Genomic DNA, 57671 nt, shown 5'->3' on the forward strand with positions numbered 1-57671 from the left:
ACTAGATAAAGGCACTGAGCTGCTGCTTAACCAATTGGATCAGCATCGTTTTATGAGTGATATAGCACACGCTCGATTGCTCGATTTTGGCTGTGGCGATGGCATTATTGCCTTGTGGTTGTTTAACAAAACGGGTGTGAAGATCACCGCGCTAGACGACAGTGCTTTTGCACTGAAAGCGACCGAATTAACATTTGCTGCCAACGACGCATCTGATGCACTGACCTTGATCGCCTCTAATGGTTTAAAAGAGGTGAAGGGGCGCTTTAATTATGTGGTCACTAATCCGCCATTCCATAGCGGTGTTAATACGGATTATAGTATTGCCGAACAGTTCTTTATGACGGTAAAACAACACCTTACTTTGAACGGTGAGTTGTTTGTTGTGGCTAATGACTTTTTGCGTTACCCGCCCATACTAGACGCCGCTCTAGGTTCCCATACGCGTTTATTACGTGATAAAGGTTACTCAATTTATCACGGTAGACAGCCGAAGAAACGCTAATTGAAAAAACGATCTTCAGAAAAATGACAACACAAGGCGACTTCGGTCGCCTTTTTATGCGGTTTTTTTTGCATTCTTTCTCAAAGGCAGTAGTCTAGACTTTAGATATTCACACCATGCATTCCAACATAATACAAATAAGTAACGGGAGCAGATTATGACTAAGCAATTAGTACTGACCTTTATTGGTGAAGACAAACCCGGTTTAGTAGAACGCCTTTCAGAAGCGGTGCGAGAGCATCATGGCAACTGGCTAGAAAGCCGTATGGCGCATTTAGCGGACAAGTTTGCTGGCATCTTAACCGTGTCTGTTCCAGAAGAGCATGAAGCGGGTTTGATAAGCGCCTTACAAGCATTTGATCAGCTCGGTTTGAATGTGATTGTGGAAAGCGCCAAAGTGGTAGCAGAAAAAGGGAAAATCATTAGCTTGTCTGTCGTGGGTAATGATAAGCCGGGCATAGTGAAAGAAGTGACTCAAATTCTCCATTCTCTGATGATTAATATCAAAGAACTTTCCAGTACGTGTGAGCCAGCTCCGATGAGCTCAGAAATGCTTTTTAAAGCGGATATGGTGCTGCATATTCCAGCGGATCTTGCGTTCTTGGATCTCGAAGAAGCATTGGAAGGCATTGGTAGTGACTTGATGATTGAGCTAGAAGAAAGTATCTAGCTTTCGTGGAAAATAGCTTCTTGGAAAATAGTTTTCTTTGAAAAGCTGTCTTTGAAAAACCACGTTTTACTCATAGTTATCCCATCTGTGGAAACATCTGTACTTTGCCCTTCTGGGACTTTAATTAAGTAGTCAAACTTGGTAGTTTAGCTGCTTAATTACTGGAGCTATTTTCTAATGCCTCAAGAAGCACATTCCCCCTTGGCAATGGATTTACACCAAATTGTTGGGTTAATTCATCGCAAGCTCAAAGAAAAGTCTAATGATGCTGACCTGAACTGGTCCCAAAAACATGTACTGAGATACTTATATCGACACTCTGTCTCGACGGTTTCTGAATTAGCCGCGCTAGAAGGTGTTCGTACCCAATCAATGGGCGCCACAGTACAGTCTTTAAAAGAAGCCGGTTATATCACCGGCCATCCTGATCCTAAAGATGGGCGTAAAACTCTGCTGTCTTTAACCAATATTTTTCAGGAAAAAGTAGAAAAGAAGCTGTTAATAAAAGAAGAGTGGTTGCAGCAACGCATTGCTGAACACCTTAACGCACAAGAAATTAAAGCCCTTCAGTTAGCGCTCCCCGCGTTGAAAAAATTAGTGTCAGAAGACTAGGTGGTATGATTGATTAATACGTTTCGTTCATTATCGAATCCCAATTACCGACTGTGGTTCAGTGGGGCCGTTCTTTCTAATGTTGGAACTTGGCTACAGCGTACCGCTCAAGATTGGATTGTTATTTCTCAGCTCTCTGATAAGAATGCTTCTGCGGTAGGTTTGGTGGTATTTTTACAATTTGCACCGCAAATTCTTTTATTGCCCATTACTGGCTGGACAGTTGATCGGGTGGATCGACGTAAACTCCTGTTTATTACTCAATGCCTAATGTCCATGTTGGCACTCGTGTTGGGCTTTTTGGTATTGAGTAATCATGTTGAGCTCTGGCAAGTGTGTGTTTGTGCGTTCGGTCTAGGTTGTGTTGCCGCCTTTGATGCCCCTGCGCGACAAGTCTTCGTCTCAGATGTTGTCAGTGAAGATGAGTTAACCAATGCGGTCTCGCTAAATTCTTTGTCTTTTAACACTGCTCGTTTGGTTGGCCCTGCTATCGCGGGCTTGCTGATTGCTTGGATAGGCGCTGGCTGGGTGTTCCTATTGAATGCCGTCTCTTTTATTCCAATGCTAGTCGCCTTACATTTATTAAAAGCGCGCTTACCGGTTAAGGAAGAAGAAATTTCAGTGGGTAAAACGAGATCAGCATCCAGTTTTCTGGATGGATTTCGTTATATTTCAGCTCATCCCACGATGCGAATTCAGCTCATCATGACTTTTTTGATCTGCAGCTTGGGAATGAATTTTGCGGTGTATTTATCGTCCATGACTGTGCATGTATTTAAAGGTCATGCGGCACAATATGGCATGTTGATTTCAACCATGGCGATAGGTTCAATAACGGGCGCCATGGTCACAGCAAGCCGAACAAAACCGACAATGTTTCTTTTGACATTAGCCGCTGCTGGCTTTGCTGTCAGCAGTGCTTTTGCCGCATTAAGTCCAAATTTCATGAGTTTTATTGTCGCACTGGTATTCCTAGGTCTGAGCTTACAGATGTTTATGACATCAAGTAATACGCTGATGCAACTGTCTACTGAGCGCCGATACCGTGGTCGTGTTATGTCTGTAGTGTTAGCAACAGCCATGGGTAGCACTGCGATAGGCGGCCCTGTAGTGGGGGCAATATCGGACTTTTTAGGAGCCCGTTGGGGGATTGGTATTGGCAGCGTGTTCGGCTTTGCGGCAGCAGCATTAGGGTTTTGGTTTATGCGCAAACAAAGCCAAGAAAAGGCGGCTGAAGCGCGATAAAACGCCATCTTATTTATTTTTTGATCAAATAAAAACCGATTAAGTAACTGAACTTAATCGGTTTTTTTATGATTCGTAAATCGCCGCTATGGTTTATAGCGAGATCATAAAGGTGCCTTCAGGAGTAACCGGAAGGTACTTCTTGTAGAAGTCTTTATAGGCGGCTTCAGGATTCAAATCGCTAAACAATTTTGGGTACATGGCTTTGGCATAGAACTGAATCATGGCGCCATCTAGAATAGTACGGCAGGCACCATGGTATGCGGCAAACATGCGATTGTTTTTAATAGCCGATAAACTAGACCAACCAGTACGACGTTTAAAGCCCTCAAGGCGTGCTTTAGCCACTGCTTCATCTACGCCTTGCCCCATTATCATCGCATCGTCTCCATTGCCTTTTTCATAGCCTGTGATCACGATAACTTGAGGGTCAGAAGCAAGTATTTGCTCAGGGTTAAGTTTTCCCCACCATTCAACATAAGGCGCAGAAATATTGTCTCCGCCGGCCATAGTGGCAATCGCTCCCCACATATTTTTACCAAAGGTGTAGCCGACTTCATTAACACCTGAAGCGCCGAATTCGGTATAGATTCTTGGCTTAGGTAAGTTGGCTTTTGCCAATCGTTCGGTCACCATTTTAAGATTTTTTGAGTACTCTTCGGCAATCATTGCGGCGCGTTTTTGTTGACCGGTGATAACGCCAATGATGTGTGTGCTTTTCATATGTCGAGCTAATGTTTGTGCGTTGTAATCAACGACAACGATCGGAATCCCCGCACTTTCCAAACGCTGTATATCACTGCCTAAGCCTTTAAATTGCCAATCTGCCAGCATGATAAGATCGGGATTAAGGCTGATGACTTTTTCAATCGAGAAGGTCTTAGTATCCACCCGACCAATGCCTGGGATAGTCGCCAACGAAGGGCGATGTTTCACATACATATCCCAATTTGCTGGGCGTGCCTGCCAAATATATTTAGACATACCGACCACCTTGTCATAAGCCGCTTCGGTGCCAATGGCCATGTAATCTTCAGGATAAAATCCCACAATGACCCGTTGTGCTGGTGCGTTAAAGGTGACTTTTCGATCAAGTACATCGGTAATTGTCGTTGTTTGCGCAAGGCTTAATGACGCAAACATAAGGACAAAAAGGCTAAGCATTATCTGGATCATGAAAGAATTCTCGATTAGTTATTCAATTTTAAAAGATAAAATTGATTAAAAATATGAATGAAAGCTTGTGCGGATTCTATATTGAATTACAATAGAGATGCAAACAATTATCATTTGTTTTTTGTTGTTTGTTTATAAAGACCTTACAAAATAAGGGCGATTAATATTTACCTTATATCGCTAGCCCCCTGATTTTCTTAAGCGACATTTTCGTAATGCAGATGACAAAATAATGATCAATACCACTCTTGTTGCCGAGGCCGTTAATGCTCAGCGCCGTTATGAAAAACGACGTTGGTTTGTCATTGCTTGTCTCTTAATGTTGTTACTGTTTTCTTTTGTATTTGATATCGCCACAGGCCCTTCTTTGCTTGGTATTTCGCAGGTATCGAATGCCCTAGCCAGCCTGTTTGGTTTTCCTGTTGAGGTATCGCATATCACAGAAATGATTGTGATCAATTTGCGCCTCCCTATTGCCCTGATGGCCGTGATCGTCGGAGGTTCTCTAGGTGTTGGCGGGGCGGAAATGCAGACCCTGCTGAATAACCCAATGGCGAGTCCGTATACTTTAGGAATGGCCGCCGCGGCGGGTTTTGGTGCGGCTTTAATGCTGTACTTGGGTTCTCTTGGTATGAGCTCGCAAATTGCCGTTCCGATCGGCGCTTTCGTGTGTTGTATGTTGTCGGCTAGCTTATTGTTTGGCCTTGCTATGATGCGCCATATTACGTCTGGTCAGTTGATTCTCGCGGGTATTGCCCTGCTCTTTTTGTTCCAGTCTTTGCTGTCTCTTGTGCAGTTTGTGTCGTCGCCAGAGTTAAGCCAGCAGATCTTGTTTTGGTTGTTTGGTAGCCTAACCAAAGCAACTTGGTCGAATGTGGCTATCACCGCGGGCGTCACCTTGGTTTGTGTCTTGGTGTTGCTGAAAGACGCATGGAAGCTAACGGCATTGCGCCTAGGTGAAGAACGCGCCAAAAGTCTGGGAGTTAATGTCACGCGGTTACGTCTGAAAACCTTAATCATAGTGGCTATTATGACGGCCACCGCGACCAGTTTTGTCGGCATTATTGGCTTTATTGGTATCGTTGCACCCAATATCGCACGCATGCTGGTGGGTGAAGACCAACGCTACTTTTTGCCGCTGTCCTTTTTAGTCGGCGCCTTTTTATTGTCCAGTGCGTCCGTGTTGTCTAAAGCCATTGTGCCTGGCTCTTTGTTCCCTATCGGTATTGTTACCGCGATTATTGGCGTGCCGTTTTTCTTTTGGTTGATCATCGGGAAGAAACGTTAGTCATGTTAGAAATTCGAAATTTACACTTAGCGTTTGATGACCTTGTGCTGGCGGATGACATCAGCTTTTCCCTAAACGCAGGGCAAACCCATGTGATCATTGGCCCCAATGGCACCGGCAAAAGCACCCTGCTAAAAACCTTGTTTGGCGATGTGCAGCCACAACAAGGCGATGTGTATTTTGATGGTGAGCCATTAAACCGCAAGCAGTTAAGTGAATGGCGTCGGCGCTTTGGCTACATGCCCCAAGACATTCGGTTAGACGTAGGCTTGAGTGTGTTGGAAGTGGTGCTACTTGGGCAGCTTGATGCCTTGTCGTTGAAGCTGGGTAATCGCTTATTAGAAGCCGCTTTGCAGGCGTTGGATCAAATTGGCTTGCTGCATTTAGCGAATCGCGATGTCAGGACACTCAGTGGCGGTCAGTGCCAAATGGTGTTGTTTGCTCAAGCCTTGATGCGCCAACCAAAAATATTGATGTTGGATGAACCCGTCAGTGCGCTCGATCTGCATTTCCAGCAGGTCCTATTGGATCATTTGGATAAGAACACCAAACAGCATGGCTGGGTATCGATTATGATTTTGCATGATCTGAACCTAGCGGCCCAATACGCTGATAATTTATTGGTGTTAAAAGACGGAAAGCTGGTCGCTCAAGGTGCCCCAAAAGACATTCTTACGCCTGAATTGGTGCATGAGGTTTACGGTGTGACCGCTGAGGTGATGCTGGACAGCGCCGGTGTGCCGTTTGTTCGTACTCAGCGCAGCGGGCATCATGCGCCTCTCAAATGATTTTAATGACTCTAAAACGGTAAACGCACTGCTATGAAGGCAAATTACTTTCTGACCGATTGGCGTCAGTTATCCGCAGCGAGCCGTGTCTTAGTTATTAATGGTTTTAGCTTTAATCTTGGCTTTTACATGCTGTTGCCGTATCTCGCGGACCATCTTCAGCGCGTATTGGGACTCACCCCATGGTACGTTGGCTTGGTAATTGGTTTGCGTGTCTTGAGTCAGCAAGGGCTGTTTTTGGTCGGTGGTACGCTGGGCGATTACCTAGGTTATAAGCGCTTGATTTTGCTGGGCTGCTTGGTTCGAGTGGTCGGATTTGTCTTGTTGGGTATCGCGCAAAGCTTGCCATTGCTCTTGCTTGGCGCTTTTTTTACCGGTTTTGCTGGGGCGTTATTTACCCCTTCAAGCAATGCCTATTTGGCCTACGAAGCTCCGGATCAAGTTCGCCGCGATCGAATTTTTGCAATGCAAAACTGGACCAGTGAAGCGGGGATGTTTCTTGGCCCTCTATTGGGCATTTCGCTGGTGGCCGTGAGCTTTATGTGGGTGGGTTTGAGTGCGGCGCTATTGTTCTTCGGCTTATTCCTGATTCAATGGCGTTATCTGCCTGTATTGGCTGATCAACCTAAGCGCACTTCTGCTCAGCAAGGTTTTTGGCAGCAATGGAAAAGCATGCTGCGAAACCGCGCCTTCATGCAATTTATTCTGTTTGCCTGTGCCTTTCATCTGTTCTTTCATCAGCTGTATTTATCATTGCCAAATGAAGTCGACGCCCGTGGACTGGAATCGTATGTCATTACATGGGTGTTTATGACCACGTCTATTCTGGGTATCACACTGCAAATGCCGATCAGTCGATGGGTGTCTCAGTCGATTAGCAACGCCAAGGCAATGGGACTTGGGCTGGTCTTAATGGGTGGCTCGTTTCTTTGGTTTCTGATCTCGTTTGATGGCGCCCCTTGGTTAAACTTCATCGCTTATGGTGTGATGTTCAGTTTGGGGTCTATGTTGGTGTTGCCGTTGCTGGGCTCTTTTGTGCCGCGCTTTTGTGATAAGTCCGAGTTAGGCAGCTACTACGGTTTATATTCCTGCATCGGTGGCATTGCTGCATTCGGGGGGAATGTTGGCATTGGTTGGTTACTGTCTATTGAGAGCCTGAATCGCCAATGGATTTGGAGCGGTTTGGCCATCATCGGCGTGTGCGCAGGGCTGGGATTGTATCGTCAGGTGCGTCGGCTTACTGGCTAAGCGCGTTAAGAATGCTAAGGCGTTACCATGCGAGGTATCGCGAATAACTAGCCATGCGCCATACTTTTTCCGATGGCATAGACAATGCAATCTGTCTGAATGAGAGGAACCCATCAATAACGACTGGGCTCCTCTTTATCGATTGCGTATTAGTCAAATCAATACGAAATGCTTAGTAAGGGCTAGTTCCAGGTTTTTTCTTATAAACACGTACCCAGTCAACTTGCATTGTTGTTGGGTAACCGTCTACACCGCCATTAGCGTTAAGCTTTGGTGGTCTACCGCATCGACGCTGGTTATTAGGGCAAGGGTTACTTGCTGTGCTATAGCGTAAGTTTGGCGCTCGTAGACCTAAAGACAAAGCGAGATTCATAGGTAGGCGGTTCCAATTCGTATTCGCCAAGCTATTTACTTCTTTACCGTCTAGGTAGTAAGTAATTCGATCGGGCTCAACCATAGCGCCATAAACATGAAATGCCGCGGCTGGGTCGAAATTACCATTAACATGTGGATGATCGAGATACGGTAGCTGCTGAGCATTACGAACCCAAGTTGCCTTACCATCTTTCATTACTTGGTATGGGGCATGCATATCAAGGATATGTGAGTCTTGAGCGTGTTGCTGCATCTCGACGATATCCACTTCTGAATACGCTTGTTCGTTATCATCGTGTTTTAAAAATCCTGCCGCTTCGTCAGTGACGTTGTTACTGTATAGCCAGAATGCGGGAGAAGATCCAGGGAATTTAGCCACACCCTTGATACGAGCTTCGTAGTATCCAAACACTTGCGTTGCTTTAGACTTAAGAATACCCGATGAGAAGTAAGTGTGGGCATGGAACGGCGTATAAAGCGATGTCCGTAATGTCGCATTAGGGTTGTCGTCGTAGCGCATCGTGATGTCAAGATTGCCACTATTTACTTTCGTGTTATCTGCTTTCCAAGTCCAAGCGCCCCAAGATTGAGGGCTGATATCCCATTTAGAAGTATTCACCTTAGTGCCGTTGAACTCGTCAGATAGGCTAGGAACTAGGACCCAGTCTTTAGGGCTGCCGTTAGGCACGTTGCCCTGAACTTGTTCTGGGCTATGAGAGTTTGCAACCGGTGTGCCTGAATATTGATCGACTGCACACCCTGATACTCCAATAGGCACCATGATGAGTGCCATTGTCTTGAGGGAAATTGCGCATTTTATATTTGTTTTCATTGATAGCCTCATTTTGTTATATTTTGTAAACATATGATGTTTATCATATTCATATGTTTGTGTCGAATAAAATACACTTTTTCATGTCGAAAAACGGGCTAATTTAGCGATCAAAACAATAGAATAACGTTACTTTTAAGAGGCAATAGATTAATTAATAATCAATTTTTTTAGGAAAAACACGCAGAGAAGATTAAAAATTGACCATAATGATCTATTTTTAATCTTTACAAGCTCACACTGTTACTAAAAAGTACCTTTAATTAAAAATATTAAATTTTAGTGTCATAAAAGTACTACTTATTTAGTAAATTAGTATTTTTAGTCAATATAGTATTACTATTTCCTATTTATTGTATTTGTTTACTTCAAGACTACTTTTTAAACTCCCTACCCTCAGAACGGTTGGTTTAGAAATGGTTTTCTCTGATGGGGGCTTACGAGCTAGCAGTAAGCATGAAAAGACGATAGCAATACTCTTATTTGACGGCATAAATACGGCGTTTTTTTTGTAAGTTATTGTTGTATTTATCTATTTTCTCCCCTTCTCAATAATTCAACCTACGTTTTTTTAACGTTTGTCTGACCGGCTTATAAAGCCAACTTTTTTTGCCATTCACAGCGTAAGTGCCAAACCAGATTGAGGTCGATGTAGCGCTATTTATCAACAAAAGACATGACGTGAAAGCCGCTTCGCTCCGGCTGATGGCCTCGTATCTTTTGCTAATCTAAATTAAAAAAATAATGAGAGAAAAGATGAATTTTGAAAAATTAGACGGTGTTAGCGAAGAGCAATTGCCTATCGCAAAACACAACCTACATGGTTGGAAACATTTTTTAGGGCTGTATGCCGGTGAGCATGTAGCCGCGACAGAATTTGTTATTGGAGCCACCTTCGTTGCGTTGGGCGCGAAGACGATGGACATTCTCGTAGGTCTCTTGATCGGTAACATTCTTGCCATTTTAAGCTGGACGTTAATTACCTCTCCTATTGCGACTCAAACACGCCTTAGCCTTTATACCTATTTAGAAAAAATCGCTGGCAAGTCGATGACCAAGCTCTACAACTGGGCAAACGTCATCATATTCACCGTCATATCGGCGGCGATGATTACTGTATCGAGTACCGCCGTCAGATATTTATTTAATATTCCCGCTCAACTTAACTGGTACCCAACCAATTCCTTGTTTGTGCTGGTGGTGTTGGCCGTGGGCGCTGTTGTGGTGTTTGTTGCCATGTACGGTTTTAAAGCGGTGTCAGAGTTTTCTGGTATCTGTGGGCCTTGGTTATTTGTGATGTTTGGTTCCGGCGCCTTGGTGATCATGCCTGCGCTATCTGAATCGGTATTAGGCACCACGACACTGCACAGCTTTAAAGACTTTATTACCATTGGCGATCAGTCTATCTGGACGGGTGTAAATGCGTTTGGGAAACCAGGTATTGGTTTGCTAGAAGTCATTGGTTTTGCATGGGCAGCGAACACGATCACCCATTTTGGTCTAATCGATATGGCGTTGTTACGCTATGCCAAAAAACCCATATACGGTATGGCGACGAGCTCTGGGATGCTGTTTGGTCATTACCTTGCTTGGATCTCAGCTGGCATCATGGGCGCTGGCACAGCAGTACTGGTTAAGAAAAGTATTATTGCATTGGACCCAGGTGATGTGGCATTTCAGGCGTTGGGTCTTTCTGGTTTTGTTATTGTGATTATTGCGGGTTGGACAACCGCCAATGCCAATTTGTATCGGGCAGGACTGGCCGCTCAGGCTATTTTCACACGTTATTCAAGAAAACAAGCCACGCTGGCTGTTGGTCTTGTGACTATGGTTGTGGCTTGTTTCCCTTTCGTATTTAGCCAAATGTTGCCGCTACTGACGTACGCGGGTTTGCTGGTTGTTCCAGTGGGAGCGATTGTATTTGCAGAGCACGTTATTTTTCCAAAAATTGGTTTTAGCCGCTATTGGGTAAGTTTCCAAAAATTGACACACAGCACGCCAGCTATCGCATCGTGGGGGATTGGCTTGGTGTTTGGTTTTGGCTTAAATACGCTAAATGTCATGTCATTTTACTACCTATTTTTACCAACTTGGGTCGTCACTATCATTGTTTATACATTACTCGCAAAGCGTTACGGAGCGGACAAAGATTACACAGAAGAAAAAGCCGCCATGGATAAGCACGATAAACTTGTTGAAGCCTACCATGAGCATCAAGCGAGCATTGCCAGCCCCATCGTAGAAGATACCTCCTTGTTGTCTAAAACGCTGGGAACGATTACGTGGATCAGCTTAGCCGTCACATTAGGGTTGGCTTTCTTCACCATGTTTGGCAGCTCAAACATGACCGCCTATTTAGCGAACCGCGAAATATTTTATACCTACGGCTTTGTCTGCACAGTCATTTATTTCACCGCAGCCTATTGGGTCTTAAGACGCCAAAAAGCACTTCAAGCTTAACTAATATTGCGAGATTTCTTAATGTCATTATTACCATTGAACCAAGGCAACTTAGCAAGCTTGCCTAACTCGTTTGTTACACCAACGTATGACCGTAGCAAGCTAAAAGCAGGGATTGTACACATTGGTATCGGTGGCTTTCACCGTTCGCATGAAGCGTTTTACACAGATGAATTATTAGCATCAACAGGCTCAACTGAATGGGGCATTTGCGGTGTTGGCTTGCGCGAAGCCGACCGCAAAATTGGCGACATTCTTAAGCAGCAAGACTATCTTTACACGCTGATCGTGAAGCACCCAGACGGCAAAGTAGAGAATCGTGTTATTGGTTCGATTGTGGATTTCATGCTGGGCTGTGATGATGCGGTCGCGGTAACAGATAAAATGGCCAGCGCAGAGACCAAAATTGTCTCTTTGACCATTACCGAAGGGGGTTATAACTTTAACCCAGCGACCAATGAGTTTGATTTTAGCAACCCAGATGTGCAGCACGATTTAGCCAACCCACAAAACCCTAAAATGGTGTTTGGCTTTCTGACTGAAGCATTGCGTAAACGTCGTGCTGCAGGCCTACCAGCCTTCACTATTCAGTCTTGTGACAACATCCAGCACAACGGCAACATGACTCGTAAAATGCTGCTAGCGTTCGCTGAGAAACAAGACCCTGAACTAGCGGCATGGATCGAGCAAGAAGTACGCTTCCCAAATGCCATGGTAGACCGTATCACGCCAGTGACAACGCCTGCCGATATTGCCAACCTACAAGCATCTGGTGTGGACGATGCTTGGCCTGTCGTCTGTGAGCCGTTCTCACAGTGGGTAATCGAAGACACTTTCTCTAATGGTCGCCCTGCATGGGAAAACGTCGGTGCTCAGTTTGTGCCAGATGTAACGCCTTACGAAACCATGAAGATTCGCCTGCTTAATGCTGGTCATTCTGTCTTGGGCTTGTTGGGCTCTATCCACGGTCATCAAACGATTGATGGTTGTGTGGCAGATCCTTTGTTTGCGACTTATTTACGCCGTTTTATGGACGTAGAAGCGACGCCAGTATTAGCACCGGTTGAAGGCATTAATCTGGAAGATTACAAAAGTTCTTTGATTGAGCGTTTCGGTAACCCGAATGTGAAAGACAACTTGGCGCGTATCTGTCTAGAAAGCTCTTCTAAACTGCCTAAATTCTTGATCCCTACGATCACAGAAAACATGGCGAAAAGTGGCAGCATTCAATTCGCTGCGCTTGTGATCGCCGCGTGGTGTTACTACTCAGACAAAGGCGTTAACAAAGAAGGCGTTGCGCTGGACATTGTTGATGATATGAAAGCAGAGTTACACGCTGCAGCAGCAGGCTCTCAGGACGATAAATTGTCCTTCCTTAAGCTGACCGCTGTGTTTGGTGATCTTGCTCAAAATGCCGTCTTTACAGATGTCTATGTGGCCATGTTAGACGCGCTTTACGCGAACCCTAATATTGCCGAGCAAATGCAAAACATGCTTGAAAAAGAAGCTTTAGTCGCTTAATAGCACCATCTTAGCGGGTGAATAGCCTGCGATAAAACCGATCTCCGGCATAGCCAGGGATCGGTTTTTTTATGCTGTTTTTTCATAAATATCAATGGATTAGGTTTTTTCTTCGATGAATTTAAAACAACGAGAAAAGTGGCGTAAACGAGAGCGCTAATAAATTTTTTCGTGAAGGTGAAAAACCACAGTGAAAATAAGGGTATAATGCGCGAAATTTTTACAGCCAACGTCGAGGTAGTGACAACAATGAGTCTTCCTAATTGCCCTAAATGTAACTCAGAATACGTATACGAAGATCAAGCAATGTTGATCTGTCCGGAATGCGCACACGAGTGGAACCCGAACGAAGTGGAAGTAGACGAAGATGCACTGATCATCAAAGACATGAGCGGCAAATTGTTGCAAGAAGGCGACAAAGTGACCTTGGCGAAAGACCTAAAAGTAAAAGGTTCTTCACAAGTTCTTAAAATCGGCACCAAAGCGACCATCAAACGTCTAGTAGACGGCGACCACGACATCGACTGTAAAGTAGATGGCGCAGGTGACATGATGCTGAAATCTCAATTCGTCAAAAAAGCTTCAGCTTAAATTCGTACATCTGACTTGCTCAGATAACGAACCAAAAAAAGGACGTTTGCCGCTGACCTCATCAGCGCAAATGCCCTTTTTTCTGCCCGCAGACAGCTCGAACGGTCCCTTCCTTTTCTTCAAGAGAAAAACTAGGGTGGGGTTGTTGGTTTGGTCTGATGGATTCCATTCTAATGCTTTGTTTTTCCGACTTTTATTCCGCTCTGCTGAGCGTGTAACTTTTTTCAATTGATGCAAAACTTTACTTTAAAAGAAAAGCAAAAAATCTCTTTAAGACCTTTAACATATGATTTGCGTGGCATATTAAAACGCCTGTACGTCGATCATTTAAGGAAGGTGGTTAGAAGCTTAATTAGCTTGGAGGTAAAGTGTCAAACATTGCCTCGGAAACGTCATCAAGTCGCGCAACTTCGTTGCATCGAATGGACTTATTTATAGCCTTTATATCTAATTGATTCGTAAGGTATTGTTATAAAATGAACCTGACCTATTTTAGGTCACAAATGCCCCTTTTTTTCTGCTCGGCACCAACACTAAAGGGTCGAACCCTGAGGTATCCCCGGAAATTTTATGTAAATAACAACTAGTTAACATAGGAAGGGGACGTTCATGGCCCTTGGTGATCAATAATTTCGCCAAAAACAACTAAACACGGAGCCATGAACGCGACAGACATTTTCAACAAAATCATCCCTTTTGTCAGCCCAATATGTATAAAACCCGTCAAAAAGCCCTGATCGTCTGCTTTCAAAGCCTAGCTCAAGAAAATATGGCGAGTGTTAGCAATATTGGTCGGGGGATAACATCTAATGCCTACGACAAGCATAAGATTAAACGAGCAGATATACGTTGGCGGCCGTTGTACTGAAGCTGTGCGTTAGGCGAGTTCTAGCGTCTACACCAATAGGAACTTTTAACCCAAAGAACCACCGCTTACCTTTTAGCAAGATTGATGGCTCCATGCACACAAATTCAACGTTAAATGATATAAATTGACATTGTAATATATTTTTTATATGTTTCGTATATAAAACATATTTGGAGTGTATAGTGGGTATAGTAAAAATTTCAGATGAACTGCATGATGAAATTAGAAAATCAAGCAGTGTCATGTCTCGATCTATCAATTCGCAAGCAGAGTTTTGGATAAAAATGGGGATGCTTTCAGAATTAAATCCAACACTTACTTTTCATGAAATTATTAAAAAACAACTGCTCAAGGAAGTTGTGACTATTTCAGGAGCAATTAATGAATAAATCAATGGTCAAAACTGATATTGAAATAAGTTTCATGAGAGAGTCTGGAAAACTTTTAGCCCAAGTGTTCAAAATGTTAGATTCGTTTGTATGCGAAGGTATAACAACAATGGAAATAGACACTAAAGTTGAAAATTATATTGTTAATGTTTTAAATGCTCGTCCTGCAAGTAAAGGACAATATGGTTATCAGTTTTCTCTAAATTCATCAGTTAACGAAGTTGTATGCCATGGTGTTCCTAGTAACACTTATCGTTTAAAAACAAAGGATATTGTTAATATAGATATTACCTTGGAGAAAAACGGCTTTATTAGCGACTCTAGTAAAATGTATGTGCTTAAAGCTGCTAGTCCAGAAGCTAAACGTTTAGTTAAAACAAGCTATGAAGCTATGTGGAAAGGAATTGAAGCAGTAAAAGCGAAGGCTACACTTGGTGATATAGGGTATGCGATTCAAAATTATGCAGAGTCTTCAGGATATAGCGTAGTTCGTGAATATTGTGGTCATGGCATAGGCAAAGAAATGCATGAAGATCCACAAGTGTTGCATTATGGGAAACCTAATTCAGGATTAGTCCTCGAGGAAGGTATGATTTTTACTATAGAACCTATGATCAACCAAGGTGGGCATAAGGTTAAAACTAAGAAAGATGGCTGGACAGTTATTACTAGAGATAAAAAACTATCTGCTCAATGGGAGCATACAATTCTAGTTACAAAAACGGGCTATGAAGTGTTGACTCTTCGAGAGAGTGAAAATTTCACGAAAATGAAAACATATTAAAGAATAAAAAAAGCTGTTGTTGCTGTCGGTGTAGCACGTGCATTTCTAAGCGGAGTGTTCTTTTTCGTGATCTTGAACAAAGGCGTACTTTATTCTGGGTTGTTGGCAAAGTACCTTGCGGCCTTTTTTAGAATGTCGCGCTCCTCCGTGATTCGTCTCAGACTTGAGTCGAGCATTTTCAGAGGCTACATCAAGGTCTTCTGATGGTTGAGACTGTGGCTCTCCATACTTTTTGATCCAAGCGTATACACTGTGAGTGGTTGTATCGAGCCATTTCCGCAACAGAATAACCACGCTCAGTCACTTGCTTAACCGCTTCTCTTTTAAACTCTTCCGGATAACGTTTGGGTTTCATAAAACACCTCTTATTTAACTAGATTTTAACGTTAATAGGTGTCTAGTAAAGTCATTGGAAGCTCAATGAGTTATCTTTAAATATATAAAATAGAAATTAATATAAATGATTTTGAACTTAATAAAACACTCAAAGTCATATTTTTTGAAAAGAAAAAAAGATAAAAACTATTGCACATTGCTTGCTTTTTTTATGAAAATTATATGACATTTTTATGATGGCTAATGATAATTAAATAAAAAATAATTTGAACTTAATAAAATAAGACAAGTCAGAATTTCTGAAATTTAAAACTTTAATAAATACATCATTAATTTTTAATAAGGTAACGAAAATGAAAAACATACTAAAGAATAAAAAAGCTGTTGTTGCTGCCGGTGTAGCATGTGCCTTTCTAAGCGGAGCACCTGTATACGCTTCTTGCTCTCCATGTCGCGCAAAATCAAAATCATCTTACGTTAATCCATGTGCTGCGAAAAACCCTTGTTCAGCAAATCCATGTGCTGCGAAAAACCCTTGTTCAGCAAAAAAATAGATTCTTTTACTTTATAAAAAAGTATTTAATATAATTACCTTAATCAAGAAACACAGTCTTTTAATAAAAGTCTGTGTTTTATTTATTTATCTATAATATAAAAAACTTATTATGAATGTATCTTCTTGGTCTGCCCTTGAAAATGAGATCCCTCTTGAAATTCCAAACATCAATAAGATAAAAAATATTGACGAATTAGAGAGTGCATCACAAAAAATAAAAGAATGTTATCGGTTATTAAATAAAAGTGGTCAAAATATTGTTGGTGAAATATTAAAAGGGCAAGGGACTTTTTACCAAATGAGCCACTATCCACAAGATGATGTTTATGACTCTGAAACGCACAGTCAATATTACTATCATAACCATAGAGGCATGGACCAAGAACACGGCCATTTCCACACGTTTCTTCGAGCCCAATCCATTCCAAATCACATTAAACCAATGGAAGGCTATCAACGTTCTGAACCGTGGCCTTTAGGGGATAATGCACTGGTGCATTTTATTGGAATATCGATGGACGATGAAGGCTTTCCCATTGGCCTGTTTGCCACAAACCGTTGGGTAACAGATCAAACATGGTATAGCGCAGAAGACACGATTGCCTTGCTGGACAATTTTTGCATCGATCACGCCTTTCCCAATCTAGTGGTAAATCAGTGGATAACCGCTTTTTTTGTACTATTCCGTCCACACATCGTTGCACTGCTGGAACATAGAGACAGAATAATTGCTGCAGCAGAAAAAAAGAATCCGAATGACGACATACTAGAAAATAGAGAATTAGAGATCACCGGTGCTTTTTCAATTACACCTGAAGAATGGGTGAAGCAGCTTTCTCGTATGCGATTAGCATCTTCTAGGCTCAATTCAGCGGGGGCGCGAGGAATCTGACTTTTCAGGGATAACTTGGTATCTAGGGGAGATGGCAAACTGCTCAGATGACACACGAGGCAGGTTTTTACATTTATACAAATAGAAAGTGCATTCATTCCGGTCGATTTCACCCAACAAATTATCCCCAGCACATTTGAATACGCGCTTTTTAACTATCTGCGATAGTTTTTCGTTTTGCCGTACTCCGCTGCTTTTTGTGCCTGTTTTTCGCGCATGCGCTCAGCGTCTTCTAGGCTCAATTTAGCGGGTTCGCGAGGAGTCTGGCCTTCAGGGATAATTCGGTATCTAGGGGATATGGCAAACTGCTCAGATGAAACACGAGGCAAGTTTTTAAATTTATACAAATAGAACGTTTCCACTTTCTCTCGCGCCCAGTCGCTCTTCTTGAGAAATTTTACGCTGGATTCGATGCTCGGATTCGTTTTAAAGCAATTGATGTTCAGGTAGGCGTACAGAAGATCAAAGCCATAATGATCGACTATTTGAGTCAGCAAGTCTTGTAAACCCAGACCGTGTAGTGGGTTGTTTTCGTAATTTATTTCATCAGTCATGGGCGCGTCCGGTAAAAGTCTAAGAATCTAATAGGGATTGTTATGGCTATCATACCTGTCACTGCTCATACAAAACATAGCAGAGTGCTCTTTTGGGCAAAGAACCATGCAAGACGAGTCTCTATAAAATCTATTTCTATGTTCACCTTATGGCTATATTAAGTTAACAGTATTTTGCTGGCAGGAATCCAGTATCCCTCGAAATGAAAATTTTTTGGAACACTTCCGCTTGCCTATGCTAGTGGTAAATGACGCCTCTAAATTGGTAATCGAATGATTTTAAAAAGTTGAGGAATCAGAAAGTAGGTAAACGAGGGCATAATGCCCCATGCCTGTGTGGTAACGAAAAAAAGTGCTGAATTGACTTGAATATTTCGTTACATCAGTCCTTATATAAGAACTTTAAACGGAGCAAAAACAGTTGGCTAGGTTCCGCTTTGTTGCTAGTTTTAGCCAACCATTTTTTATCTCTAAATGAGGCGGCGTAAACCATGAAAAATGGAGTGAAAATCATATTCTTGTGTTTATTGTTATTTGGCGTGACTCCTTGTAGGTTTCGTGGCTACATATTTAAAAATGGCAGTCATCGTTATTTAGTCCATCAATCTGGTTTGCTTCAAGTGCTTCAAGGCAATATCGCTTAGCAGGCAAACAAAAAAGCCGATCTTGTTTTCACAAGATCGGCTTTTTATTGGACGAGATTTGATTAGTTACGAATCAAGTAATCAAACGCGCCAAGCGCTGCGGTTGCACCGCCACCCATTGAGATGATGATTTGCTTGTACGGTGTCGTTGTTACGTCACCGGCAGCAAACACACCAGGGATGGACGTTTGACCGTGCTGATCGATGATGATCTCGCCGCGATTGCTTAGCTCTAGCGTGTCTTTTAAGAACTCGCTGTTTGGTACTAGACCAATTTGAACGAAGATGCCCGCTACTTCGACAAGGTGTGACTCATCGGTGGTACGGTCTGTGTATTTCAGGCCGATAACGCGTTGTCCGTCGCCAAGTACTTCTGTGGTCATGGCATTTTTAATGATGGTGATGTTCGGTAATGAGTTGGCTTTTTTCACCAAAACGTCGTCGGCACGAAGCGTGTCGCCAAACTCAAGAACAGTAACGTGTTCGACTAAGCCTGCAAGGTCAATCGCTGCTTCAATACCTGAGTTACCACCACCGATAACCGCTGTTTTCTTACCTTTGAACAATGGGCCGTCACAGTGTGGGCAGTAGGCGACGCCTTTACCACGGTACTCTTGTTCGCCCGGTACGTTCATTTCTCTCCAGCGTGCGCCGGTGGCCAAGATAACGGTTTTACTTTTTAGCAATGCGCCGTTTTCGAGTTCGATTTCAACGAATTCTTTTTTCTCTAGACGAACCGCTTTTTGCGTTTTCATCAGGTCAACGTCGTAATCAAGAACGTGCTGCTCAAGACCGGCAACCAATTTAGGGCCGTCAGTGGCTTTTACAGAGATGAAGTTCTCAATCGCCATGGTGTCAGCAACTTGGCCACCAAAACGCTCTGCAACAACACCAGTACGTATGCCTTTACGTGCTGCGTAGATCGCTGCGGCTGCGCCTGCAGGACCACCACCCACAACAAGTACGTCGTATGGGTCTTTTTCAGACAATTCAGCGGCTTGTTTTTTCGCTGCGCCGGTGTCTACTTTGTTTAGAATTTCGTCCAATGTCATACGACCTTGTTCGAATAATTCACCGTTCAGGTAAACGGATGGTACGGCCATGATTTCACGCTTTTCGACTTCGTCTTGGAATAACGCACCGTCGATCATGGTCGCAGTAATATTTGGGTTTAGAACCGCCATTAAGTTAACGGCTTGCACAACGTCTGGACAATTGTGGCAAGAGAGGGAGATGTACACCTCAAAGTTCAATTCTGTGTCCAAGGACTTAATTTGTTCTAGGGTCGCTGGCGCCGCTTTAGATGGGTGGCCGCCGGCTTGCAATAGAGCCAATACCAATGAGGTAAATTCGTGGCCCATTGGGATACCTGCAAAACGTACACGAGGTGTTTGCCCTTGAGGTCCAATCGCCATTTGAGGCGCACGACCTGCTGGGTTTTCGTCTACAGATAAAATGATTTTGTCGCTTTTAAGCGCCGTGATTTCACGTGCTAAGCCTAGTAGTTCTTCTGCTTTTTCAGTTCCATTCGTAGACACAGTAATTTCAATCGGATTAACGATATTTTGTAGGTATGTGCCCAACTGTTGTTTGATGTTTGCTTCTAACATAATGTTTAACCCGTTAAGACTGAGAGATTACTGTAAATTTCGGGTACAAGAATCCATACCAAGCCAATAAACGACTTGAAATTTGCATTCCGAAAATAAGGTATATAAAAGAATAAAAGGGGTCAGATCCCTTAAGGAGATCTGGTGTATAGATCCCTTAAATGTTCGTTTAAGGGATCTGACCCCTTTTAGGGTCTGACTAGCAAGTCTTAGATTTTGCCAACTAGGTCTAGAGAAGGCGCTAGAGTTGCTTCGCCTTCTTTCCATTTAGCTGGGCAAACTTCACCTGGGTGAGCAGCAACGTATTGTGCCGCTTTCACTTTGCGAAGTAGGTCTTCAGCGTCACGGCCGATACCTTCAGCAGTGATTTCCATTGCTTGGATAGTACCTTCTGGATCGATCAAGAAAGTAGCACGGTCTGCCAGGCCTTGACCTTCGCGCATGACGCCGAAGTTGTTTGTGATCTTGCCAGACTGGTCGCCTACCATGTAGTAGTTGATTTTGCCGATTGTTTCAGAGCTGTCGTGCCATGCTTTGTGTGTGAAGTGAGTGTCTGTAGAGACAGAGAATACTTCTACGCCGCGAGATTGAAGTTCAGCGTAATGATCAGCAACATCGCCTAGTTCTGTAGGGCAAACGAATGTGAAGTCAGCTGGGTAGAAAAAGAAGATAGACCATTTGCCTAGTACGTCTTTTTCAGAAATTTCTACAAACTCGCCAGATTTAAAAGCAGAGGCGTTGAATGGTTTGATTTGTGTATTGATCATTGTGTATCTCCTAAGTGATTTAGAGTAAGTGCGTTACCAACAGGAGCTATATTAAAAGATATTTATGAATTATAAAAATTGTAATTTTCTTAAATCGTGATAAATAAAAGCTATTGACTAATAAATGAATAAAGTTTGCGATGACGTCGAAGGCAATAAACCAGGAAAGAGTGGAGAAAAGAGAGCTGTTAAGAAGAATAAAGAAGGCCAACCATCACTTATTGAGTTAAGTGATGGTTGGCTTGTGTGTTAGCGTAATTGGCTAATCTGATTCATGTGCAGTTGACGCTGTTGTTCGGCTTGTTCAATAGACGTCAGTACGAAGCGAATTTTGTCGCCAGGTTTTTGTTGCGACAGAACGCCGCCTCCATAGGGGGTGGTACAGCCTATTTTCGGGTAGCCGCCAATGGTTTGCCTATCTCTTAGCAAAACAATAGGTTGGCCATCTTGAGGCACTTGAATAGCCCCGTAAGCAATGCCTTCAGAGGTGATGCCTTTAATGTCGTTGCCAATGGCCGCGCCTTCCATCCGGTAGCCCATGCGATCGCAGTGATTGGACACTGTGTACTCTTGGCTGAAGAAGGTTTCTTTATCCGCTTCAGAGAACGATGAAGACTGGTAGCTTAAAATAACAGGGATTTCACTTTGACCGTAATTTGGGATCGCGGCTCTGGGCACTCGCATTTGCTTGAACGTTTGATCTTCTTGGTAGAGGATGATGTCTTCTTTTTCGAGTTTGTGGCCGTTGCCTTTTAACCCCCCAAGTTGCTCTCGCATGACGGTGGCGACGCTACCGAGTGTTGGCTCGCAGAGAAAACCGCCTTTAACCGCTAAGTAGGCGCGTAATCCCCAAACGGGTTGCTGAAAGCTCAGTAAGTCCCCTTTTTTTATCGCGTAAGTCTGCCATGGAAGCAGGGGCTTATCATTCAGTGTGGCGGCTAAATCCGCCCCGGTAATGGCGATGCTGGCATCCGCTTGTGCTTCAAGAGCCAAGCCACCAAAGGTGATTTCAATTTGTGCTGCATTGGGTGAGTTTTCCAAGAGTGCATTCGCCCAGCGGAAAGCCATTTCGTCCATTGGTCCGCCAGTGGTGATGCCCGTAGACAAATACCCATAACGACCTAGGTCTTGAATAAGAGCCAACATGCCTGCTTTGATAACCTTAAAAGCCATCGAGGACACCTCCCAGTGCTAAAAACTCTTCTTTTGAAATTGCCTTAAAGCGTACTTGATCACCCGTGGCAATAAGACCGATGTTGTCACTTTGCCAGTCGATCAGTTCAGTTGGTGTGCGCCCAAGTATCTGCCAGCCACCAGGTGTAACACTGGGATACACGGCGGTTTGATTTTCTGCAATCGCGACACTGCCTTTTGGTACCTTGTGCCTTGGGGTACTTTTGCGAGGAATATGCAGCTCAGCGGAGGTGTTGCCGAGGAAAGAAAAACCGGGCGCAAAGCCTGTAGCATAGGCGCGATAGGTTTGCTCGCTGTGCCGCAGAATCACCTCGTCGGGTGTGAGTCCGCAATGCTTGGCTACGTCGCCCAAATCAGGGCCGACTTCGTGGCCGTAGTACACAGGAATCACCACGGTATGGCGTTCTTGGTGACGGGGTGAACTGTCCAATGATAGTCTGGAAATAATACGGTTTATGTCATTATGTAACGCGGATCCTTGAGTTCGATCAAGATCGAACGTCACCAATAGTGTCGTATAGGATGGCACTAAGTCTTGTACGCTTGGTAATGATCTGAGCTGTTGTGTCATCCACAAAATTTGATCAGCAGTTTGCTCGTTAATGCCATCACCAAAGCGAATTAAATACGCTTGATCACTGACTTGTTCAAGAGAAACATGGCTTTGCATCATGATCTGTTCTACTTGTTTTCTTGTTGATTAAAGGTATCTACAATTTGTCGCAGCTTGGTTACGGCTTCTATGGCATGGTCACCATCGCCATGTACACAGATGGTGTCTGCGTGAATGACAAGGGTTTTACCTGAGCTAGAAGTGACTGTGCCGGATTCGCATAATTGCTTGGCTTGTTTCTCGATCAAGGCGTAACTCGCGTGGATGGCATTTGGCTCTTTACGTGGAGTAAGGCGGCCTTCGTCGGTATAAAGGCGATCGGCAAAGGCTTCAAACCAAACCGTTAGTCCGTATTTTTTAGCGAGCTTTTTGATTGCAGGTGCTTCAGGTACCGCTCCAACCATCAAGGGGAGCGAGGCATCGAGCTCATTAACGGCTTGCATCACAGTTTCTAATATCGCGTTGTCTGCCATCATTTGGTTGTACATGGCACCGTGTGGTTTAACGTAGTCAAGTTGTGTATTTTGACTTTCACAAACGCCTTTTAGGGCGCCAATTTGATATTGAATAATGGCTTTTAATTCCGCGGGGGCAATGTCCATATTGCGGCGTCCGAAACCGACTAGATCAGGATACCCCGGATGCGCACCAATACTGACATTATGCTGCTTCGCCAAGGCGACAGTGTTGGCCATTGTAAGAGGATCTGAGGCGTGAAAACCACAGGCAACATTGGCTTGGTCTACATAGGGCATAATTTGCGTATCTAGCCCCATTTCCCAGGTACCAAACGCTTCGCCCATATCGCAATTTAATTTCATCATTGAATCCTTGGTGGGCAGGATGCCGTTAACTCATTGTTATCTTGAAACTATCATATGGCACAGGGGCAGCTTTGGTAAAGCACGGGCATATAAGGGGTAAGCAAAAGGAATAGGTAATTGCAGAGAGATAGGGTATAAGCTCTCTTAATGATCGGCAACCTTTGTGTCAATCTCAGGCACTGTGGCGGATGAAGCATTGGTATGGCATAAAGCTTGCGTTATGCTGTTGCAAACTTAAGAGACGATGGAAAATGAATAAACTGGTTACCTTATTATTAAAGGGTTTGGTCGCGGTGCTACCGATAAGCCTGACTGTCTATTTGATTTATTGGTTATTGGCGACGGGTGAAAAAATCGCTAAGCCTGTTATCACTTGGATTATTCCCGACTCGCTGTATTTTCCTGGGCTTGGCTTACTGGCTACATTGGGCGCTTTGGTGCTGATTGGTCTGTTAGTTAATCTCTACGGTATTCGTTATTTGGTGAAATTAAGCCAGAATATTTTCGAGCGTATTCCGTTAGTAAAATCCATTTATGGGGCGTTTAAAGACATGATGACGGTCTTTAATTTGTCCGAAAAGAAAGAAATGAAAAGTGTGGCATCGCTAGAGTGGAATGGCGCTCAGGTTATCGGTTTTATCACGGGTGAAAAAACTGGCGAAAAACTCTTTGGCGATCAAAATCTCGTCGGCGTTTATGTGCCACTGAGTTATCAGATTGGTGGTATTACCTTGTACATTTCTCGAGACCGTTTAACCGTGCTGGACATCGGCGTGGAAGAAGCCATGCGCTTAGCATTAACCGCGGGGATACAGTCTGGTAATGAGCCTCCTAAAGCCTAAGTACTGACGTGTTGTTTAATCATCGACTATTCTAATTTTTTATTAAATCGCAAGGACGCGATGACTAAGCCTGCCATGGTAAATAGCCCCAACCACAGTGCGTCTTTACCCAATAAAAGTATATTTGCATCTCTCAATACGATGGCTCTAATCATGCGCATAAAGTGCGTTGCTGGCAGGGCTTCGGCGATCCATTGAGCAGCGACAGGCATTGCATCGTAAGGAAACATGAACCCTGATAACAATATAGAGGGTAGCAAAATGAAGATGGTCATTTGCATTGCTTGGAGTTGTGTTTTCGCGATTGTTGAAATGACGAGACCAAGGGCTAAGCTGGCAAAAATAAATAATAACGATGCAAAAAACAGCGACAACAATCCCCCTTTTATTGGCACGGCGAAAATCCAATGACCCATGCTTAAGATAATGGTCACTTGTACGAGTCCAACGATGACATAAGGCGCAATTTTCCCAATCATCAGTTCTATCGGACGCACCGGCGTAGTAATCAAAAATTCCATATTGCCTTGTTCTTGTTCCCTCACAATCGCCGCAGAAGTAAACAGAATCATTGTCATGGTAAGAATCACCGCGAGAAGGCCTGGGAGAGTATTTACTACCGTGCGTTGTTCGGGATTATAGTATTGAACAACCTCAAAGCTGGGGGCTGTCCGTGCTGTCGCTAGACCATTTATTTCGTCTAATGGCAGGTTGCGCAAGGCGCGAATACTTGCTGCGATGACGGTGTCGGAACCATCGACAATCCACTGCCCAATAGGGCGAGTTAGCGCCGAATAAGGCTGCTGATGGTCGTATAAAGGGTGGCTGAATAAGCGGCGAGTCATGTCTGCAGGCAAATAAAGCACAGCACTAATATCGCCTTTAGTAATAGCCACCTCAGCTTCTTTGATAGAAGTGTAGCGTGATATAAAATCGACCGATTGGGTGGCGACAATGGCTTGTTCTACGGCTCGACTTTCTGATGTTTGGCTTAAATCGACAAGGCCGACGGGAATATGTCGAGCATCGGTATTAATAGCGTAGCCGAATAGCATGAGCTGAGTAAGTGGAATCATGATGATCATGGCAAAGGTCATTCTATCGCGGGATAGCTCTTTTAACTCTTTGATGAAAATAGCCCAAACTCTAGCCCACATGACGACCTCCAGTACAGGCAACAAACACGTCTTCTAGACTAGGGCGTGCCAGTACGGCGTTTCTTCCATCGCTTAATTGTTTGATAAAGCCTAATGGGTCTTGCACCTCCTGTTTGACCAAAACACGTAAATGAGCGCCAATTTGAGCCGCAGACATGATCTCACTGTGCTGTATAAGGTTTTGTTTTAGATGACGTAATTCGTCACCGCTTACTTCAATAACGGTAGCCGGCATGGTTTCCATTAGCGTTTTCGGTGAGCCATCTGCCCGTTTATAGCCTTGTTCCATGATGGCTAAGGCATGGCAACGCTCGGCTTCGTCCATATAATGAGTGGAGACCAAAATGGTGGTGCCTGCCGAGCAAAGATCGAATAATCTTTCCCAAAATTCACGACGATTTTCAGGGTCTACCGCAGAGGTTGGTTCATCGAGAAATAACAGCTCTGGAGAGTGCAAGGTGGCACAGGCTAAGGCAAGGCGCTGCCGTTGACCGCCACTCATGGAGCCAGCGAACTGTTTGGTTTGATGCTCTAAATCGTATAGTGTGAGTAACTCTTCGATGCGGATTTTTCTACGAGCCCTAGAAAGACCATAAACCGCGCCCACAAAATCGAGATTTTCCCGCACGGTTAATTTCTCGTACAAGGAAAATTTCTGAGTCATGTAGCCCATGCGCTGCTTAAGAGATTCTTCATGGCCAGCGAGATTTTCTCCTAAAATTCGTATTTGTCCTTCGGTCGGTTCTAACAGCCCAGTCAGTAAGCGCATGCAGGTGGATTTGCCACAACCATTAGGCCCTAAAAAACCATAAATACTGCCTTTAGGGATGCGTAAGTCGAACTGATTGACCGCAATGTTGTTGCCAAAACGTTTAGTAAGCCCTTGTGCCTCTATGGCGTATTCAACGAGCTGTTGCTCTTTTGTTGACTGGGTGTTCATGGCAAATGAACCTCAACGGCTAGCCCTGTTGGTAGCTGGTCGGCATGTTCAATATCTATGTCGGTTAAGTACATCAGGCGAGCTCTATCACGCTCATTTAGCGCATAGAAAGGTGTATAGGCAGGTTGTGAACGAATATTGCGCACACGTCCTTGAAACGGTGCCTTAATGCCATCTGCGAACACAGAAACAGCATCGCCAATGTGGATTTTGGTCCGTGCGGTGGCAGGTAAGTAGACACGAGCGTAAGGCTGACTTGCTGATATTAGGCTAACGAGTTGAGTGCCAGATGAGACTCGATCTCCGACATGCCAAGGGATGGTGTCGATGATGCCATTGATAGGTGCTTTGATCGCTAGGTCTTTGCGGGCTTGTTCCTGCCAGACTAATGCTGCCTGCGCTGCTTTTACTCTGGCGCTTGCTTGTTCAATGTCTTCTTTTCTTGCACCATTTTTAAGTTCTAGCCATTGATCATAAGCTTGCTTGGCTTTCGCATGTAAACTGTCTCGCTTGGCTTTGGCTGCGTCTAAATCGGCGGTGCCTATGACATTGCTTTTATATAGCTTGGCACTGCGTTGATATTTAAGTTCTGCTTCTTTGCTGCCTGCTTGAGAAGCCTCTAAGGCTGCCAGTGCTGCACTTAGTTTTTCTGGTCGGGTCCCGGCGAGGAGTTCACTCAGGGCGGCCTTAGCTTGAGCGAGTTCGGCTTTACGCTGGCTGACTAATGCATTGGCGCTGCGAGGGTCTAGTTGCAGTAATAATTCGCCTTTTTGGACGGTCTGACCGTCATGGGCGTCAACCGAGGTAATTTGCTCTGATGCTGGCGCAGATAAGCGGATGCGGTCACGTTCAACTGTTCCCATAGCACGAGCACCACGATCAGATTGGCAGGCACTCAGTACGGCGAGCATTAAAATGGATAATAGGATTGACTGATATTTCATAGATAGCCTTTCTCCTAGCAATGACTGGTTGGATGATTGGAACACGTAAACCGTGGTTGTTCTCATTGAGAAAAGTAGGTTGAAGCGCTTGTGCCAAATATAAGCTATTCGGAACTTAAGCGTTATTAAGATAGGCCTATCTATTGATTCAGTGAAGCATAAATAATAAAAAACCCGCTTTCGCGGGCAAAAATGAAGAGAATTGAGCCTTGTTACCAAACGCCATTATGCAATGCGGCGGCATCGTCTTCTAATTCTGGACCGATGACTTCTGTGGCTCTTTGTCCCGACATAAATACCGTTCGGCAAGGTAGTGCTAAGGTTGGATTCTCTGGATGATTGCCAGTAATGCCTTTTAGGCGCTCTTCGCTTAATCCGTATATCACTCGCCCCACACCAGCCCAGTAAATTGCGCCTGCGCACATAGCGCAAGGTTCGGCAGATATAAATAAGCTGCATTTGTTGAGGAACTCTGGGCGATAAGCCTTGCTGGCACGAGTCATAATGAGTCGTTCGGCGTGCCCTGTCATATCCAAGTCTGGCAAGTAACCGTTTACTTGTTCCATGAGAACCTCACCGCTCTCATCCACTAATACAGCAGAGAAAGGGTGAATGCCTTGTTGCTTGGCATCATCGGCTAATTTGAAACTATGACGTAGATGCTGTTCGTCTTGAGCAGATAAGCTCATAAGTGAGTCCTGATAGATAACGATTTTTATTAATGACCGCGTATATTAAAAAAAGGTTTCTAAACACATACCGACCGTTACTGTGCTATTTTTTCTTTGGCAAACTCCAAGGGAACAACCACATCTGAATCCATTGAACAGATTTAAACAGTAACAAGCTGATGACAGATAAAAAGATTAAGCCTGCAAATGCCTGAGGGATTTTAAAGAACGAAGTGGAAAACTGGATAAAGTAACCTAAGCCTTGCTCAGCGGCGACAAACTCCGCTACCACAGCACCAATAATGGCGAGAGTGATAGAAATGCGTAAGCCACTGAATATATGAGGAATCGCATAAGGAATTCGAATTTGCCACGTTTCACGATAACGCGGTGCACGTAAGGATTTACTTAACTCAATAAGCTCTGGTGGTGTTTCCAACATGCCGGTAGTGGTGGAGACGACCATGGGGAAAAAGGTGATCAGGCACGTAATCAGCACTCGAGATGGATCACCTGTTCCCATTAGGACAATGATTAAGGGAGCAACTGCCACCACAGGTGTAGATTGGATCACAATCAACATAGGGTAGAGCGTGCGGTTTAATAATTCTGAGCGAATCATCGCAATAGAAAGCGGTAAACTGATCAGAATCGAGAGGCCAAAGCCCATTAAAGCGACGCGTAATGTGGCCCACAAGTGGGTCATCCAACGAGAAAATTCAACGTTAAAAAAGGCATGAACAATCGACGAAGGTGATGGCAGAATGTATTGGGGAACGTGGCCTAATGTACATCCGAGCTCCCAAACAATAATCAAGCTAATGAAAAATATGGCGGGTGCAAAGCGGTAACCTTGCTTACCAAGCCATTGTAGACAAGCGTTTTTAGGCGTGGACGTTTGGCTCATAAATATGCCCTCGAATGATGTTTGTTAGTTCGGAAAAGCGTGCAGAGTTAATGGTTTCAGGTGATCGAGGCCTTGGTAGGACAACGTCAATTAAATCTAGAACACTGCCAGGTCGTTTACTCATAACCAAAATACGGTCCGCTAGTAACACAGCTTCACTGATCGAGTGGGTAATGAATAAGACGGTTTTTGGATGGTCACGCCAGATATCCAATAGGTCGAAACCAATTTGCTCTCTTGTGAGTGCGTCGAGTGCGGAGAAGGGCTCGTCCATTAGCAGTATGTCTGGGTTTAATAACAACGCGCGAACGATGCCAACGCGCTGTTGCATACCACCAGATAACTCGTCTGGCATCTTTTCGGCAAAGGCGCTTAATCCTGTCATTGCTAACAGCTCGTCGGCGCGCTTTATATCTTCTGGACTGACTCGGCCATATTTATGTTTCAACGGAAAGAGCACGTTCTTTTTCACGGTGAGCCAAGGCAATAAATTTGGCTTTTGAAAAACGATTCCTACGTCATCACGAGGTTCAGTAACGGGGCGATTAAAGACGGAGACTTCGCCGTGGCTTGGGATAAGCAACCCAGCTACCATGCGTAAGAGGGTCGATTTACCACAGCCTGAAGGTCCTACAACTGCCACAAATTCATGACGATGAATGTCTAAGTTGATGTCTTGAACGGCCATTGGAGCATCTGGGTTTGGATCATAACGATGGCCAACGTCTTTCATGCTAACGTACGCATTTTGACTGCTTTTCTCTGTTGATTCGCTCATATATCAGCTTCTCTTTAGTGAGCTGCTTTTAGAGCAGCTCACTATCTGTAGTGGGATTATTTATTTTTTGGGATGAAGTGTCTGTTAACAATGGATTCAGGGTCGAGCGAGTCGGGGCTAAGGTTATTGGCTTCGGCTACGTATTTCCAAGTCGCGGCAATGCGTTTTGGTGTGAGTGCGCCAAATCCATCTTCCTGGGTTATTTTGTTATAAACGAGGTTATGAATACTGGCTATTTGTGCCGCCGCAATTTTCGCGTCAACTTCTGGTACCATTTTATGGAGGTCCAGACCTGCTTTGTCTGGATGATCAAAAGTGAATTTAACTGATTGTGCGTAGGCTTTAATAAAGCGTTTTGCGACGTCTGGTCGTTTTTCTAGGAATTTATCCGATGCTAGCAAAGCAGAGCTATAAAGTGATAAGCCGCCTTCGGACCAAGGCAATACTTTGATTTTTTTGCCTGCTTGAGCCGCTTGTTGTTCAAATAAGGCGGTGTTAGTGACCCAAGCGATAATGGCCTGGGTATTTCCTATCATTAGCATTGGGCCTAGTGCGCCTGGATCGACCTTGGTTAATTTAATCGAGTCTATTGGCACGCCATTTTCTTTTAGCACCAAAGGTAAAAAGGCGTTCGAAGAAGTGAATGGTGAGGTGGCAATTTTTTTGCCTTTTAAATCTTTGATGCTGTTAATGCCACTGCTGTCTAGCACATAAAAAGCGTGAGGTGCTTCGGTAAAGTACGAAAGTACGGCACTAACAGGGACTTTGTCTTGGGCTCTCGCCGCCATTAGTGCACCAATGTCAGAACTGCCCACATCGGATTGCCCCGTTGCAATCTTGGTAACGGCATCCGTCGAGCCTCGTCCGCTGGCGATTTTTACATCGATCCCTACTGCTTTAAAAAAACCTTGCTGGATTCCCACATAGACTGGGGCTTTATCCCCTCCAGGCAGCCAATCAAGTTGAAAAGTTACCTTATCGGCAGCGAAAGCGCTTCCGCTAATTGCAACGGCGATGGCAATAAAAGATAAGCGAGTCAGTTTTTTCATGCAGTGTTCCCCTTGAAGCGGTAAGTAAAACTTTGTTTGCAACGTTTGTTTCAATCTGCAAAAAATGAGCCTGTTCTTTTGTTTGTATGTGTAAAAAAATCTAATGCTTTGAAAATCAGTGGATTTTTCCAAGAGTTAGTCTGATTTTTTGAGGCAATATGTTGTTAATTATCCTGATGCTGTTCCGCAATGGCTCAGAGCATAACGATGGTATGCTTACTCGTGGTGCGTTAAGTCTGAAGAGAATTTTCGATGAAACATTGGTGCAGTGACCATTTTTCTTTATCATGCGCTCTTTTGGTTTAAGGTGATCTCGGTGCAACAACAGAAGTCTGTCATGGTTATTGGTGCTGGTCCTGCGGGATTGATGGCTGCAGAACGTCTTTGTGCTGCGGGATTTAAGGTCGATGTTTATGATGCTAAGCCAAGCGCTTGCCGAAAATTTCTACTCGCTGGCGTAGGCGGTATGAACATTACCCACTCTGAACCTTATGTTGATTTTATTCAGCGTTATTACGACAAAGCCCAGTGGCTGGATGCTTCGATCAGTGGCTTTGACGCTGATGCTCTGTGTCAGTGGATTCACGACCTTGGTATTGAGACTTTCATTGGCACTTCTGGCCGCGTATTTCCGAGCGATATGAAAGCCGCGCCATTACTCCGACATTGGCTTAAGCGCCTTCGTGAGGGAGGTGTGCAGTTTCATATGCGTCATAAAATGACAGCGCTGCAACCAAAGAGCGCAACCTTTGAACATGATGGCGACAATGTCACTGGGTTTGCCGATGCCATTGTTTTGGCGATGGGTGGAGCAAGCTGGCCAAAATTAGGTTCTGATGGGGCTTGGCATCGTATTTTGAGCGACAAAGGCGTGATAGTCGCTCCGTTAGAGAGTGCTAATTGCGGCTTTTACGGCGATTGGAGTGAGCACTTACAGAACAAGTTTGCAGGTAACCCACTTAAAGACATGGCGTTTACTTTTACCACACTAGAAGGCCAATCCGTGACTCGCAAAGGCGAGTGCATTGTCACTAAAGATGGGTTAGAGGGCAGCCTTGTGTACGCTTTTTCCAAATACCTACGAGACGCGATAAACGTGTCTGGTGAGGCGAATTTGTTGGTAGATTTGCTGCCTGCATTTAGCGAAGAGCAGTTGATAATGAAGCTTCAAAAAACCAAGCCTAAAGAGTCTTTCAGTAAATACTTAAAACGCACGGTTGGCATTAGTGGTATTAAGTCTGCCTTGCTTTATGAATCCCATGCAAAAACGTCGTGGCAGACCCCTGAGGGGCTAGCTCGTTGCTTAAAAGCTATTCCGGTACGATTGTATAAAGCCAAACCTATTAGCGAAGCCATTTCTAGTGCTGGTGGTGTTTGTGAAGACAGCGTTGATGACTATTTAATGTTAAAAAATATGCCCAGTGTTTTCTGTGCGGGTGAAATGCTCGATTGGGAAGCGCCAACAGGAGGCTATTTGTTAACCGCGTGTTTTGCGACTGGTTACCGCGCTGCTGAGGGTGTGAGCCGTTATTTAATGCCTTAAACACTTAATCTGTCGTTGGCCACATGTGAGTTATATAGCGTACCTATAAAAATGCCCAATTGAAGTGACATTCATTGGGCATTTTTGTCAGTACGGTTTTAATTTAGAGGTTCGGTTTTACTTTATAGGGAAGCCGGTTTACCGAAACTATATTGCACACCAACAGAGGTCATATTGTCGAATTTAGTATTGGTTAAGTCTTTTGTTAAACGAAAATCTGCACGCAGTGAAACATCTTGATTGATTGCGTATTTCACCCCGCCACCCGCATTCACAAACGTATTATTACCATTCGCTGATGAGTTTTTGGTGTAGTAAGTATTACCAATACCTGCTGCGACATAAGGCGAAAATTTCGCATTGGTAAATTCTGGTAGGTTATAAATACCATCGACTCGGTATTGGTCTAGATCAACACTACTGCCTCGGTGCTTCAAATCTGAATGTAAGTAGGTTAATTCTGCAGCCCATGGCGTTTTGGTTTGGTAACCCACGCTGACCGCATAAGTGGCGTCATTAGAAAGATTACGGTCTGAATCAGTGTGAATGTAACCAAGGCTTGGTGTGACAGTGAAGCCTTCTTTTGGTTGTTGAGCATAAGCCATAGTGGAAAGAGAAGTAGCTAATATCACGCCGCTAAAAAGAGTGCGTTTCTTCAATGAAATAGACATGTTATATCTCCTAATGAATGAATCATTTCGTTTCTCTAAGATCAACAATACGCGTTTTTTAGATACTTAAAAGCCCTTGAAAAATAAGCTAAAACTCAGGTTTTTATGACTATTTCGTAATCGTGACATGACACTGACTTATTAGACTAAAAATTAGGATCAATGTGTTTTTAAGAGAGGTTTTCGAATGGAAATATAGGAGGAAAAAAGGGGGTTTTTACAGACCATTTTCACTTCTTGAATATCATGTCATTACGCTGAGAGTGGATTAAGCCAGTCGATGGTGCTCTCTGATTTGGTACTGCTAGTACCCAGATACAAAAATACGCCAGATGATGATCATCTGGCGTATTTTTATTAACTACTGTGTCTAATAATACGTCGTTCTAAAGTATTACTGAGATTATGCTTCGTTTTTTGAAACGACAGCAACAACACGGCGGTTTGCTTTTCTGTGCTCTGCAGTATCGTTAGCCATTAGTGGTTTTTCTTCACCATAACCAATTGAAGAAACACGATCTTTAGATATGTTAAACGTCGTTACCAGTACGTTTGAAATTGCTTTGGCACGTTTTTCAGATAGTTTTTTGTTGTAGCTAGCGGCACCTTTGTTATCGGTATAGCCTTCGATCATAACGGTTGCTTTAGGTTCTGCTTCTAAGTAAGCCGCCAATTTAGCAATTTCAGGGTAGAACTTCTGTTGAACTTCTGCTGAGTTTGTTGCAAATGGAACAACTAGGTTCACCGCATGGACTGGAGCTACAACAGCAGGCGCAGGTTTAGGCGCTGGCGTTGGTTCCACAGGTTGTGCTTGCTCGACTATTGGTGCTTTATCTTCTACAGGTTGTTGCTCAGTAACTGCTGCAACTGGCTCAGCGGTTTCTTGTGGTTGAGCGTAGGCATCAGAATCTGAGTTATCGCTTGCTGCTGACTTATGAGAAGTACCAAAAGTGTACTGCACGCCAACGGTTGTGATGTTGTCTAGGTGATTATCTTCTACGTCTTTTACTAGACGAAAATCAGCACGAAGAGCCAATGCATCATTGATTGCGTATTTCACACCACCGCCAGCATTCACAAATGCGTTATTGCTGTCAGATGCTTTACTGAAGTCTGCAGTACCAACACCCGCTGCTAGATAAGGAGTAAGGTTTGTGTTTTTGAATTCAGGTAGGCTGTATAAGCCATCTAGACGATATTCATTAACACCTACTTTCTGACCGCTTTTTTTGCTGTCTGCATTAAGGTAATTAAATTCAACGGCCCATGGGCTGTTGAACTGATAACCTAGGCCTAAAGAATAAGCGGTATCGTTATCCGTTTTACGATCGTTATCAAAATTGTAGTAACCAATACTTGGCGAAATGGTGAAGCCTTCAGTAGGGGCTGCAAGTGCCAAAGTAGAGATTGATGAAGCGGCGATGATGCCACCAAAAATTGTACGTTTAGTCAATGTTAAAGACATTTCCTTTCTCCTTAGATAAACATTTTCCAATGTTCGTTTTACATGTTTGTTGTTTCGTTCTGTGTCATACAATAAACCTGTTTTGACCATAGTAAAAGTCACTCAGGTTGGTGCGAAAATAAGCACATTGCCTTCTATTTCGTATTCATGACAATGGTTTGACAGATCAAGCCATTTTACCACAGAGCCCCCTGTAAATAGGGGATAGAAATGTATTAAAGTGTCTAGAAATGTAGGAAATCATTACAGGATTTTTTCACTCGATTTTTCATAAAAATCAATTGTGATGAGATGTTGTAGATTGTCTGACATAGACTGAAAAATTAGCGTTTATTTGCTTGGTAATTAAAAGATATTAGCAGGATTAATGATGGTTTTTTATTGTCAGAAAAGCCACTTTTACACAAACTTTAAACCGTGGTTGGCGGAAGCTAAAATAAAAATCAGGTAGCGTAGTGGATTCTGTTTTCAAGGAGAGGCGCAGCATGGAACATTTTTCGCAATTGCTTATAGATCTAAAGCAGATATCACTCCAAGATATTTCACAAATCCCTGATCAAAAACAACATATTTTGGTTGAGCACATTGAAAAGCTTCAAGATGAATTACGCGCGCTAATAGAAGAAGGCGACCTGTAGTCAAACCTTCTTCTCTTTCACCAAGAGCCTCGGGAATTAGCCTAAAAAGAATAGAGCATGGATACCGTTGTTTCTGTATCGGTATTCTCTGTGTCTGCAGGCACCTCTGAAGAGTACTTGATCCGGTATGAAACTTTCATAGCAAGATTGTCGACGATATTAGCTTGTAGCGATGAGACAGATTCAGTGATTGAACTGCCGTGCTCTGTGCCTATCTCAGTGTTTAGCTCTTGTCTAAATAAAGAGGTTTTAGAGAGATTCTTCTCATAAGTCGCGCTAAAACGTGTGATGGGCGTGCGTTCTGAATCATCCGTTGTATTATTTTCATCAATTATGTTATTTCGATAACCTAGACCTACAGATGCCTCTAAATAGGAACCGTCATCTTCTTGCCAAAAGCGATTACCATAACCGGTAGAGGTTGAACTTTGATATTCATAACCTGAGAATAAGTTCTTGTCATAAGCACCACGAACATACCAAAATTGGTGGTCGTTAAATATATAATCACCTTGGACTGTTCCGCGATATTGCTCTTCTGTTTTAGTGTCATCAGAGTCGGCATAAATCGAAGAGAAGGTATAAGTATTACGCCACTTTTTTAATTGCTGAACGATATTAAGCTTACTGTTGATATTGGTTGTTTGGCTGTTCCCCGTTGTCAAAATCATCCCTAATTCTGCAGATCCCTGCCAAGGTTTTTGCGTCTTATTCTGTGGATTTGTATCGGCATAGGCCATCTGTGTTGCCAGAATGGCGAGCAGAGGGAGGTGGTATTTGGCTTTCATTGTTGTCTCCATGTTAATAAACAGTCAAAAGTAAATGACTGCTTTCTTTATTCACTACTGTCACACAGGACAAGGAAAGGTCTTTTCCTTGCATGTCTGTTGTGTGGCGGCTCCCTGTGAGCAGCAAGTTGTTCGAGAAAATAACATGCCTAGAAATAATATTTGTTTGATTACAGAAGGTTACACCTTTGCTTCATGATGTTTAGACGCTGTAATCGCTCGTTACATAATCTATATTGATGGGATTGTCTTGTTAGAAAGAATACAGCAAGGTAACAGCGGTCTCGGTGTCTGTCTTTTCAGTATCGGTCGGTACTTTTGACGAGTACTGAATTCGATACGAAAGTTTCATTGCAAAGTTATTCACAATATTAGCTTGTAAGGAGCTAATAGATTCGGTCACTGTTTCTAAATTCTCGATATTTATCTGCGTAGTTAGAGATTGTCGAAAAGCCGATGTGGGTGACAGTTTCTTGGTTAATTTCACCGCTAGGCGAGTGATAACACCACGATCAAGGCTGCCTTCCTCAGTGCCTATTTCAATTTGGTTTCTTCGATAACCAATACCCGCTGAGGCCTCTAGGAAAGAACCATCTTCCTCCTGCCAAACTCGGTTACCATAACCAGTTGAAACACTACTTTTGTATTTATAACCAGAAAAAAGGTCTCTCTCTGCTTGGCCGCGGAGGTACCAAAACTCTTTATCGTTAAACTTATAGTCACTTTGTAGTGACCCTCGATAAATTTCTGCTGTCGTTACATCGTCAGAGTCTGAATAGATAGACTCAAAGGAATAATGATTACGCCAATTTTCTAAATTTTGATCGATGTGTATTGCGCCGTTGATATTGTTAGTATCACTGGTACCTGAGGTTCTTTGTATTCCTAATTCGAAAGAGCCTGACACTCCTTTTTTGTCGATAGATACTATTGTTTTTTTGTCAGCAGTAGCAGCAAAAGCCATTTGTGCAGCGAACATAACCAATATAGGTAAGCTGTACTTTAAAATCATGAAAACCCTTTCTATTGAAAAAGCGGCTAATAAAGCCGCTGTCATTAAGGCAAGATAATGTGTTCTACATTTTGTTAATTATCAAAACATCGCCTGTTCGTTGAAATTTAACATAAAAATTTGAGTGGACTTAGAGCCGTTTTGAGAAACTTACTTTTTCTTAGATTATTTCCATATTCGTGTGTTTATACAGATAAGAAATTGACATGCTGATGCCATGACTCAGTCGTTATGTTTTTAATGTATTTATTTCTTGTCGGTGTTTGAATCCAAAGTCGGGTAAAATGAGGTCTTTATCCGGTCTCGCTTTGTAGGAAAAGTATTATGAGTCAGAGTAACCAAGAGGCGCCGAATTTACGTTATCTCAATGCCTACAGTGCACAGCTTCAACAGCAGGCGCAAGGTTTGCTTGAGGCAGGAAAAACAGCTGATTTTTTATTAAAACGATACCCGGACGCTCACAATATTAACGGTACTCGTCCGCTGTATGATTATGCAATGGCATTGAAAAATCAATTTATGCGCAGTTCCGCTCCTATTAGTAAAGTTGTTTACGACGATAAAATTCATGTAATCAATAATGCATTAGGGTTGCATACCTTCGTGTCGCGAGTGCAGGGAAATAAACTCAAAGCTAAAAATGAGATTCGAATATCTTCTTTGTTTCGTCGTATTCCTGAACCACTATTAAAGATGATCGTTGTACATGAGCTGGCGCATTTACGAGAGAAAGAGCATGACAAGGCTTTCTATAAATTATGTTGTTATATGGAGCCAGATTACCATCAACTAGAGTTCGACCTGCGACTTTATCTTTGCCATCGAGATTGGTTTGGGGATCTTTGGTAAATTATCAAAAAGAGTAGAAGTTGCTATATTGGCTTTAACCTCTGAGAAAGGAGCTTCGCCGCTCCTTTGCTCCTTTCTCATGGGTGACTAAACTTTGACGCCGACTAATCGGAAATCAGGCTTCACGGCAGTAATTTTCTTCACTAAATAGGTTAACAAAACACCGTACATTGGAATAAATAATCCAATGCTAATAAACAGCTTGAAGCTGTAATCTGCTAGTGCAATCTCTTTCCAATGCTGCGCCATAAATAGATCTGGGCTTTGATAGAAAGCAATACTAAAGAAAACTAACGTGTCTAAACCATTTCCTAGCAGTGTTGACGCTGCGGGTGCGATCCACCATTGCTTCATTTGACGAAGACGGTTAAAAACTTGCACATCTAAGATCTGACCAAATAAGTAGGCGACTAAACTTGCGATGGCAATACGCATGACAAACCAGTTTATCGAGGTTAGATCTTCGTAACCTTGAAATTGGCCCTGAGCGAAGATAACGGATAGCGCATAAGACACAATCAGTGATGGCATCATGACTAGAAAAATAATGCGACGGGCTAGCCGTGCACCTAAAATTCGAACCGTGAGGTCTGTCGCTAGAAAAATAAAGGGAAAAGTGAATGCCCCCCATGTGGTGTGAAAACCCAATACCGTAAAAGGGATTTGTACTAGGTAATTGCTTGAAGCGATAACCAACAGATGGAATGCTGCAAGATAGATTAGCGCCTTACGTCGCTGCTCAGGAGTAAAATTATTCATTGTGGTGCCTTTTTTTTGATTTGACTTGAATGCTGTTTGGGGTGAGGGAACCCAAATTAAAACATCAACACGACCGGCCTGACCCATTTGGCCAAACACGGCGCGTGATTATACATTAACCGACTGTTTAAGAAAGGGCGTCTTGTATGCTTCTTGTACAAAAACAGTGAGGCGTCAGTTTTAGTGACATAGATGAAAAAATTATTAACGATTTAAAGCGTTGTTGTCTTTCACGGAAACTATTGAGCTATTGAAATGTCTAGTAACTGAAAGTTGCTGATATTCAGGAAAACAATTCTCAAAAATTATAAGATAATCATTTACATAAAGCACAAAAAAAGACCTACAGTCATTTTTCTCTTAATAAAACGTAAGAGATTTGAAAGCTTCTTGTTCGTAAAAAAACGGACACAATTCTGTCATTAACCCCCTCTAGTCTGAATCACATTCAGTATTCCTACTGACTATGTGCTTTTCAATCTGAGTCTACAGGGGAGTTTCCATGCGCTTATCAAAACCATCTTTATTAGGGACGTGCACAGCACTTGCTTTGCCTTTATGTATTTCTACTGCTGTTCATGCAGCCAATGCATCAGAGCACACGGCTACGCCGATTAAGCATGTGGTAGTGATTTTTCAAGAAAATGTGTCATTCGATCATTATTTTGGCACCTATCCAAACGCAACAAATCCAAAAGGTGAGCCCGCTTTTCATGCTAAAGCGAATACACCTGCGATGAACGGATTGACGGAACAACTTCTTAAACATAACCCCAATGAACTCAATCCATTTCGTATGGTGCGAAACCAAGAGCCTTTTGATCAAGACCATGGATACGACGCTGAGCAAGATGCTTATAACGGCGGTTTGATGAATCAGTTTTTTGCCAAAGCAGGCAATAAACATTCTGCTGAAGGTCAGCGTCAGGTAATGGGTTATTACGATGGTAATACCGTGACAGCGCTTTGGAATTACGCACAAAACTTTGCTATGAGTGATAACTCTTACGGCACTATTTTTGGTCCATCTACTCCAGGTGCATTAAATCTAGTAGTGGGTCGCACAGGCCCTGTGATGCAAGAGCATACACCAGGAGTCGAAGGCGGTAATTTGGTGGGTGATAATAATCCTCGATTAGATGATTGCTCCTACTCAGATGCAAGCATGGCAAAAAAATATGAGCATGATTTGGATGCGACCGACCCGAAAAAACGGATTGTGCTCAGTGGCCATAATGTTGGCGATTTATTGAATAAAAAACACGTTACTTGGGGCTGGTTTGAGGGTGGTTTTGATCCAACCAGCTATAAAAATGGCTTTGCGACATGTGGCATGAAAAGCACTAACCAATTTGGTGGTGTGAAAGGTGATTACATCCCTCATCACGAACCATTTCAATATTTCCAATCTACTTCTAACCCACATCATTACCCGCCATCTAGCATTTCGAAAGTGGGTGACGATGATCAAGCCAACCATCAATACAGCTTAAAAACTTTCTGGAGAGCGGCTGATTCTGGTTATCTTCCTGCGGTCACCTTTTTGAAAGCGAAAGGCATTGAAGATGGACATGCAGGATATTCCAACCCTCTTGATGAGCAACGTTTCTTAGTTAATACCATTAATCGATTGGAAAAACTGCCGACCTGGAAAGATACCATGATTGTCATTGCTTATGATGATTCTGATGGTTACTACGATCACGTTATGCCACCTAAAAACCATTTTGCTGAGCAAACTGGACGTCACGGATACGGCCCTCGCTTGCCTTTGTTGGTGGTGTCTCCTTACGCAAAAACAAACTTTATTGATCACTCAGTGACAGATCAAAGCTCGGTAATGCGTTTCATTGAGGACAATTGGAAACTAGGCCGCGCCGGAAATTCGATGGATGCTCATGCCGGTACTTTGAATGGCATGCTGAACTTTAGTAAAGATAATAAAGCTCATGTGCTTATCCTAGATCCAGACACTGGTGTCGTAGCGTCATAACATTATAAAGCATGGGTGATTTTTAACTGCAGGGGTTGTCATGCTATTTGAAGCGAGTCTGTGACTCGCTTCATTTTTTCGATAGTAGCTCCTATTTATAAGCGCATATACAGCATTACTTGTCCTTTATTTAAAAAATTCTGGACGATTTTATGAGGGGCATGATGTTTTCATCTCAACAGACACGAGTAGAAAAATGGCTAGATGGAGGCTTGGTGCGACTCGGTCGTAGTCGTCTTTATTGGCAAGTATTTATGCTTATGTGCTTGTGTATATTGCTAGTGCTGCCTTTGTTCTATTCGGTGCCCAAGTATCAATGGCAAACACCTTGGAATAATAGCCAACTGTTCAGCGAATGGCTGCTGTGGGCCATATGGTATCCGGGTACTTTATTGTCTGTGTTATTTGTCGGGCGTTTATGGTGTGGAATATTGTGTCCATTGGGTGCTATGAGTGAATGGTTCAGTCATCTCGGAGCACATATTCCTGTGCCTCGTTTTGTTAAGCATCCGATGACCGCTGCAATGAGTTTTATCTTGATTACTGTATGGGCACAAACGCTCGATGTTCGCGACGACTTACACACTGCTTTAGTGTTGTTTTCGGTGATGTTTGCGCTGGCCATTGGTTGTGGCTTGCTGTTTGGTAGTGAGCATAAGCAAGGTCGTCGAGTGTGGTGTCGTCATCTATGTCCTATTGGCTCCATTCTAGGTGTTTTCTCTCGATTGGGCGTGACGAATTTGGTCTCCAAACAACGCCGTATGGTAGTGAAGGATGAGTATCATCAACGCATTGAAGCCGTAGCAGAAGGTTATCGTGACAATGGTTTATGCCCCACTAGTATTGACCTTGGTAGTAAGAAAACATCGCGTCATTGTATTAAGTGTGCGCGTTGCGTAAATCCTGATTCACAGGGGGGATTGAAGGTACAGTTGCGCTTGCTGGGCAGCGAGGTAATTAATATTGAGCGTCACGCTCCCTGTTTTTCTGAATTATGGTTCATCTGGCTTGCACCGGGGCTGGCCGTGGCTGGCTTTGTGTGGAGCAGTACTCCGTTATACGTCTCGTTTCGCCAAGCGTTGGGACATTTTGCTATGTCTCGTCAATGGTATGGCTTATTTCAATCAGGTCCTGCTTGGTTAATGAATCAAAATTCTGCGTTAAATCAACATTATCTATGGCTCGATTTTATTTCGATTAGCGGTTTTATGATTGGGTGTGCGTTGTTCTTGGCACTGCCTCTGTTGATGTGCTCATGGCTGGCGAGTGGATTATTTAGGAAACGCTCAGATTCTCTATTGATGCGCATGTCGATTTTTGGTTATCAGTTCGCACCTATGGCGATGTTGTGCATTGTATTAGGTCTTGGCAGCACCTTATTTGCGTCCTTGAAAACCTTACTGGGCAGCGGTGTTATTGTCCTAGAAGTAGGTTTATTAGCTATAGCTTTGCTGTTTAATTTAGTGAATGGATGGCTCTGGCTGCAGAAACAAAGTTTGCCTTTAGGCGCACAAGTTGTCACCAGTTTGTTGTTTTTCATTGGCTGTATTCTACTCAGTGTCGCCACTTTATGGAGTATTTTTCCATCTTTACTGTTTCATTAAAGGAACGGATTATGCGTTCTATTGTATTTTTCTTAGCCCTGAGTTTTATAACGATGAGCCATCAGGTTCAGGCGCAAGAGCGTGAAGGGAATACGCTGTTGGGGTCAATCGATAAAGATGGTATGAATCTTTCCAGTGGTATACGCCTGGAAGGTGAAAATTTGGTGTTGTGGAGTCGTCCAAAAGCCAATGCCTATAATCCTAATGGTTATGTGACGAATGATTTCATTTCGTTTTGTAAAGTGTCTTATACGTTACAAAAATTAGATGATCACTGGCAGAAAACTATAATTTCACCAATGCGTTTAACTCAAACGGGACCTGAATATGGCCAAGTGATGATGCTAGATGGCGCAGGGCAATATCGGTGGCGTATTCAGTACCAACCTCCCATAGAAAATGGTTTTTTCCGACACATAGATAAAGCCACGGGTGTTGCTCCTTGGTGGAAGCCGTTTGTACTGACTTATACTTTTACCTTGGATGCGAAGGGTCAGATTCATAAAGGGGTTTCGTCATGATGCGTTCAGCTATGTATCTTTTGTTGGTTTTGCTTAGCGCAAAGGTGTGGGCATTGGATGTGGTGTTTGGTCCTGATGTAGGTATCAATGGTATGAAAGTAGGGGCAAGTTATATTCAAGGTATCATGATGTCGCCAAAAATGGCGGGAGCACAAACTCACGCAGACATTCATTTGGAAACGGATGTACATGCTCTGTCGGGAAATCCTCAAGGTTTCCCCGCTACGTCTTGGATGCCTGGTTTAAAAATCCATTTTGCACTCTTGAAAGCAGGCAGCGATTGGCATTATGAAGCCGATTATCTTCCAATGGTCGCTCAAGGCGGGACTCATTACGGTCGGAACATAACACTAGATGGGCCAGGGCATTATTTACTGACAAATTATTATGAGCCACCATCAAAAAACGCTTTATTTCTGATGAAAAATGTAGGCCCAGGGGTCTTTCCATGGTGGAAGCCTTTTATTCGCCATTATCAATTTGACTTCTTTGGAACAGGAAAAAATGGTGGTTATTAAATCTCTTATTGCCCTTTCGATAGCGCTTTTGTGTGTAAATGCACCCTGTGCCTCGGTACATTACGAGTTATCTAGACCGACCCTCACACCGATTAAGCACGTTGTCGTGGTGATGTTACAGGACGAAAGTTTTGACCGTTATTTTGGGCGTTATCCAATAGCAGAGAACAAGCCTGGCGAGGTGGCTTTTCATGCGCTTAACAATACGCCTCAAGTAACCGGATATAGTAAGGCAGTGTTGACCCACAATCCAAATTTAACCAATCCGTATCGTCTTGCACCCGCAGAGCCAACGTGCGATCTAGGCTATGGGCCATTGGCCCAAAAAGCCTCGTATAACCATGGGGAAAACAATATGTTTATCTGGTTGGACAGCAGCGGTCCAATCAATAGCATCAATGATGATGGTTGTTTTCCACAGTCTGTTATGGGGTATTACGACGGAAATACACTTCATGAGCTTTGGCATTATGCGCAGGAATATGTCATGGCAGATCATTTTTTTGCCACGGACTACTCTTCCACTGTATCGGGATTATTGAACGAAATCGCAGGGATTACTCATGGTGTCTTGCCGCGAATGTCACCGGGTGTTAATTACCACGATAACCTTCTAGGTAACAACGAGCCGCTCTATGACGATGCAAGCTCAGATCATTATAAGGTGCATCTGACAGGTAATAATATTGGCGACTTATTGAATCAAAAACAGGTTACTTGGGGAGCTTTTATCGGCGGATTTATGCCTAGTTCTCGAACCAAAGAAGGCAAAGCAATTTTGGTCGACCGCTCATTGAGCCTACAAGGTTCAATAATAAAAGATTACTTTTCTTATAATGACCCTTTCCAATATTTTAAGACAACGGCTAATCCACATCATCTGGCACCAGAGTCCGAGGCGAATATCGGGTATCAGGATCAAGCCAACCATCAATATGATTTGAGTCAAATGTGGCTCGCTTTAAAGAACAATAACTTACCGGCGGTGAGTTATGTGATCCCTAAAGCTTCGCAAAATGGCCATGTTGGAAGCTCCTCGCCTTTAGATGAACAAGCTTTTTTGACACAGCTGATTTCGCGGATAAAGCAAAGTACAGTGTGGCCAAGTACTGCGGTTATGTTGGTATGGAATAATTCTGATGGCTGGTACGATCATGTCACGCCGCCCAAAGCGACAAAGGACATGGCGGGAACAGGTTATGGTCCACGATTACCATTCCTGATTGTGTCGAAATGGGCCAAACATAATGTAGTAGACCATCAACAGCTTGATCAAAGCTCTGTATTGCGATTTATTGAAAATAACTGGAATCTTGGCTTTTTAGGAAAACAAACGCCTGACCGCTACGCGAACTCGTTGGACAACATGTTCGACTTCCACAGGGGCTAATCTTGCTATGTATTGTTGGTTTTCTTTGGTGCCTCATGCCACGAGCGAGGCGTCTTATTGTTTGATGCGCGGTATTCGTTCAGGATACTGATGCTAAGATGTTTGTAGTAATGACTTAATACCAGATTGCTTTTAGGTGTTGTTACTATCAGGTCTCTGTTCAAAAATAATAATCAGGAGCAAGTGATGACAAGTAAAAAAATTCTAATGATTACAGGCGATTTTACCGAAGATTATGAAACCATGGTGCCATTTCAAACCTTGATGGCGGTTGGTCATGTTGTTCATGCCGTTTGCCCTGATAAAGTGAGTGGTGACACCGTCAAAACCGCGATTCATGATTTTGAAGGCGATCAAACTTACACGGAAAAACCGGGCCATAATTTTGCGCTGAACGCAGATTTCGACAAAATTAATGTTGAAGACTACGACGCATTGGTTATCCCTGGTGGTCGTGCTCCTGAATATTTACGACTTAATCCTGCAGTATTAGAGATGGTTCGCCATTTCTTTACCACTAACAAACCTGTCGCAACGGTTTGTCATGGTGCGCAAATACTTTCAGCGGCAGGTGTACTTAAAGGCAAGAAATGCTCCGCTTACCCTGCTTGTCGTCCTGAAGTTGAGCAAGCTGGTGGCGAATATGCGGACATTCCCGTGGATCAAGCTGTCACGAGTGGCAATTTGGTTTCTGCACCAGCATGGCCTGCTCATCCAGCTTGGTTAGCGCAATTTATCGCCTTGCTATAGCCTCGTAAAGATAAGAAAGCAGTAGCAACGGCTTTCTTATCTTCTTTCTTATTGAGGGTGCAATTCTTGACTAGTTCATCGTCCTTTCTTGCGTTGTTGCCCTTTCTTACTTCTATCGCTACACTTTTTGCTTAATCTGCGAAGAGGTAGATCTATGTGTAAACTCTTTATTAATGCCGATGCTGACCTTTGGTCATCAACCACGCACTCCCTTCGAATGGACGGAATGGTAACAAGCGTGCGTCTAGAAAATGCCTATTGGCGATTATTAACTGAAATTGGTGCTAGAGATGGGCTAAGTGTGACCCAGTTAATAACACGGTTATATCAAGAGTCTATTAAGGCGGGGCATGACCTAACGAATTTCACATCCTTTTTACGGGTATGTGCGTTGAGGTATCAGGCGTTGCAATTGAATGGTGAGATACCTCCTCAATCAGAGATATCTATTGCTTCACTAGATTCGGATCGAATTTTACAGAATGAATCTAAATTAGCGTCTAGAGGGGTGCACTGACACCAATAAATGTATTGGTATCAGTGTATTTTCTTAGTTCTCTTCGTCGTCTGCGTTCATTCTTGCTAGGCGATCTTCTTCTTCCGCTAATGCTTCTTGTATTTCTAGCAACACAGCGTCTACATCCGCCTCTTTGGTTGGCTCATCAAACAGACCTGTTAATTCTGTGTCTGGTGTTAGTTTGCCCGACTCATAAATAGACCAAATTTCTTTCGCATATTTTGTTTCTAGAATCTCAGGAGCGAACATGCCGTAATAATCACGCATATTGTTCACATCACGCTCTAACATCCATTCCGCATGGTTATTAGCAACGGCGTCAACGGCTTGTGGTAAGTCGATAATCACTGGGCCATTGGAATCCACTAGAACGTTAAATTCTGATAAATCTCCATGCACCAAACCAGTACATAACATGCGTACGATATCCCTGATGATGACGTCAAAGTCTTCGCGTGCTTGCTCAGCAGACATGGATACGTCATTTAAGCGTGGTGCAACATCGCCATCGTCATCAGTGATGAGTTCCATAAGCAAGACACCATCAAAGCAACCATACGGTTTTGGCACGCGTACTCCAGCATTTGCTAGTTTGTACAATGCATCGACTTCGGCGTTATGCCATAGATTTTCTTGTTCTTCTCGACCAAATTTGGAGCCTTTCTCCATGGCGCGAGCGCGGCGACTGTTTTTTACTTTACGGCCTTCACGGTATTGGACAGCTTGTTTAAAACTGCGTTTGCTGGCTTCTTTATAAACTTTGGCACAGCGAATATCCGAACCACAGCGAACCACATATACGGTGGCTTCTTTACCGCTCATTAATTGTCGAAGTACTTCATCGACCAAACCGTCTTCAAGAAGCGGTTGAATTCTCTTAGGGATTTTCATGCTGCTCCTTATACAGGCATTAGATGATAGATGTCACTAACAGAAACAAAAAACAAAAATATATTCCTTATTTTGGCCAAGCTAGGCTTGGTTTACACTATGGAAAAAGTGATTTAATGCGAAGAAAATTGACCTTATTTAGCCATTACGCCATTCACTTTTGATATTCCGCTCTCATCGACGTCTCAATTTATCACTATATCGTAAATTATAGGGAAACGATTAAATTATCTCCGATAATTGATGTTTTGGCTAACATCTGCCCTTTTTCAAGAGGAATAAAAGGGAATGACGGCTGGATGCAGAATCCTCATTGATAAGTGAAAGAGAATTTATTGACCTTTTGTCTGTAAGTCTTTTAACTAGCTGGATTATTCTAGACATCTTATTCTGTTTTAAGGCCAATATCACGTGACTATCGCTTCCAAATTACCCGATGTGGGAACCACTATTTTTACTAAAATGTCAGCTTTGGCGGCCGAAAAGGGGGCTATTAATCTGTCTCAAGGGTTCCCTGACTTTAGGCCAGATGAAAGACTATTAACTAGAGCATCTGAAGCTCTGTTAAATGGCAATAATCAATATTCACCCATGACAGGGTTGCCTGCTTTACGGGGTGCGATTGCTGAATTGATTGCTCGACACTATGGGCGCGACGTGAGTCCAGTGGATGAAATAACGGTGACCAGTGGTGCTTCTGAAGCGATTTTTGATGCCATTACGGCGTTAGTTCATCAGGGGGATGAAGTCATTCTATTTGATCCTGCTTATGACTTGTATGAGTCCGCGATTATATTAGCAGGTGGGGTTTGCCGACGAGTAACACTTACAGCACCAGATTTTCGTCCTGATTGGCAAGTGTTTGCATCTCTGCTGACAGACAAAACACGCTTAGTACTGATTAATACACCGCATAACCCAACAGGTAGCTGTTGGACTACTGGCGATTTAGAGCTTCTGTGGCAAGCAATTAAAAGCCGAGATATCTATGTATTGTCTGATGAAGTCTATGAATTTATTCATTTTGGTGAAAGCGCAGTAAGTGTTCACAAACACGCTAAGTTAAGCGAACGTAGCTTAGTGGTGTCTTCGTTTGGTAAAAGTTTTCATTTAACTGGGTGGAAAGTAGGGTATGTGGTGGCGCCAACAGAGTTAATGGTAGAGCTGCGTAAAGTTCATCAGTATGTGACTTTCTGCACGGCGACACCTTTGCAACAAGCCTTGGCTGAACACTTAGAGCAAGCGCCAGAGAGCAGCGCCGAATTGGCTGCGTTTTACCAGAAAAAACGAGATGTTCTAAGAAATGCGTTGGCAGACAGTCGTTTTACTTTATTGCCTTGTGATGGCACGTATTTTCAGTTGTTAGATTACCGTGATATTAGCGATCTTGATGATGTGGCATTTTGTGAATGGTTAATAGATGAAGTGGGTGTGGCAGCGATTCCGGTGAGTGTTTTTTACCAGCAAGCACCTAAAGATCAACGTCTTATTCGTCTTTGCTTTGCGAAAGAAGAAGAGACGTTAATAGAAGCCGCGCAACGATTAAGCCGATTGTAAAAACTAACGTGTTTGTCATAACGGAATAAGATGGATATTGGTCATTATCAAGTCACGGTAAAAAGCCCCTGAGTGATAATGACCAAACTAACCGGCTATTTAGTAGCGTTTTTTCTTAGGTTTCTTATCGTTTTGAGGGCCTTTGCCTAAGGCTTTCGCTCGCAAGGTTTTTTTCGATGGCGGACGTCTTTTCTGACTGTCTTGTTTCGTTGGATCTGGCTCGAAGCCTGGGAACCATCTAGGGTTAAAGCTTTCTTCAACCAGCTTTCCTATATCGGCTAATAGGTAGTTTTCTTTTTCGGATACTAAAGAGACCGCCAGTCCTGTTGAGCCAGCTCGACCAGTTCGACCAATGCGGTGGATGTAATCTTCTGCATTGTAAGGCAGCTCATGGTTAACAACATATTGTAAGTTCTGGATATCCAAGCCTCTGGCAGCAATGTCTGTAGCGATCAATGCTCTTACTTTACCTGCTTTAAAGTCTGCGAGAACACGATCTCGTGCGCCTTGTGACTTATCACCATGAATGGCTTGAGTGGCAATGCCATCCTTCTGCATTTCTTTAGCGAGTTCATCCGCACCTTGCTTAGTACGAGTGAAGACTAGTACTTGTTTCCAGTTCTTCGAGCCGATCAAGAATGACAGCAGCGCACTTTTTTGATCGTTATCTACTTGGTAGACCACTTGCTCGACTTTACTCGCCGTTGCGTTGCGTTGATCTACTTCGATTAATTTGGGGTTTTTCAATAAGGTTTTACTGAGCGCAAGAATCTCATTACTAAAGGTGGCAGAGAAAAACAAAGTTTGGCGACCGCTAGGTACCTTGGTTAGGATTCGTTGGATATCGACAATGAAGCCCATGTCGAGCATTCGATCAGCCTCATCTAACACCAATGTTTTCAATTCATGCAGTTTTATTAGATTTTTTGTCAGCAATTCTAGTAAACGGCCAGGCGTTGCAATCAAAACATCACAGCCTTTATTTAAGGCGTTAATTTGAGTATTGATGCTGGCACCGCCATAAACAACAACAGATTGTACCGATGAATCTTTACTGTACATGGTAAAACTGTTGTATACCTGCTGTGCCAATTCACGTGTTGGTGTGAGCACCAATACACTAATTTTTTTATACTTTTGGTTATTCAGACCCGCTTCGCTGGTTTGGTCTATATCATTTTGTGCTAATAAGCGATGCAACAAAGGCAGAGCAAACGCCGCTGTTTTACCGGTCCCTGTTTGTGCGCCAGCCATGACATCTCTTTGCGCCAGTATTGCGGGAATGGCCGCGTTCTGAATAGGTGTGGGATTACTGTAACCACGTTCGGTAACCGTGTTAATCAGTGTTTTATGAAGGCCTAATGACGCAAAACTCATGAACTTGCTCGCTTAATGGTATACGGGATACGAAAGTCGCTAGTGTAGCATTTTGGATAAAAAGGCGACTTTGTTTTATGTGAATTGTGAGTTTTTTTTAACTCGTAAGACCAACAATAGAAAATAACGCTTATATGCCGCCACAATTGTAAGGATTATGTTCATTTTATTGGATGGAAGAAGCAATCTTTACGCGACGATATTATCTGAGGAAACAATTAGACTATATGTATCTATCGATTTACAAACTATCCAGCCTCGGAATATAACGTGTTTTCAGCGTAGAAAAAAATAAAGACAAATATACCGCGGCTGATAGATCCCCTTCTAATGTGCTGATCTAGCATTAATAAAACAGTGTATCTGAAAGCATTGTTGCCTCGTGTTTTGTCTTCTCTAATTCCCTCTGCCTACTCGGCTGTACCTTGTAAGGAAGTCATTATGTTCTCTTTGACCTCGACCCAGCGCAATGTGGCTTTTGCTAGTTTTGCGAGCTGGACGTTGGACGCGTTTGATTTTTTTATTCTCGTTTTTGTACTTAGTGATCTAGCCGCTAATTTTAAGACGACGATTGCCACCGTTTCCATGGCGATTATGCTAACGCTTGCCGTCAGGCCGATAGGTGCCCTGATCTTTGGGCGATTAGCTGAAAAGTATGGGCGTCGTCCGATTCTTATGACAAACATAGTGTTATTTTCTATTTTTGAGATTCTTACCGCGTGGTCGCCATCGTTAACGGCTTTTATGGCGTTTCGTGTTTTATATGGTATTGCCATGGGAGGAATTTGGGGGGTTGCATCTGCCTTGGTCATGGAAAGTATTCCTGATCGCTCTCGCGGCTTTATGTCAGGTGTTTTCCAAGCGGGCTATCCTGCCGGTTATTTGCTTGCTTCGATTGTCTTTGGTTTATGTTATGCGTGGGCCGGTTGGCGCGGTATGTTTTTGATCGGTGCTTTGCCCATTTTGCTTTTACCTTTTATTTATTTCAAAGTGCCTGAATCCCCAGTGTGGTTGGCAGCACAAGCTCGTAAAGAGAAAATGGCGATATGGCCAACTATTCGAGAAAACTGGAAAGTGTGCGTGTTTATGGTGTTGTTGATGACCTGTTTTAACTTTTTCAGCCATGGCACACAGGATTTATACCCCACTTTCTTGAAAGTTCAGCATCACTTTGACACTCATACTGTGAGTATTATTGCCATCTGTTACAACATCGCAGCCATGCTTGGCGGTGTGGTCTTCGGTACCTTGTCAGAAAAAATAGGTCGTAAGAAAGCGATCATGATGGCTGCTTTCTTAGCGTTGCCTATCATCCCATTATGGGCGTTTGCCAGTGGCTCGATTGCGATCGGTATTGGTGCTTTTCTCATGCAATTCATGGTGCAAGGAGCGTGGGGTGTCGTGCCTACGTATTTGAATGAATTAGTTCCTGCTAATGCACGCGCTATTTTGCCAAGCTTTGTTTATCAAACAGGTAACTTATTGGCCTCAGTGAATGCGGAAGTACAGACTAATATAGCATCTGCTCATGGTGGTAATTACGGTTTGGCAATGGCAATAGTCGCCGGAACTGTCGCAGTATTGATCTGTGTATTAGTGTACTTTGGTAGAGAAACTAGAGGCATGAAAATGTCTGTTGAGCCCGAGGCGGTAAGTTAACGCCGTCACCTATTTCCTTTAGGCTTACGGCGCCATTTATACCGGCCATTGGTCGGTATTTTTTAATACGTGTTTTAAACGCTGTTTGGCTTGTTCAAACTCACGGGGTAAATTCCCTCGATGAGAAACCAGATAAATAGGATAACTAAATTCAGGGGCGTCGGGCATTCGCTTTAGGCGCCCCTGTTGCAGGTATGGTTCGACCACTCGTGTACGAAAATAGCCGTTGCCGCCTTGTTTCAACATGACTTTTAGTGCCATGGGTCCGAGAGAAAATTGCATGGCGTTTTGGCGGTTAAATGGCAAACAGCGATCAAATTGCTGGGCAAACTCTTCCCCCCAGTCGATGAATATATTTGGCTTGGGCGTGTGTGAACAAGCCACATGAATGAGCTTCTCTTCCGCTACTTGCTCGATGTTTAAATCTGGATAATAGCGAGCACTGTGCACTAGTGCTGCATCCAATTGGAAGTTTCGAATAGCACGATAAAGCGTATCAGTAGTGTCGATTTGACTGTGCAGATGTAAATGCTCTAAATCGGCCAACTGAACCAGCCAATCCACCATAATAGGATTCCACAAGCTGTTGTCAGCCCCTAGTGATAATGTCGTTTTATTATCGGCTTGAGGAACTCGGTAAATTTCTTGTGCTGCACGCCATGAGGCAATAATCTCCTTGGCGTATTTCACGAAACGCTCGCCTTCTGGAGTTAACCGAGCGCCACTTCGATTACGGATAAATAGTTGGCAATTCATGCTCGATTCGAGCGAGTGAATCCTTGCGGTAACCGTCGTTTGCGTGATGTTCAGTCGCTTGGCTGCGTTAGCAAAAGTGCCTGACTGCATGATTTCTAAGAAGGTTTTGGCTAGCTCTATGTCCATACTGACTTGTTTACTTCAATTTTTTTGAATTTATGATTACTTAATATTGATTATACTGATTCTAAAATCTTCCGTATCCTATGCGCTCGTTATTTTGGTGTATTGACTACCCAATCCTCTCTTTTGTTATTTCTGTGTGAGTTTTTTCCTATGGTGATGTCGTTTTTTAAGACCCTTTGTCAGTTTATAGGGGTGGAAACCAACCGCACCTCACATTTGGAGCGTATTGTCTCTGGTGTCACAACTTGCTTAGCGATTGCTGTGGTTGCTTTGGTAACAAAGTGGAGTTTATCCACAGAAGTACATATTTTATTTTTTGCTTCGACTGCCGCTTCTGCTTTCTTGGTGTTTACGTTACCCCATGGTGCCTTATCGCAACCTTGGCCGGTATTGGCTGGGCAGGCTCTGTCTATTGCTGTTGGCGTGGGTTTTGCCAGTGTGTTGGATTCCAGCATGACGACAGCGGCTCTTGCCGTTGGAGCCACTGTGATATTGATGCATTATTTGGGTTGTCTACACCCACCCGGCGGCGCCACGGCGTTTTATTTTGTGGTTAACCTAAAGCAGATTAATGTCTCTGAGTCGGTCATTGTGTTCCTCGTCAATATTTTGATTATCTTGGCCTTAGCCATGGTCATTAATAACCTCTTTCATTGGCGTCGTTACCCACTTTTTTGGTTAAACAGAAAGTCAGCGGCGAATCCCGCTCAACAAGAGGTATCTGCGGTTGAGCATTTTAATGCGGAAGATTTACACCAGGTGTTGCAGCAACAGGATGTATTTGTTGACGTCAGCTTGGATGAACTACAACGTATTTATGATGCCGCGCACACCATTGCCCAGCAACGGCGAATTGAGAATATGTCGGCTAAGACTAAGACTAAGACCAAGCGCAAGTTTCTGAAAGCGGCCTAAACATTGGTTACTTAACCGCTCTTTTAACGATGGTTAAACAAGAGACTCCATATAAAATAATAATTAAGGTGGAGAAAAAGGTTGGGTCAATTCCCCAATAGAGACTAATATGCCGAATCATAAACAAGCTAAAAGCGACTGGTAAAAGTAACAAAAACATCCGCCCAATGCTGATGGTTAGTGCATAACCTTCTTTACAGCTTTGGCATGTTTGTGGGGTACGTAGGCTTTTTCTAAGGGATGAGAATATTAGTTTTTCTTTACAGTGTGGACACTTCATTAAATAGACCTATATTCTTTTTAAGTGTGGAAAACTAATATCCTGCTCCCGTCTTTCGACGGGTTCAAGACTGTTTTTAAATGGATAACTCTTTTCTATTTTATTTAGGAAAAGCAGTAAAATCGGCTCGCAGATTCTGCGGCTTTTCTTCGTTTTATTGTTTGTCTTTTTGCTTATTTTCAAGCTCATTCAATGCGTTAATTATCTGTACTATTTGTGCTTCTGTGTAATATTGTGGATTGAAGACTGGCAGGTTTCGCAGTGGCATATCAACGACGAGAGCTTGCGCCATCAATCTACTGGCTTCTGCAGCAGAGTCATTGGCTCCAGCGCCCATCATGGTATTAAATATAGCTAACATTGAATCAAACAGCGGTTTACCTAATGACGTGTTGGCGATTTCTCCAATGGTTGAGTTCAGATGATAAGGCGTTAGAGGTATTTCTTGTGGAATACTGTGCCCCAACAAGGCAATAAATGCTTCGTCGTGGAAGTCGCGTTTTGCTGGCTCGAAATACGTCTTTAATGCTGTATTGGCCGGTGCCAATGGAGTGTCGGTTTTAAGCGTTACGATGACAGCGTCACGGATATCTTCCACGGAAGAACCAAGAGAAATCGTGTAATCGTTACTTTCCGCTAACCAGACGGATTGTTCGCTATTCCAGTACGCGAAAGCTCTATAATCTAATTCAAGTTCAATGACTTGGCTTTCGCCCGCAGCTAGAAAAACCTTCTTGAATGCTTTAAGTTCTTTTTTTGGACGAGGTTGTGATGGTGTTGCTTGGCCAACATAACACTGTACGACTTCAGCTCCTGCGCGGTCGCCTGTGTTCGTAATAGTGACGCTCACTTTAATCAAATTATGGCGACCGAGTTGAGCGGATTGGCCCTGAAGGGTATCTCCACTGAGGCGAACATTTGAATAGTCGAACGTGGTGTAAGACAAGCCATGTCCGAATGGAAATAATACCTTTGTTTTAGTGGTATCAAAGTAACGGTATCCAACCCAAATGGATTCGCGATATTGCACCTGTTTGGTTGTTCCAGGGAAATACGGTTGACTTGGAACGTCCTCAAGCGCCAGCGGAAACGTTTCTGCTAGTTTTCCGCTTGGGTTTACCTCACCAGACAGTATTTTTGCAATGGCTGAAGCCCCTGCCTGACCACCCAAGTAAGCTTCTAAAATCGCAGGTACTTCGTCGACAAAAGGCAGCGTAATAGGGGCGCCGTTTTGTAAAACAACAACGGTTTTGCTGAGTTGGTTCTCTAAGGCGTTGATTAAATCGAGTTGTACTTGGGGCAAGTCTAAGTGTTGACGGTCGAAGCCTTCAGATTCATATTTTGGCGTTAATCCTACGAACAAAAAAACCACATCAGCTTGTTCTGCTAATGTCATCGCACGCTTTTGCTCTGCGGCATCTTCCATATCATTTATATGATAGCCCGCGGTATAACTGACATTGTCTCTACCAAAAATCTTTTTGATCTCGTCTAAAGGCTGTTCAACTGTAAAAGGATTAATTTTCGAGCTACCAGCACCTTGGTAACGGGTGTTATTCGCAAGCTCACCGATCACAGCGATTTTTTTATCGATGGAAATAGGCAGAAAATTCTCATTTTTAAGCAGAACACAGGATTCTTGGGCAATGCTAGCGGCAAGCTTATGGTGAGCATTTAAATCTACTGTGACTTTCTCTTCATTCAACGATGTCTTGGCTTTTAGAATGAGTTCTAATATACGGGCGACGGATTTATCTAATTCTTGCGTGGTCAGTTGACCATTCTCGATGGCAGCGATGATCTTCTTAGTATTCAAATCGCCAGAACCAGGCATCTCTAGGTGTTGACCGTGTTTAATGCCCTCTACTCTATTATTATTTGCACCCCAGTCCGTGACAACAATGCCTTTAAATCCCCAGTCTTTGACGAGAATATCGTCCAAAAGTATTTTATTTTCAGCTGCAAACGTACCGTTCACCTTGTTGTAAGAACACATAACTGTCCAAGGTTGGGTGGTTGTTACCGCTTTTTCAAAGGCTGGTAAGTAGATTTCGCGCAGTGTTCTTTGGTCGATGATGACGTCCACCGTCATACGACAGTGTTCGTGATTATTGACCGCATAATGTTTTAAGCTGGCGCCAACGCCTTGGCTCTGTACACCTTTGATCCAAGCAGCCGCAATATCGCCAGCGAGTAATGGGTCTTCTGAAAAGTACTCAAAGTTACGACCACCCAGTGGGTTGCGCTTAATGTTGGCGCCTGGGCCGAGCAAAACAGACACGCCTTGTGCACGACATTCCTTGCCTAACGCTACCCCCATTTTTTCTATGAGCGTTGTGTTCCAGGATGCCGCTAAACCTGGGCCTGTCGGGAAACAGGTCGCTGGTACGGCGTCATTAAGGCCGACATGATCACCTTCACCCACTTGTTTTCGTAAGCCATGAGGGCCATCCGTCATCATAATAGATGGCATATCTAGATGTTCAATACCATGCAAATGCCAGACATCTTTGCCAATACACAGCATGGCCTTTTCTTCTAATGTAAGAGTCTGAAGCATTGTTTGAATGTTTTTTGTCATTATTTTCATCCTTTATCAATGATTAATTTACCGGTTTAATTCCATCCACTAATAGCTGGATCAGGGTCGGTGTGAGTTGCGGAATCGCGTCGTCTTCGGCTTCTAAGAGAGCATCTTGACGGAGTAACATTCGACGAAAAAAAGTGGGAACGGCGTTGGACAGCGTAATAGAAAGCAGGTGCGGAGAAATATCAGATCGGATGCTGCCTTCCTTTTGGCCTAATACAATAAGGTCAGTAAGCCGATTAACATTGCCCGGCAGGATGAGAGAAAGCGAGTCCCGAAATTCTACAGGGATGCGAGAGCCGGCATAATAACCATCAAATTCAGCGATAAAGCGATCGTCGTCTTGATATTGAATGTCGGCATAGGCGTTCATTAGCACCTTAATACCGTCTCGAATACTGGGGTATTTCTGTGCCTCTATCTCATCGATAATCCGATCATAAATTGCAAGTTTACGCTTCAGAACCACGACTAGAATAGAAAATCCCAAGTCGTATTTATCTTGATAATAGCGGTAGAGCGTATTTCGGCTCATGCCTATAGCGGACGCAATGTCTTTCATTTGCGTATCTGCAAAGCCGTTCTCGATGAAAAGGCCTTCAGAAACGCGAATAATTTTGTCCCGAGTTTGCTCTGTTTGATAAACCATTCTGCTTTTCATATTAAAATGTTACACGTGTTATATTTGTGCTATAAAATTAAAGATGAGGCTCGTCTAAGTCAAGGAAATAATGTGCTACTCATTCTAAAATGTTGGAGACGTGCGTCTTTTCGTCAACAACCTAGCAATAAAAACGCAAGTGATTGAATTCTTCATAAACAGACGCACCTATGGATTATCTTTTGTATTAATACTGAAACCTTATTGGAGTGAATCATGACAACGGCTAAAAATGCGCTATTGAGTTCTGTGACATTGGGTGATTTAACCTTACCCAATAGAATTGTAATGGCGCCATTGACGCGTACTCGTGCCATTGGGCATCAGCCAAATGCATTGATGGCAGAATATTATTCACAACGCGCCAGCACGGGCTTATTAATCACTGAATGCACCATGGTATCGGCAAACACCTCGTCTTTTGGTAATGATCCGGGTATTTATTCTCAAGAGCAGATAGAAGGCTGGAAGCTAACAACCAATGCCGTTCATAAAGCCGACGGACGTGTGTTTATCCAAATTTGGCATGCTGGGCGTGCGGCGCACCCTTTATTGAATGGTGGCAAAGAAGCGGTGGCACCAAGCGCTATTGCCATCGATGATGAAACCCATACACCTGAAGGCAAAAAACCTTATACCGTGCCTCATGCTTTAACTGTGAGCGAAATTAAATCCACCGTGAATGATTTTCGACAAGCAGCGCTTAATGCAAAAGAAGCAGGATTTGATGGGGTTGAAATTCATGGTGCTAATGGTTATTTGATCGACCAATTCTTACGCGACAGTGCCAACCAACGTACCGATGAATACGGTGGCTCTTTTGAAAATCGTGCGCGTTTTTTAACCGAGGTTCTAGACGCGGTCACTGAGGTAATGGGCAGTGGGCGAGTGGGCTTACGTTTATCGCCATTAAATAGCTTCAACAGCATGAAAGACAGTGACCCTGTTGGTCTCGTTCGCTATCTTGCTGAATTATTGAATGGTTATAATCTGGCGTATTTGCATCTAATGCGAGCGGACTTTTTTGGAATTCAAAAAGCCGATGTCGTGCCTGCCGTACGTGAAGTGTATAAAGGGCATTTAATGGTAAATATGGGCTATAGCCCAGAAGAAGCAAGCCAAGTGATCGCTGATAAACAAGCGGATAGCGTTGCGTTTGGCACTGGTATTCTTGCCAATCCTGACTTTGTAGAGCGTGTAAAAGCAGGTGCTGA

54 protein-coding genes and 1 pseudogene (2 of these 55 only partly in view) are annotated in these 57671 nt (G+C 43.4%); 29 read left to right on the top strand and 26 right to left on the bottom strand.

The window, feature by feature from the left end:
- The 4 genes from V6259_RS01025 to V6259_RS01040 form a co-directional block, all read left to right on the top strand.
- A protein-coding gene (locus tag V6259_RS01025) for a class I SAM-dependent methyltransferase (RefSeq protein WP_341582982.1) crosses the window boundary here: on the top strand, window positions 1-505 show its final stretch. The gene continues 545 nt to the left of window position 1, outside the view; 505 of the gene's 1050 nt are visible here — the last part of the coding sequence; its start codon lies off the left edge, out of view; it ends in the stop codon at window positions 503-505.
- 157 nt (window positions 506-662) lie between these two features.
- The gene (locus tag V6259_RS01030; protein WP_341582983.1) at window positions 663-1175 is read left to right on the top strand and encodes a glycine cleavage system protein R; all 513 of its coding nucleotides are present in this window, start codon (window positions 663-665) and stop codon (window positions 1173-1175) included.
- A 177-nt stretch (window positions 1176-1352) separates the two neighbouring features.
- Window positions 1353-1787: a MarR family winged helix-turn-helix transcriptional regulator gene (locus V6259_RS01035; protein WP_133010712.1), complete on the top strand. Its 435-nt coding sequence runs from the start codon at window positions 1353-1355 to the stop codon at window positions 1785-1787.
- Between the two features lie 9 nt (window positions 1788-1796).
- Window positions 1797-3032: an MFS transporter gene (locus V6259_RS01040; protein ID WP_133010713.1), complete on the top strand. Its 1236-nt coding sequence runs from the start codon at window positions 1797-1799 to the stop codon at window positions 3030-3032.
- 93 nt (window positions 3033-3125) lie between these two features.
- Here the strand turns inward: V6259_RS01040 and V6259_RS01045 are convergent, their stop codons facing one another.
- Window positions 3126-4208 carry an ABC transporter substrate-binding protein gene (locus V6259_RS01045; protein WP_341582984.1) on the bottom strand — a complete coding sequence of 361 codons (1083 nt, stop codon included), beginning with the start codon at window positions 4206-4208 and terminating at the stop codon, window positions 3126-3128.
- Between the two features lie 232 nt (window positions 4209-4440).
- On the opposite strand from V6259_RS01045, the gene V6259_RS01050 reads away from it, so the two are divergent.
- The 3 genes from V6259_RS01050 to V6259_RS01060 are packed head-to-tail and all read left to right on the top strand — an operon-like array spanning window position 4441 to window position 7532.
- Window positions 4441-5496 (top strand): FecCD family ABC transporter permease, encoded by a 1056-nt coding sequence (locus V6259_RS01050; RefSeq protein WP_341582985.1) that lies wholly within the window; start codon window positions 4441-4443, stop codon window positions 5494-5496.
- A 2-nt stretch (window positions 5497-5498) separates the two neighbouring features.
- The gene (locus V6259_RS01055) at window positions 5499-6284 is read left to right on the top strand and encodes an ABC transporter ATP-binding protein (RefSeq protein ID WP_341582986.1); all 786 of its coding nucleotides are present in this window, start codon (window positions 5499-5501) and stop codon (window positions 6282-6284) included.
- A gap of 33 nt (window positions 6285-6317) precedes the next feature.
- Window positions 6318-7532, top strand: a complete 1215-nt coding sequence (locus V6259_RS01060; protein ID WP_341582987.1) for an MFS transporter — start codon at window positions 6318-6320, stop codon at window positions 7530-7532.
- Between the two features lie 172 nt (window positions 7533-7704).
- On the opposite strand, the gene V6259_RS01065 is transcribed toward V6259_RS01060, so the two are convergent.
- Complete coding sequence (locus tag V6259_RS01065) at window positions 7705-8739, bottom strand: family 16 glycosylhydrolase (protein WP_165942852.1); 1035 nt, start codon at window positions 8737-8739, stop codon at window positions 7705-7707.
- A gap of 756 nt (window positions 8740-9495) precedes the next feature.
- Between V6259_RS01065 and V6259_RS01070 the strand changes: the two genes are divergently transcribed.
- The 5 genes from V6259_RS01070 (at window position 9496) to map (ending at window position 15352) form a co-directional block, all read left to right on the top strand.
- Complete coding sequence (locus V6259_RS01070) at window positions 9496-11199, top strand: purine-cytosine permease family protein (protein WP_341582988.1); 1704 nt, start codon at window positions 9496-9498, stop codon at window positions 11197-11199.
- Window positions 11200-11220: 21 nt separating this feature from the next.
- Window positions 11221-12720 carry a mannitol dehydrogenase family protein gene (locus V6259_RS01075; protein ID WP_341582989.1) on the top strand — a complete coding sequence of 500 codons (1500 nt, stop codon included), beginning with the start codon at window positions 11221-11223 and terminating at the stop codon, window positions 12718-12720.
- Between the two features lie 249 nt (window positions 12721-12969).
- Window positions 12970-13311 (top strand): zinc ribbon domain-containing protein YjdM, encoded by a 342-nt coding sequence (locus tag V6259_RS01080; protein WP_341563401.1) that lies wholly within the window; start codon window positions 12970-12972, stop codon window positions 13309-13311.
- Window positions 13312-14361: 1050 nt separating this feature from the next.
- The gene (locus V6259_RS01090) at window positions 14362-14568 is read left to right on the top strand and encodes a ParD-like family protein (RefSeq protein WP_341582990.1); all 207 of its coding nucleotides are present in this window, start codon (window positions 14362-14364) and stop codon (window positions 14566-14568) included.
- A complete protein-coding gene (gene map, locus V6259_RS01095) occupies window positions 14561-15352 on the top strand; it encodes a type I methionyl aminopeptidase (protein WP_341582991.1) in 792 nt (263 codons plus the stop codon). The genes V6259_RS01090 and map overlap by 8 nt, the downstream gene beginning before the upstream one ends.
- A gap of 222 nt (window positions 15353-15574) precedes the next feature.
- On the opposite strand, the pseudogene V6259_RS20010 reads toward map, so the two are convergent.
- A pseudogene (locus tag V6259_RS20010) lies at window positions 15575-15707 on the bottom strand (transposase); the annotation flags it as partial.
- Between the two features lie 646 nt (window positions 15708-16353).
- On the opposite strand from V6259_RS20010, the gene V6259_RS01105 reads away from it, so the two are divergent.
- The gene (locus V6259_RS01105; RefSeq protein WP_341582992.1) at window positions 16354-17136 is read left to right on the top strand and encodes a DUF6969 family protein; all 783 of its coding nucleotides are present in this window, start codon (window positions 16354-16356) and stop codon (window positions 17134-17136) included.
- Between the two features lie 155 nt (window positions 17137-17291).
- Here the strand turns inward: V6259_RS01105 and V6259_RS01110 are convergent, their stop codons facing one another.
- Complete coding sequence (locus V6259_RS01110; protein WP_341582993.1) at window positions 17292-17690, bottom strand: VF530 family protein; 399 nt, start codon at window positions 17688-17690, stop codon at window positions 17292-17294.
- 491 nt (window positions 17691-18181) lie between these two features.
- On the opposite strand from V6259_RS01110, the gene V6259_RS01115 reads away from it, so the two are divergent.
- Window positions 18182-18334, top strand: coding sequence for a hypothetical protein (locus V6259_RS01115; RefSeq protein ID WP_341582994.1), 153 nt, complete (start codon window positions 18182-18184; stop codon window positions 18332-18334).
- A 62-nt stretch (window positions 18335-18396) separates the two neighbouring features.
- Here V6259_RS01115 and ahpF read toward each other — a convergent pair whose 3' ends face one another.
- The 5 genes from ahpF to V6259_RS01140 form a co-directional block, all read right to left on the bottom strand.
- Window positions 18397-19944, bottom strand: a complete 1548-nt coding sequence (ahpF, locus tag V6259_RS01120; protein ID WP_341582995.1) for an alkyl hydroperoxide reductase subunit F — start codon at window positions 19942-19944, stop codon at window positions 18397-18399.
- A 209-nt stretch (window positions 19945-20153) separates the two neighbouring features.
- Window positions 20154-20711, bottom strand: a complete 558-nt coding sequence (gene ahpC / locus V6259_RS01125; RefSeq protein WP_341582996.1) for an alkyl hydroperoxide reductase subunit C — start codon at window positions 20709-20711, stop codon at window positions 20154-20156.
- 249 nt (window positions 20712-20960) lie between these two features.
- Window positions 20961-21884, bottom strand: coding sequence for a 5-oxoprolinase subunit C family protein (locus V6259_RS01130; RefSeq protein ID WP_341582997.1), 924 nt, complete (start codon window positions 21882-21884; stop codon window positions 20961-20963).
- Complete coding sequence (gene pxpB, locus V6259_RS01135; protein ID WP_341582998.1) at window positions 21874-22578, bottom strand: 5-oxoprolinase subunit PxpB; 705 nt, start codon at window positions 22576-22578, stop codon at window positions 21874-21876. The genes V6259_RS01130 and pxpB overlap by 11 nt, the downstream gene beginning before the upstream one ends.
- An 8-nt stretch (window positions 22579-22586) precedes the next feature.
- A complete protein-coding gene (locus tag V6259_RS01140) occupies window positions 22587-23339 on the bottom strand; it encodes a 5-oxoprolinase subunit PxpA (protein ID WP_341583188.1) in 753 nt (250 codons plus the stop codon).
- Between the two features lie 254 nt (window positions 23340-23593).
- Here V6259_RS01140 and V6259_RS01145 point away from each other — a divergent pair, with 254 nt between their 5' ends.
- Complete coding sequence (locus V6259_RS01145; RefSeq protein ID WP_341582999.1) at window positions 23594-24184, top strand: DUF502 domain-containing protein; 591 nt, start codon at window positions 23594-23596, stop codon at window positions 24182-24184.
- Window positions 24185-24210: 26 nt separating this feature from the next.
- Here the strand turns inward: V6259_RS01145 and V6259_RS01150 are convergent, their stop codons facing one another.
- The 7 genes from V6259_RS01150 to V6259_RS01180 all read right to left on the bottom strand — a co-directional run bounded on the left by V6259_RS01150 (window position 24211) and on the right by V6259_RS01180 (window position 30630).
- Window positions 24211-25341 (bottom strand): ABC transporter permease, encoded by a 1131-nt coding sequence (locus tag V6259_RS01150; protein WP_341583000.1) that lies wholly within the window; start codon window positions 25339-25341, stop codon window positions 24211-24213.
- Window positions 25331-26281 (bottom strand): ABC transporter ATP-binding protein, encoded by a 951-nt coding sequence (locus V6259_RS01155; RefSeq protein ID WP_341583001.1) that lies wholly within the window; start codon window positions 26279-26281, stop codon window positions 25331-25333. Before V6259_RS01155 ends, V6259_RS01150 begins: the two co-directional genes overlap by 11 nt.
- The gene (locus V6259_RS01160; protein ID WP_341583002.1) at window positions 26278-27225 is read right to left on the bottom strand and encodes an HlyD family secretion protein; all 948 of its coding nucleotides are present in this window, start codon (window positions 27223-27225) and stop codon (window positions 26278-26280) included. The genes V6259_RS01155 and V6259_RS01160 overlap by 4 nt, the downstream gene beginning before the upstream one ends.
- Window positions 27226-27437: 212 nt before the next feature.
- Entirely contained in the window at window positions 27438-27914 is a 477-nt protein-coding gene (locus V6259_RS01165) for a nucleoside deaminase (RefSeq protein WP_341583003.1), read from the bottom strand.
- A gap of 85 nt (window positions 27915-27999) precedes the next feature.
- Window positions 28000-28803 carry an ABC transporter permease gene (locus V6259_RS01170; protein WP_341583004.1) on the bottom strand — a complete coding sequence of 268 codons (804 nt, stop codon included), beginning with the start codon at window positions 28801-28803 and terminating at the stop codon, window positions 28000-28002.
- Window positions 28781-29581: an ABC transporter ATP-binding protein gene (locus V6259_RS01175; RefSeq protein WP_341583005.1), complete on the bottom strand. Its 801-nt coding sequence runs from the start codon at window positions 29579-29581 to the stop codon at window positions 28781-28783. The genes V6259_RS01170 and V6259_RS01175 overlap by 23 nt, the downstream gene beginning before the upstream one ends.
- Before the next feature lie 56 nt (window positions 29582-29637).
- Entirely contained in the window at window positions 29638-30630 is a 993-nt protein-coding gene (locus V6259_RS01180; RefSeq protein ID WP_133010742.1) for an ABC transporter substrate-binding protein, read from the bottom strand.
- Between the two features lie 316 nt (window positions 30631-30946).
- Here V6259_RS01180 and V6259_RS01185 point away from each other — a divergent pair, with 316 nt between their 5' ends.
- Complete coding sequence (locus V6259_RS01185; protein ID WP_341583006.1) at window positions 30947-32173, top strand: TIGR03862 family flavoprotein; 1227 nt, start codon at window positions 30947-30949, stop codon at window positions 32171-32173.
- Window positions 32174-32295: 122 nt separating this feature from the next.
- Here V6259_RS01185 and V6259_RS01190 read toward each other — a convergent pair whose 3' ends face one another.
- Window positions 32296-32844 (bottom strand): porin family protein, encoded by a 549-nt coding sequence (locus tag V6259_RS01190; RefSeq protein WP_341583007.1) that lies wholly within the window; start codon window positions 32842-32844, stop codon window positions 32296-32298.
- 403 nt (window positions 32845-33247) lie between these two features.
- Window positions 33248-34309 (bottom strand): OmpA family protein, encoded by a 1062-nt coding sequence (locus V6259_RS01195; RefSeq protein ID WP_341583008.1) that lies wholly within the window; start codon window positions 34307-34309, stop codon window positions 33248-33250.
- Window positions 34310-34794: 485 nt separating this feature from the next.
- Here V6259_RS01195 and V6259_RS01200 point away from each other — a divergent pair, with 485 nt between their 5' ends.
- Complete coding sequence (locus V6259_RS01200; RefSeq protein ID WP_165942854.1) at window positions 34795-34947, top strand: hypothetical protein; 153 nt, start codon at window positions 34795-34797, stop codon at window positions 34945-34947.
- 41 nt (window positions 34948-34988) lie between these two features.
- On the opposite strand, the gene V6259_RS01205 is transcribed toward V6259_RS01200, so the two are convergent.
- Together V6259_RS01205 and V6259_RS01210 are read right to left on the bottom strand one after the other, a co-directional pair.
- Window positions 34989-35735 (bottom strand): DUF481 domain-containing protein, encoded by a 747-nt coding sequence (locus V6259_RS01205; RefSeq protein WP_133010745.1) that lies wholly within the window; start codon window positions 35733-35735, stop codon window positions 34989-34991.
- Between the two features lie 253 nt (window positions 35736-35988).
- Window positions 35989-36747: a DUF481 domain-containing protein gene (locus V6259_RS01210; RefSeq protein ID WP_341583009.1), complete on the bottom strand. Its 759-nt coding sequence runs from the start codon at window positions 36745-36747 to the stop codon at window positions 35989-35991.
- A gap of 324 nt (window positions 36748-37071) precedes the next feature.
- Between V6259_RS01210 and V6259_RS01215 the strand changes: the two genes are divergently transcribed.
- Window positions 37072-37596 carry a YgjP-like metallopeptidase domain-containing protein gene (locus tag V6259_RS01215; protein WP_133010746.1) on the top strand — a complete coding sequence of 175 codons (525 nt, stop codon included), beginning with the start codon at window positions 37072-37074 and terminating at the stop codon, window positions 37594-37596.
- A gap of 87 nt (window positions 37597-37683) precedes the next feature.
- Here V6259_RS01215 and V6259_RS01220 read toward each other — a convergent pair whose 3' ends face one another.
- Window positions 37684-38355: a 7-cyano-7-deazaguanine/7-aminomethyl-7-deazaguanine transporter gene (locus V6259_RS01220; RefSeq protein ID WP_133010747.1), complete on the bottom strand. Its 672-nt coding sequence runs from the start codon at window positions 38353-38355 to the stop codon at window positions 37684-37686.
- Window positions 38356-38857: 502 nt separating this feature from the next.
- On the opposite strand from V6259_RS01220, the gene V6259_RS01225 reads away from it, so the two are divergent.
- The 7 genes from V6259_RS01225 (at window position 38858) to V6259_RS01255 (ending at window position 45648) form a co-directional block, all read left to right on the top strand.
- On the top strand, window positions 38858-40348 hold the full coding sequence (locus tag V6259_RS01225; RefSeq protein WP_341583010.1) for a phospholipase C: 1491 nt from the start codon (window positions 38858-38860) through the stop codon (window positions 40346-40348).
- Window positions 40349-40509: 161 nt separating this feature from the next.
- The gene (locus tag V6259_RS01230) at window positions 40510-41952 is read left to right on the top strand and encodes a 4Fe-4S binding protein (RefSeq protein WP_341583011.1); all 1443 of its coding nucleotides are present in this window, start codon (window positions 40510-40512) and stop codon (window positions 41950-41952) included.
- An 11-nt stretch (window positions 41953-41963) separates the two neighbouring features.
- Window positions 41964-42473, top strand: coding sequence for an iron transporter (locus V6259_RS01235; RefSeq protein ID WP_341583012.1), 510 nt, complete (start codon window positions 41964-41966; stop codon window positions 42471-42473).
- The gene (locus tag V6259_RS01240; protein ID WP_341583013.1) at window positions 42470-42991 is read left to right on the top strand and encodes an iron transporter; all 522 of its coding nucleotides are present in this window, start codon (window positions 42470-42472) and stop codon (window positions 42989-42991) included. The genes V6259_RS01235 and V6259_RS01240 overlap by 4 nt, the downstream gene beginning before the upstream one ends.
- A complete protein-coding gene (locus tag V6259_RS01245) occupies window positions 42978-44381 on the top strand; it encodes an alkaline phosphatase family protein (protein WP_341583014.1) in 1404 nt (467 codons plus the stop codon). The genes V6259_RS01240 and V6259_RS01245 overlap by 14 nt, the downstream gene beginning before the upstream one ends.
- A gap of 186 nt (window positions 44382-44567) precedes the next feature.
- The gene (locus V6259_RS01250; protein WP_133010753.1) at window positions 44568-45131 is read left to right on the top strand and encodes a DJ-1/PfpI family protein; all 564 of its coding nucleotides are present in this window, start codon (window positions 44568-44570) and stop codon (window positions 45129-45131) included.
- A gap of 154 nt (window positions 45132-45285) precedes the next feature.
- Window positions 45286-45648 carry a ribbon-helix-helix domain-containing protein gene (locus tag V6259_RS01255; RefSeq protein ID WP_133010754.1) on the top strand — a complete coding sequence of 121 codons (363 nt, stop codon included), beginning with the start codon at window positions 45286-45288 and terminating at the stop codon, window positions 45646-45648.
- A 33-nt stretch (window positions 45649-45681) separates the two neighbouring features.
- Here the strand turns inward: V6259_RS01255 and V6259_RS01260 are convergent, their stop codons facing one another.
- Entirely contained in the window at window positions 45682-46539 is an 858-nt protein-coding gene (locus tag V6259_RS01260; RefSeq protein ID WP_341583015.1) for a PA4780 family RIO1-like protein kinase, read from the bottom strand.
- A 411-nt stretch (window positions 46540-46950) separates the two neighbouring features.
- On the opposite strand from V6259_RS01260, the gene V6259_RS01265 reads away from it, so the two are divergent.
- Window positions 46951-48096 (top strand): methionine aminotransferase, encoded by a 1146-nt coding sequence (locus V6259_RS01265; RefSeq protein ID WP_341583016.1) that lies wholly within the window; start codon window positions 46951-46953, stop codon window positions 48094-48096.
- 99 nt (window positions 48097-48195) lie between these two features.
- Here the strand turns inward: V6259_RS01265 and V6259_RS01270 are convergent, their stop codons facing one another.
- Window positions 48196-49473, bottom strand: a complete 1278-nt coding sequence (locus V6259_RS01270; protein WP_341583017.1) for a DEAD/DEAH box helicase — start codon at window positions 49471-49473, stop codon at window positions 48196-48198.
- 441 nt (window positions 49474-49914) lie between these two features.
- Between V6259_RS01270 and V6259_RS01275 the strand changes: the two genes are divergently transcribed.
- On the top strand, window positions 49915-51132 hold the full coding sequence (locus tag V6259_RS01275) for an MFS transporter (protein WP_133010759.1): 1218 nt from the start codon (window positions 49915-49917) through the stop codon (window positions 51130-51132).
- Between the two features lie 36 nt (window positions 51133-51168).
- Here V6259_RS01275 and V6259_RS01280 read toward each other — a convergent pair whose 3' ends face one another.
- Window positions 51169-52014 (bottom strand): LysR family transcriptional regulator, encoded by an 846-nt coding sequence (locus tag V6259_RS01280; RefSeq protein ID WP_341583018.1) that lies wholly within the window; start codon window positions 52012-52014, stop codon window positions 51169-51171.
- A 150-nt stretch (window positions 52015-52164) separates the two neighbouring features.
- On the opposite strand from V6259_RS01280, the gene V6259_RS01285 reads away from it, so the two are divergent.
- A complete protein-coding gene (locus tag V6259_RS01285) occupies window positions 52165-52929 on the top strand; it encodes an HPP family protein (protein WP_133010761.1) in 765 nt (254 codons plus the stop codon).
- 434 nt (window positions 52930-53363) lie between these two features.
- On the opposite strand, the gene V6259_RS01290 is transcribed toward V6259_RS01285, so the two are convergent.
- Together V6259_RS01290 and V6259_RS01295 are read right to left on the bottom strand one after the other, a co-directional pair.
- Window positions 53364-55790, bottom strand: coding sequence for a glycoside hydrolase family 3 C-terminal domain-containing protein (locus V6259_RS01290; RefSeq protein ID WP_341583019.1), 2427 nt, complete (start codon window positions 55788-55790; stop codon window positions 53364-53366).
- Window positions 55791-55812: 22 nt separating this feature from the next.
- Window positions 55813-56457 carry a TetR/AcrR family transcriptional regulator gene (locus tag V6259_RS01295; RefSeq protein ID WP_133010763.1) on the bottom strand — a complete coding sequence of 215 codons (645 nt, stop codon included), beginning with the start codon at window positions 56455-56457 and terminating at the stop codon, window positions 55813-55815.
- 216 nt (window positions 56458-56673) lie between these two features.
- Between V6259_RS01295 and V6259_RS01300 the strand changes: the two genes are divergently transcribed.
- On the top strand, window positions 56674-57671 hold the 5' portion of the coding sequence (locus V6259_RS01300) for an alkene reductase (protein WP_341583020.1). It continues 79 nt past the right edge of the window; only the first 998 of its 1077 coding nucleotides appear in the window; the start codon lies at window positions 56674-56676; the stop codon falls past the right edge of the window.

This window comes from Marinomonas sp. TI.3.20, from assembly GCF_038155025.1.
GTDB classification, from domain to species: Bacteria; Pseudomonadota; Gammaproteobacteria; order Pseudomonadales; family Marinomonadaceae; genus Marinomonas; species Marinomonas flavescens.

What these genes read in the sequence shown, in the direction of transcription:
- V6259_RS01030 (WP_341582983.1), top strand. Translation starts at nt 663, where the DNA reads ATGACTAAGCAATTAGTACTGACCTTTATTGGTGAAGACAAACCCGGT.
- V6259_RS01035 (WP_133010712.1), top strand. Translation starts at nt 1,353, where the DNA reads ATGCCTCAAGAAGCACATTCCCCCTTGGCAATGGATTTACACCAAATT.
- V6259_RS01045 (WP_341582984.1), bottom strand. Translation starts at nt 4,208, where the DNA reads ATGATCCAGATAATGCTTAGCCTTTTTGTCCTTATGTTTGCGTCATTA.
- V6259_RS01050 (WP_341582985.1), top strand. Translation starts at nt 4,441, where the DNA reads ATGATCAATACCACTCTTGTTGCCGAGGCCGTTAATGCTCAGCGCCGT.
- V6259_RS01055 (WP_341582986.1), top strand. Translation starts at nt 5,499, where the DNA reads ATGTTAGAAATTCGAAATTTACACTTAGCGTTTGATGACCTTGTGCTG.
- V6259_RS01060 (WP_341582987.1), top strand. Translation starts at nt 6,318, where the DNA reads ATGAAGGCAAATTACTTTCTGACCGATTGGCGTCAGTTATCCGCAGCG.
- V6259_RS01065 (WP_165942852.1), bottom strand. Translation starts at nt 8,739, where the DNA reads ATGAAAACAAATATAAAATGCGCAATTTCCCTCAAGACAATGGCACTC.
- V6259_RS01070 (WP_341582988.1), top strand. Translation starts at nt 9,496, where the DNA reads ATGAATTTTGAAAAATTAGACGGTGTTAGCGAAGAGCAATTGCCTATC.
- V6259_RS01075 (WP_341582989.1), top strand. Translation starts at nt 11,221, where the DNA reads ATGTCATTATTACCATTGAACCAAGGCAACTTAGCAAGCTTGCCTAAC.
- V6259_RS01080 (WP_341563401.1), top strand. Translation starts at nt 12,970, where the DNA reads ATGAGTCTTCCTAATTGCCCTAAATGTAACTCAGAATACGTATACGAA.
- map (WP_341582991.1), top strand. Translation starts at nt 14,561, where the DNA reads ATGAATAAATCAATGGTCAAAACTGATATTGAAATAAGTTTCATGAGA.
- V6259_RS01105 (WP_341582992.1), top strand. Translation starts at nt 16,354, where the DNA reads ATGAATGTATCTTCTTGGTCTGCCCTTGAAAATGAGATCCCTCTTGAA.
- V6259_RS01110 (WP_341582993.1), bottom strand. Translation starts at nt 17,690, where the DNA reads ATGACTGATGAAATAAATTACGAAAACAACCCACTACACGGTCTGGGT.
- V6259_RS01115 (WP_341582994.1), top strand. Translation starts at nt 18,182, where the DNA reads ATGAAAAATGGAGTGAAAATCATATTCTTGTGTTTATTGTTATTTGGC.
- ahpF (WP_341582995.1), bottom strand. Translation starts at nt 19,944, where the DNA reads ATGTTAGAAGCAAACATCAAACAACAGTTGGGCACATACCTACAAAAT.
- ahpC (WP_341582996.1), bottom strand. Translation starts at nt 20,711, where the DNA reads ATGATCAATACACAAATCAAACCATTCAACGCCTCTGCTTTTAAATCT.
- V6259_RS01130 (WP_341582997.1), bottom strand. Translation starts at nt 21,884, where the DNA reads ATGGCTTTTAAGGTTATCAAAGCAGGCATGTTGGCTCTTATTCAAGAC.
- pxpB (WP_341582998.1), bottom strand. Translation starts at nt 22,578, where the DNA reads ATGATGCAAAGCCATGTTTCTCTTGAACAAGTCAGTGATCAAGCGTAT.
- V6259_RS01140 (WP_341583188.1), bottom strand. Translation starts at nt 23,339, where the DNA reads ATGAAATTAAATTGCGATATGGGCGAAGCGTTTGGTACCTGGGAAATG.
- V6259_RS01145 (WP_341582999.1), top strand. Translation starts at nt 23,594, where the DNA reads ATGAATAAACTGGTTACCTTATTATTAAAGGGTTTGGTCGCGGTGCTA.
- V6259_RS01150 (WP_341583000.1), bottom strand. Translation starts at nt 25,341, where the DNA reads ATGTGGGCTAGAGTTTGGGCTATTTTCATCAAAGAGTTAAAAGAGCTA.
- V6259_RS01155 (WP_341583001.1), bottom strand. Translation starts at nt 26,281, where the DNA reads ATGAACACCCAGTCAACAAAAGAGCAACAGCTCGTTGAATACGCCATA.
- V6259_RS01160 (WP_341583002.1), bottom strand. Translation starts at nt 27,225, where the DNA reads ATGAAATATCAGTCAATCCTATTATCCATTTTAATGCTCGCCGTACTG.
- V6259_RS01165 (WP_341583003.1), bottom strand. Translation starts at nt 27,914, where the DNA reads ATGAGCTTATCTGCTCAAGACGAACAGCATCTACGTCATAGTTTCAAA.
- V6259_RS01170 (WP_341583004.1), bottom strand. Translation starts at nt 28,803, where the DNA reads ATGAGCCAAACGTCCACGCCTAAAAACGCTTGTCTACAATGGCTTGGT.
- V6259_RS01175 (WP_341583005.1), bottom strand. Translation starts at nt 29,581, where the DNA reads ATGAGCGAATCAACAGAGAAAAGCAGTCAAAATGCGTACGTTAGCATG.
- V6259_RS01180 (WP_133010742.1), bottom strand. Translation starts at nt 30,630, where the DNA reads ATGAAAAAACTGACTCGCTTATCTTTTATTGCCATCGCCGTTGCAATT.
- V6259_RS01190 (WP_341583007.1), bottom strand. Translation starts at nt 32,844, where the DNA reads ATGTCTATTTCATTGAAGAAACGCACTCTTTTTAGCGGCGTGATATTA.
- V6259_RS01195 (WP_341583008.1), bottom strand. Translation starts at nt 34,309, where the DNA reads ATGTCTTTAACATTGACTAAACGTACAATTTTTGGTGGCATCATCGCC.
- V6259_RS01200 (WP_165942854.1), top strand. Translation starts at nt 34,795, where the DNA reads ATGGAACATTTTTCGCAATTGCTTATAGATCTAAAGCAGATATCACTC.
- V6259_RS01205 (WP_133010745.1), bottom strand. Translation starts at nt 35,735, where the DNA reads ATGAAAGCCAAATACCACCTCCCTCTGCTCGCCATTCTGGCAACACAG.
- V6259_RS01210 (WP_341583009.1), bottom strand. Translation starts at nt 36,747, where the DNA reads ATGATTTTAAAGTACAGCTTACCTATATTGGTTATGTTCGCTGCACAA.
- V6259_RS01215 (WP_133010746.1), top strand. Translation starts at nt 37,072, where the DNA reads ATGAGTCAGAGTAACCAAGAGGCGCCGAATTTACGTTATCTCAATGCC.
- V6259_RS01220 (WP_133010747.1), bottom strand. Translation starts at nt 38,355, where the DNA reads ATGAATAATTTTACTCCTGAGCAGCGACGTAAGGCGCTAATCTATCTT.
- V6259_RS01225 (WP_341583010.1), top strand. Translation starts at nt 38,858, where the DNA reads ATGCGCTTATCAAAACCATCTTTATTAGGGACGTGCACAGCACTTGCT.
- V6259_RS01230 (WP_341583011.1), top strand. Translation starts at nt 40,510, where the DNA reads ATGATGTTTTCATCTCAACAGACACGAGTAGAAAAATGGCTAGATGGA.
- V6259_RS01235 (WP_341583012.1), top strand. Translation starts at nt 41,964, where the DNA reads ATGCGTTCTATTGTATTTTTCTTAGCCCTGAGTTTTATAACGATGAGC.
- V6259_RS01240 (WP_341583013.1), top strand. Translation starts at nt 42,470, where the DNA reads ATGATGCGTTCAGCTATGTATCTTTTGTTGGTTTTGCTTAGCGCAAAG.
- V6259_RS01245 (WP_341583014.1), top strand. Translation starts at nt 42,978, where the DNA reads ATGGTGGTTATTAAATCTCTTATTGCCCTTTCGATAGCGCTTTTGTGT.
- V6259_RS01250 (WP_133010753.1), top strand. Translation starts at nt 44,568, where the DNA reads ATGACAAGTAAAAAAATTCTAATGATTACAGGCGATTTTACCGAAGAT.
- V6259_RS01255 (WP_133010754.1), top strand. Translation starts at nt 45,286, where the DNA reads ATGTGTAAACTCTTTATTAATGCCGATGCTGACCTTTGGTCATCAACC.
- V6259_RS01260 (WP_341583015.1), bottom strand. Translation starts at nt 46,539, where the DNA reads ATGAAAATCCCTAAGAGAATTCAACCGCTTCTTGAAGACGGTTTGGTC.
- V6259_RS01270 (WP_341583017.1), bottom strand. Translation starts at nt 49,473, where the DNA reads ATGAGTTTTGCGTCATTAGGCCTTCATAAAACACTGATTAACACGGTT.
- V6259_RS01275 (WP_133010759.1), top strand. Translation starts at nt 49,915, where the DNA reads ATGTTCTCTTTGACCTCGACCCAGCGCAATGTGGCTTTTGCTAGTTTT.
- V6259_RS01280 (WP_341583018.1), bottom strand. Translation starts at nt 52,014, where the DNA reads ATGGACATAGAGCTAGCCAAAACCTTCTTAGAAATCATGCAGTCAGGC.
- V6259_RS01285 (WP_133010761.1), top strand. Translation starts at nt 52,165, where the DNA reads ATGGTGATGTCGTTTTTTAAGACCCTTTGTCAGTTTATAGGGGTGGAA.
- V6259_RS01290 (WP_341583019.1), bottom strand. Translation starts at nt 55,790, where the DNA reads ATGACAAAAAACATTCAAACAATGCTTCAGACTCTTACATTAGAAGAA.
- V6259_RS01295 (WP_133010763.1), bottom strand. Translation starts at nt 56,457, where the DNA reads ATGAAAAGCAGAATGGTTTATCAAACAGAGCAAACTCGGGACAAAATT.